The organism is Micromonospora sp. NPDC049240, from assembly GCF_040647835.1.
Classification (GTDB): Bacteria; Actinomycetota; Actinomycetes; order Mycobacteriales; family Micromonosporaceae; genus Micromonospora.
Genome location: NZ_JBEZCX010000010.1, coordinates 1 through 57,671, shown reverse-complemented (window position 1 = coordinate 57,671; position 57,671 = coordinate 1). Strand labels below are relative to the sequence as shown.

The following is a 57,671-nucleotide window of genomic DNA, read 5'->3' as shown; positions in this document are numbered from 1 at the left end:
CACGCGTCCCGGGGCGGGCCGGACGAGTTGTCGCTCCTGGTGAGCAGCGCCGCGCCGGCCATCGGCGCCAGCGAGATCGTGATCTACCTGGCCGACTACACGCAGTCGTCGCTCGTCCCCATGCCCGGCGCCGGCCCGGCCCGGGGCGAGCTGACGATCGAGACGACGCTGGCCGGTCGGGCGTTCACCAGCCTCGAGGTGCAGCGCGCGCCCGCCCACCCGGACCGGCTCTGGGTGCCCCTGCTGCTCGGCTGCGAACGGCTGGGGGTGCTGGAGGTCGTGTCGCCGGCCGCCGCCGACCCCGCGTCGGACCGGCCGGCCTGGGAACTCGCGGTCAACGTCGCCCAGCTCCTGGTGAACCGCCGCCTCTACGGCGACGTCGTGGAACGGATCCGCCGCCGCCTGCCGATGCAGGTCGCCGCCGAGATCGTCTGGGGGCTGCTGCCGCCGCTGACGTTCGCCACCGACGACCTGGTGATCACCGCCATCCTCGAACCCTGCTACGACGTCGGCGGGGACATCTTCGACTACGCGCTCAACGACGACGTGCTCAGCGTCGGGCTCTTCGACACCTGCGGGCACGGCATCAAGGCGAGCGCGCTGGCCTCGCTCGTGGTCAGCGCGTACCGCAACGCCCGGCGTACCGGCCTCGACCTGGTCGACACGGCGATCAGCATCGACAGGTGGGTACGCGCCGAGCACCCGGGCACGTTCGCGACCGCGCTGCTCGCCGAACTCGACAGGCGCACCGGCCAGCTCCGGATCATCAACGCGGGTCATCCCGGCGCCATGCTGCTGCGCGACGGCCGGGCCGTCCGTGCGCTGCCCGGCCCGACCGCGCTGCCGCTCGGCCTGGGCAACCTGTCGGGCAAGCGCCCCCGGGTGCACGAGGAGGCGCTGCACCCCGGCGACCGCATCCTCGCCTACACCGACGGCATCACCGACGCGCGCGGCGACAACAGGGAGCGTTTCGGGCTGGACCGGCTGGTCGACTTCGTCGAGCGTGCCCTCAACGACCGGCTGCCCAGCCCGGAGACGATGCGTCGTCTGATACGCGCCGTCCTCGCATACCAGCAGGACGAGCTGGACGACGACGCCACCGCGCTGTTCCTGGAGTGGCAGCCGCCGCACCTGCCGCTGGGGCACCTGGAGCGCCTCGCTGCGCCCGGTGGCCGCGATCACCCCGGCCCGGTAGCCGCGCCCGAGTTCTAGCCGTCCCGGGCCGGCCAGGCCGGGTCCAGCCGACCGAACCAGGCGAAGTACTCGGCCGGGTCGATGTCGCCCGATCCCCGCCGCAGCGCGTCGGCGATCGCGTCGTGCATCAGCACGCAGAGGTAGGCGGCCAGGCCGGGGTGGTCGTGCGCGTACTCCCGGCGCAGGCGCAGTCTGGCCGGCTGGCACGGCCACGGTGCGGCGCACGCCCGGCACCGCCAGGCGGGTCGGGTCGCCTGGTGTCGGGCCGGCGCGGCCGGGCCGATGTTCTTGCTCATGGGCTGCTCCCTCGTGTCGGTTCACACTCTGGTGTGGACGCGACTACGGTCGGAAGGCGGTGGGCGCTCCCGGCCCGGCTGTGCCGAACGGCGGGTGGGATGTGGTGGAGGTGTGATGGCCGGCGAACCGGTGTCGACGCTGGAGACCGGCGGCCTCCTCGGGCGGCTGCTCACGCTCGTGCGCGCCGACGCCGCGCCGCCGTGGCTCCGCGAGTGGATCAGCGTGGAGCGGGAGGCGACGTTGATCCGCTGGTTCGAGCCGTCGCTGGTGCCGGGCCTGGTGCAGACCGAGGCGTACGCCCGGGTGGTCCTCCGCGGCGGCCGGATGCTGCGGGAGAGCGAGGTCGAGCAGCGGATCACCTCGCGGACGGAGCGGCAGGCGATCCTGGCTCGGGAGACGCCGCCGGAGGTGGTGGCCGTGATCGACGAGGCGGTGCTGCGCCGGGCGGTGGCGGAACCGCCTTCCTCCACTCCTTCCCCACCCGGCCCGCCCCTCGGCGATCATGAAGTTGGCGGCGGCAATCCGGACGATCGGCACCGTCAACCTCATGATCACCGGAGAGTGCGTGATGAAGGCTGCTCGCACTGGCTGTGCGACCGTGGGCCTTCGGAACGAGAGAGGGTGGGCCGCGAGTCGACCGAATTGATGGTCGTCAGGTGGAAGAATGGAGCGTCCGGAGAGGTGGAGAAGGTGAGTGCCGTCATGTCGACCGATGCTGAGGGGACCCCCGACTGGCCGAGCACGGCTCACGTGTCCGCCGACGAACTCGCCCGTCGTCAGGGTGTCGAGCCGGTGGCCAACCTTGACGAACTCGCTCGGCCCGGGCTGTTCGAGTCGGACGACGAGTTGGACCGCTTCCTCGCCGACCTCTACGCCTCGCGGCGTGAGGGCATCGCGTGAGCACTGTCGTCCTGGACACCGACGTGGCGTCGGCGATTCTACGGGGCCGGGTCGACGAACGGCTGCGGGCGCGGCTGACCGGCCGAACGCTCGTCATCACCTTCGTGACACTCGGCGAACTCACCAAGTGGACCGTGGTGCGCAGTTGGGGGCCGCGCAAGTTGGCCGACCTCGCGCGGTGGCGGCGGACCCTGGTCCTGCTGCCCTTCGACGAGGCGGTCGCGATTCGGTGGGGCCAGCTTCAAGCCGCCGCACAGCTCCGGGGAAGGCCGCGTCCGGTGAACGACTCGTGGATCGCCGCATGTTGTCTGGTCCACCAGGTCCCTCTTGCCACCTACAACGGCAAAGACTACGCCGATTTCGCCGAGCATGACCGCCTCCGGCTCCTCGACCTGGCCTGATCGCGCCGTCGTCGGGTCGCTGGATCGGCTGGGTCGTCGGGACCAGCCGTGGACGGCCCGGGACGCGCTCGAACTGTTGCCGGAGAACAACGGGCCGAGGATCGAAGTGCTGCGCGGTTGTGTGGTCGTCACGCCGGGCGGCGGCATCGACCGACGCTCGTCGCAGCTCCACCTCGCGCATCTGATCGGGGTGGCGGCGCGCGCGGTCGGTCGATGGGCCTACCGGTCGGTTAACCTGGTGTCCGGTGATGACCTGTTCATCCCGGACCTGGTCGTGTTGCGGAGTCCGGCGGGTGGTCTCCAGGCCGCTGATGTCACGGCCGCTCTGCTGCTCGGGGAGATCGCACCGTTCGGTGTGATCGACCGGCCTCGGGAGTACGCCGCCGCCGGCGTGCCGTACTTCCTCCGGGTCGACCTGCGCAACCGCGTGCCGGCCCTCGCGCTCTACGAACTGGTCGACGACGACTACCGGCCGCTGGCCGCCGCGGCGGCGGGAACCACGTTCGTGATGCGGCAGCCGTTCGAGTTCAGTGTCGACCCGGCCGACCTGCTCGACGAGGAGGCCCCGGAACGGCCCGGGTGAGGCGTGCGGCGGCGCTGGGGAACAATGGGCGCGTGACCACTCCCCGAGACCTCGTGCTGCTCGGCTCGACCGGCTCCATCGGCACCCAGGCCATCGACATCGTCAGGCGCAACCCCGGCCGGTTCCGGGTGGTCGCGCTCGGCGCCGGCGGCGGCAACGTGGCGCTGCTGGCCGCGCAGGCGCTGGAGCTGGGCGTGGCGGCGGTCGGGGTGGCGCGGGCATCCGCCGCACAGGATCTCCAGCTCGCGTTCTACGCCGAGGCGAGCCGGCGCGGCTGGGCCTCCGGCGACTTCAAGCTTCCCAAGATCGTGGCCGGGCCGGACGCGATGACCGAGCTGGCGCAGTGGCCGTGCGACGTCGTGCTCAACGGCGTGGTCGGCTCGTTGGGCCTGCCGCCGACGCTGGCCGCGCTGCGCGCCGGGCGTACCCTCGCGCTGGCCAACAAGGAGTCGCTGGTGGCCGGCGGCCCGCTGGTCAAGGCCGCGGTGACGCGGCCGGGGCAGATCGTCCCGGTCGACTCCGAGCACTCGGCGCTGGCGCAGTGCCTGCGCGGCGGCGCCCGGGGCGAGGTGCGCCGGCTGGTGGTCACCGCCAGCGGCGGGCCGTTCCGGGGCCGGCGGCGCGAGGAGTTGACCGACGTCACACCGGAGCAGGCGCTGGCGCACCCGACCTGGCAGATGGGCCCGGTCGTCACGATCAACTCCGCCACCATGGTCAACAAGGCGCTGGAGGTCATCGAGGCGCACGAGCTGTTCGACGTGCCGTACGCCGACATCGAGGTGATGGTCCACCCGCAGTCGGTGATCCACTCGATGGTCGAGTTCGTCGACGGCTCCACGCTCGCCCAGGCCAGCCCGCCGGACATGCGGCTGCCCATCGCGCTGGGCATCGGTTGGCCGGACCGGGTGCCCGACGCCGCCGCCGCGGTCGACTGGACCACGGCGCACACCTGGGAGTTCACCCCGCTCGACGACGCCGCCTTCCCGGCGGTGGCGCTGGCCAAGGCGGCCGGCGAGGCGGGACGGTGCCGGCCGGCGATCTACAACGCGGCCAACGAGGAGTGCGTGGCCGCGTTCGTGGCGGGCCGGCTGCCGTTCCTCGGCATCGTCGACACCCTCGGGCGGGTGCTGGAGGACGCTCCCGACTTCGACGAACCAGGTACCGTCGAGGACGTGCTCGCCGCCGAGTCGTGGGCACGGGCGCACGCCCAGGAGATCATCGTCGGGTCGGTGGAAGGAGCTCGATGAGCTATCTGCTCGGGGTGGTGCTGTTCGCCCTGGCGATCCTCATCTCGGTGAGCCTGCACGAGGCGGGGCACATGATGACCGCCAAGGCGTTCGGGATGAAGGTCACCCGCTACTTCGTCGGCTTCGGGCCGACGCTCTGGTCGTTCAAGCGGGGCGAGACGGAGTACGGCGTCAAGGGCATCCCGCTCGGCGGCTTCTGCAAGATCGTCGGAATGACCCCGCAGGACGACGACGTCGAGCCCGGGGACGAGAAACGCGCCATGTGGCGCTACCCGGTGTGGAAGCGGACGATCGTGATGTCCGCCGGCTCCGCGATGCACTTCGCCATCGCGCTGGTCGCGCTCTGGATCATCGCGGTCTCCGCCGGTCTGCCGAACCCGAAGTTCCCCACCACCGAGGCCGGCTTCCGGGCCGAGCCGGCGGTGATCGCGCTCGCCCCGTGCGTGGTGGTGGAGAACGCCCCCCGCGCCTGCCAGGCCGGCGACCCGGCCAGCCCGGCCGGTCAGGCCCAGCTCAAGGACGGCGACCGGATCACCGCGGTGAACGGCCGACCGGTCTCCACCTGGGGCGACATGCTCGACGTGGTCCGCGGCACACAGCCCGGCCCGGCCACCGTCGCCTACCTGCGCGACGGCACCCCGGCCACCGCCACCGTCGACCTGGCGTCGGTGCAGCGCCCGCCGCTGAACGACCCCAAGGGCGCCACCTCGGCGGTCTCCGCGCTGGGCGTGGCGCTGCGACCCAGCACGCCGACCCGGGTGGAGTACGGTCCGGTCGCCGCGTTCGGCGCCACCGCCGACTTCACCGGCAACATGGCGGTGCAGACCTTCCACGCCATGCAGCGCATCCCGCAGAAGGTGCCGGCGCTGTGGAACGCGATCACCGGCGCGGAGCGCGACGTGGACACCCCGATCAGCGTGGTCGGCGCCAGCCGGCTCGGCGGCGAGGCCGTGGAGAACAACGCCTGGCTGGTGTTCTTCATGCTCTTCGTGTCGCTGAACTTCTTCATCGGCGTGTTCAACCTGCTGCCGCTGCTGCCGCTGGACGGCGGCCACATCGCCATCGCCTGGTTCGAGCGCGCCCGCTCCTGGCTCTACGCCCGGATCGGCCGCACCGACCCGGGTCGCGTCGACTACCTCAAGCTCATGCCCCTCACGTACGCGGTGATCCTGGTGGGTGGCGTGTTCACGCTGCTGACCGTCACCGCGGACGTCGTCAACCCGATCACGCTCTTCTCAAGGTGAGTGCCTGAAGTGACCGCTGTCAGTCTCGGTATGCCCCCCGTACCGCCGCCCCCGCTGGCCCCGCGCCGGGCCAGCCGCCAGATCATGGTCGGTTCGGTGCCGGTCGGTGGTGGCGCACCGGTCTCGGTGCAGTCCATGACCACCACCCTCACCGCCGACGTCAACGCCACGCTCCAGCAGATCGCCGAGCTGACCGCGTCCGGCTGCCAGATCGTCCGGGTCGCCGTGCCGTCGCAGGACGACGTGGAGGCGCTGCCGGCGATCGCGCGCAAGTCGCAGATCCCGGTGATCGCCGACATCCACTTCCAGCCGAAGTACGTCTTCGCCGCGATCGACGCGGGCTGCGCCGCGGTGCGGGTGAACCCGGGCAACATCCGGCAGTTCGACGACAAGGTCAAGGAGATCGCCAAGGCGGCCGGTGACGCGGGCACGCCGATCCGGATCGGCGTGAACGCCGGCTCGCTGGACAAGCGCCTGCTGGCCAAGTACGGCAGGGCCACCGCCGAGGCGCTCGTCGAGTCCGCGCTCTGGGAGTGCTCGCTGTTCGAGGAGCACGGCTTCCGGGACATCAAGATCTCGGTCAAGCACAACGACCCGGTGGTGATGATCCGCGCCTACCGGCTGCTCGCCGAGAAGTGCGACTATCCGTTGCACCTGGGCGTCACCGAGGCCGGCCCGGCGTTCCAGGGCACCATCAAGTCGGCGGTGGCGTTCGGCGCGCTGCTTGCCGAGGGCATCGGTGACACGATCCGGGTCTCGCTCTCCGCCCCGCCGGTGGAGGAGATCAAGGTCGGCGCGGCGATCCTGGAGTCGCTGGGCCTGCGCGAGCGCGGCCTGGAGATCGTCTCCTGCCCGTCCTGCGGCCGGGCCCAGGTCGACGTCTACAAGCTGGCCGAGGAGGTCACCGCCGGCCTGGAAGGGCTGCCGGTGCCGCTGCGCGTCGCGGTCATGGGCTGTGTGGTGAACGGTCCGGGTGAGGCCCGTGAGGCCGACCTGGGCGTCGCCTCCGGCAACGGCAAGGGCCAGATCTTCGTCAAGGGCAAGGTCGTCAAGACCGTGCCGGAGGCGCAGATCGTGGAGACGCTGATCGAGGAGGCGCTGCGGATCGCCGACGAGATGGGCGCCGAGATCCCCGAGGAGCTGCGCGAGCTGCTGCCGGGCGGCGCCACCGTCACCGTGCACTGACCCGCGTTCCGTCTCACCGTGCGGCCGTTCCCTCCGGGGGGGCGGCCGCACGAGCCGTCTCGGGCGTTGCCGTCCCTCCGCCGCCGACCCGGCGACGCTGGTGCCGGGCGTCGCACGCGGCACCGCCGCGCAAACCGTCACCTTCACCGCCCGGAACGTCGCCGAGGGGTTCGACGTGGTTCAGCTCCTCGACCGGACCGGGTGACCCGGCGGTGGCGCTGGCACCACAGCCGACCTCGACGCTTTCCACAGAGTTATCCGAGCATTACCCCATAGCGATTGCATACTTGCGTATGTGCATGCTTCGATGGGCAGCGTTCGCGTGTCGTGGAAGCCGGAAGGAAAAACGTGAGACCTTTTTCCATTGTGGTCGCGGCGGCACTGGCGCTGGCCGTACTGGTACCACCCACGGTTTTCGACGCCGACCGAGGCGCGGCGGCGGCAGTGCGGGCCGACGTACTCGACGCTGAAGACGAATCCCAGGACTTTCCTTTTCCCGGCGCCGACACGATTGCTCTCCACGACGGGTCCGACAAGTACATCACCTATGGCGCCAGTGCCGGCGGACGCAAGGTGCCCTACGCCATATCCGGCTCCGGCAACGTCGTCGGCACCTCGCCGGTGGTGGCCGGCGACGCCCTGCCCGACGGCGGCGGCGCGTGGGTCGAGGCCGGCTCCGGCATCTGGACTCCCGCCGCGTTCTACCACGTCAAGGACGGTGTGGGTCGCTACTACCTGTTCTACACGGCGACCCGGAAGAACGACGACGGACGCAAGTGCATCGGCGTGGCGCGGTCAAGGAGCCCGTACGGCGCGTTCGTCGCCGAGGACACCCCCATCGTCTGCCCGGACAAGGGCAACCGCTGGGCGCTCGACGCGGATGTCACCACCGGGCCCGAGGGCGCGATCTGGATGACCTGGCGCGACGGCCAACGTGCCGAAGGGCCCGAATCCGCGCTGTCGGTAATGATGCTGACGTTCAACACCAACGGCACGGTCGACCGCAACAGCGATCCGGTGGTCATCCTGCGCAGCGACAACCTCGCCTGGACGAGATGGCGGGACACCGGCGGGGTGACGGTCATCGAGAACCCGAGCGCCTTCTACCACAACGGATCGTGGTACCTGTTCTACTCCGGAAACAGCTGGAGCGAGAACTACTATTCGACCGGAATCGCGTTCTGCGGCACGAAGATTGACGGCGGCCCCTGCTCGCCACTGCCGGGGCCCAACCGTGCCTGGTTCTCGTACTCGGGGCCGGCCGTGCACCTCCCCGACGATATGCGCAAACGGTCGTTGCCGGGAAACAAGCGCGGCCCAGGCGCGATGGACGTCTACCGCGCCCGGGACGGCAAGCCGTGGGTGACCTGGAACTACCTCGCCGACCAGAGCAGCGGGCGGAAGAGCCGCACGGGTCGCCTCGTGATCACCGGATCGGGCGCCGCCGCTGATTTCAAGGTCGAGCTTCCCTAGTCCGTCACAGTCCACACTGCCGAAAGGGCCGTTCGTGAGTAACCGAAGGATCAACCTTGCCCGCCGGGCCGCCGCGGTGGTGGCCTCAGTCACCGCGCTCGCGCTGCTCCAGCCCGCTGCCCCGGCCGTCGCGGCGAACGCGACATTCCAGGTCGGCACGCTCAACATCTACAATGGCCTCACCCACGCGAAGTTCCTTGAGGATCTGCAACTGATCACGTCGAAGGCGGACCTGGTCGGCCTCAACGAAGTTGGTGCCCGGAAGGACTTCCTGACGACGTGGGCCAGCGACAACGGCTGGTGGTTCTACTCGCCGGGCGGGGTCAACCAGGCGGGTGAGGCCCTGCTCGCCAAGAAGAGCATGTTCGACCGTGTCGACGCGGGCTCCCAGTTCGCCTGTGACACCAACGGAGCCGGTGAGGTACCGCCCGCCCGGTACAACAACTGGGTCAAGTACCAGCACAAGGCCAGCGGGCGCAGCGTCTACCACATCAACTTCCACGCCAACGCCAGCATCGAGGACAACGGCCGCCCCACCGACCTGCCCCGTACCGACTGCGCGGCGAAGCAGTTCCAGATGGTCAAGGACCTCGCCCGCGCCAAGAAGGACGACGGTCAGGTCGTCGTCAGCGGTGACCTGAACGTCGACTTCAGCGCCGACCGGGCGTACGGGTCGCCCGTGTTCCCGTGGAAGGTCTTCGAGGCCAACGAGCTGCCGAACCTGCGGTCGGTATACAACCTGTACGGCGAGAAGGGTACGGGTACCCACGGAAACCGGCACATCGACTACATCTACTTCTGGAAGCGGGTCGACGGGTTCCGCTACCTCTGGATGACCGACTACCGCATCATCGGCGGCACCAACTCCGACCACCAGGGAGTTGTGGCCGACTTCGCAATCGAACTCTGAGCATCGCGCCGACCACGTGGCGGGAGTGGACGGCGAACCCGGGCGCCGCTGGACCCGACGACACCCGGGCGGCGTTCAGTCGGACTCGGCGAGGATGGCGTAGAGCTTGCGGCGGGTCTCGTCGAGCACCTGGGCGGCGCGGGCGCGTTGGTCGTCGGTGCCGGTGGTCATCACCTGCCGCAGCGCGTTCATGGCCTGGGTCCCCGCGTCGCGGATGTCGTGCCAACTGTTGACGGTCTGCTCGGCGAACTCCGCCCAGGGCGGGGCCTCCGCCGCCTGGGCGGCCTCGGACTGCCCCTGTTCGGTGAGGGCGAAGCGCTTGCGCCCGCCGTCGGAGTCGGCGGCGGTGGCGATGACGCCCTCGTCCTCCAGCAGTTGCAGCGTCGGGTAGATCGACCCGGGGCTGGGCCGCCAGGCCCCGCCGGTGCGGGCGTCGATCTCCTGGATCATCTCGTAGCCGTGCATCGGCCGCTCGGTGAGCAGGGCCAGCACGGCGCCGCGCACGTTCGGCCGGCGGCCGCGACCCCGGCCGCCCCGGCCGCGCCCGTGGCCGTGCGGCCCGTGCGGCCCGGGTGGGAACGGCGGCGGACCCGGGGGTACGGGCGGGAAGCCGAAGCCGCCGTGCCGGTGCATCTCGTCGTGCATGGTGTGGACGTGTCGACGGAAACCCATCGGACTCTCCTTCGTCGGGGACTATCGCTGATGCATCAACGATATATCGGCAATGCATCGTCGACAAGACGTGACGGGAGTGTGTGAGTGCCCGGTCGGCCCACCGGCTCCCGGCTGCGTCTGGCAGGCTGGTAACCGTGCTCACGATGCCGGTACGCCAACTGGGGGAGTCGGAGCGCCGTTCGGTCGAGCGGCTGCTCGACCTCGACCCCTACGCCGGCGCGCAGGTCGCCGAGCGGGTCGCGGCGCGCGGCCTGGCCTGGTGGCGGGCCGAGGCACGGATCCTCGGCTACGGCTCCCGGCGCAACCTGGAGTCGATCTGCTGGCTGGGCGGCAACCTGACCCCGGTGCTCGCGTCCGAGTCGGCGGTGGCCGCGTTCGCCGAGCAGTTGGGCGAGGAGGAGCGGCTCTGCTCCTCGATCGTGGGTCGCGCCGACGCGGTGCTCGGCCTCTGGGACCTCCTCTCCGCGCACTGGGGGCCGGCCCGGGACGTACGCCCGAACCAGCCGTTGCTGGCCACGGACGCGCCGCCGCCGGTGGCGCCCGACCCGCAGGTGCGTCGCGTGCGCGTCGGTGAGGTGGACCGGCTCTTCCCGGCGGCGGTGGCGATGTACACCGAGGAGGTCGGCGTCTCGCCGCTGGCCGAGGACGGCGGGCGCGGCTACCGGCGGCGGGTGACCGAGCTGGTGCGCGCCGGCCGGGCCTACGCCCGGTTCGTCGACGGCCGGGTGGTCTTCAAGGCCGAGCTGGCGGTGGTGACCCGGCGCACCGCGCAGGTGCAGGGGGTCTGGGTGGCGCCCGAGTGGCGCGGCCGGGGCATCGCGGTCGCCGCGATGGCCGCGGTGGTCCGCGACGCGCTGGCCCGGGTCGCGCCCACGGTCAGTCTCTACGTCAACGACTTCAACCAACCGGCCCGGCGCGTCTACGAGCGGTGCGGCTTCCGCCCGGTCGGCACGCTCGCCACCGTGCTGTTCTGAGGATCACCCCGCCTCGCCTTGCCCCGAACCGGACACCCGGCGCTATGCTGGTCATGTTTTTGTACTGACCAGTCAGTCTAGAAGGGTGCCATGGCAATCGTCGAGGCCAGCGGATTGGGACTACGGACCCGTCGGGGCTGGGTCTACCGGGACGTCGACCTCACCGCGGCCCGCGGTGAGCTGCACGCGGTCACCGGCCCGCCCGGAAGCGGTCGCACCTCGCTGCTGCTCGCGCTCGCCGGGCGTTTCCCGCACAGCCACGGCGAGCTGCGCCGCCGCGGCCCGGCCGCGCTCGGCCAGGTGGCCGGCGTGCACGAGCCCGACCCGACGCTCACCGTCGCCGAGCACATCACCGAACGGCTGCTGCTGCTCGGGCCGGTGCCGCGCCGCCGCCGGCAGCTCGTCCCGGTGGCCGCGTTGCGGGCCCGCCGCGCCTACCGCCGCGACGCCTACGCCACCGCCATCGCCGGCGCCGGCTTCACCGACGCCCCCCTCGACCCCGACCGGTACGGCCGCGACCTGACCCCGGTCGACCGGCAGGTGCTCGGGCTGGTGCTGGCCAGCCTCGGCGGCCCCAGCCTGATCGTCGCCGACGACGTGGACGCCGGCGCCGACCGAGGCGAACGGGAGTGGATCTGGGCCGCGCTGGAACGCCTCGCCGACCAGGGGTACGCGGTGGTCGCCAGCGCCCGGGCCGTCGAGCCCGGCGTCACCGCCACCGTGCACCGCATCGGTGACCCGGCGCTGCCCACCCCCGCCCTGCCCGGTCCCGTTGCGACCGCTCCCGTTCCGACCGCCGAGGTGACCGCATGAGCGTGCTGCGACTGGCCCTGTTCGAGCTGCGCCGGATGACCCGGGGCCGGCTGCCGCGCGCCGCGCTCGCCGTGCTCACCGTGGTCCCGCTGCTCTACGGCGCGCTCTACCTCTACGCGTTCTGGGACCCGTACGGGAACCTCGACCGGATCCCGGTCGCGCTGGTCAACGCCGACCGACCGGCGAAGGCGGCCGACGGCAGCGAGGTGCACGCCGGCCGGGACCTCGCCGACGAACTGGTCGACCGCAAGGTCTTCGGCTGGACCGTCACCGACCAGGCCGACGCCACGAAGGGCCTCCGCGACGGCCGCTACCATCTGGTCTTCTCCATCCCGGCCGAGTTCTCGGCCACGCTCGCGGCCAGCCCCGACCCGGACCGGCCGGCCCGGCAGGGCGAGCTGAAGGTGGTCAACGACGACGCCACCAACTACCTCTCCGGGCTGCTCGCCCGCTCCGCGTTCAGCGAGATCCGGGCTGCCGCCGCGGAGAGCACCGCCGCCTCGTACTTCGACAAGATGCTGATCGGCTTCACCGACGCCAAGGCCGAGACCGGCCGCGCCGCCGACGGGGCCGGAAAGATCTCCGACGGGCTCGACGCCTCCCAGCGGGGCGCCGGGCAGCTCGCCGACGGGCTCGGCGACGCCGAGAACGGCGCCGGGCAGCTCGCCGGCGGGCTGAACACGTCCGTCCAGGGCGCCGACAAGCTGGCCAAGGGCCTCGACCAGTTGCAGACCGGCGCCGCCCAGCTCGCCGACGGCGCCGGCCGGGCCGCCACCGAGACGAAGGCCGCCGCCGCCACCGTCGACGCCGCCGCCGACAGGTACGAGCCGGTGCTGCGCCGCAACGCCGACAAGATCCAGCAGGCGGCCACCGCGGTGGCCACCGGCGCGCAGCAGCTCGCTGCCGGCCTGGACGCGCTGCCCGCCAAGGCCGACGAGGTGGTCAGGCTGGCGCAGGAGATCTCCGACCGGCTCGACGCGGTCGCGAAGGAACACCCCGAGCTGGCCGACGACCCGAACTTCGCCGCCGCCCGCACGGCCGCCGACCGGGCCGTCACCCAGGCCGAGGCGCTGGCGTCCGCCGTGGACAAGTCCGACCTGGCCGCGCTGAAGAAGCAGATGACCGAGGTCGCGAAGACCGCCCGGGAGGTGGCCGCCGCCGCGCCACATCTGGCCGACGACGTCGCCGCCGCCCGGGCCAAGGTCGACAAGCTGGCCAGCGGCCTCGGCACGCTGGCCCAGGGCAGCGCCAAGCTCCGCGACGGGCTCGGTGACGCGTCCACCGGCGCCGACCAGTTGCGCGGCGGGCTCTACCAACTGTCCACCGGCGCCCGCGCGCTCGACGGCGGCCTGGCCCGGCTCGGCACCGGCAGCACCTCGCTCGTCGACGGGCTGACCAAGCTGGAGGGCGGCGCCGGCGACCTCGCCGACGGGCTCGCCGCCGGCGAGAAGAAGCTGCCCGGGTACGACGACGCGGCCAGTCGCGCCGACGTGCTCGGTGACCCGGTCGGCCTGATCCGCGACTCGCAGCACCCGGCCGGCTCGTACGGCGTGGGCTTCGCCCCGTACTTCCTGGCGCTGGCGCTCTGGGTCGGCGCGATGATCACGTACATGCTGTTGCGGCCGGTCAACCGGCGCCACGTGATGTCCGGCGCGCCCGGCTGGCGGGTGGTGCTCGCCGGCTGGCTGCCCGCCGCCGGGATCGGCCTGGCCCAGGTCGCCGTGCTCTACACCGTGGTGACGCTGGCGCTCGGGCTGCATCCGACGCACGGCGCGGCGACGTTCGGGCTGCTCGCGCTCACCTCGCTGGCGTTCACCGCGATCATGCAACTGCTCGGCGTGGCGCTCGGCCCGGCCGGCCGGCTGGCCGCGCTGGCGCTGCTGATGCTCCAGCTCACCTCGTCCGGCGGCACCTACCCGGTGCAGACCTCGCCCGGCTTCTTCCAGGCCATCCACCCCTGGCTGCCGATGACGTACGTGGTCGGCGGCCTGCGGCACACGATCAACGGCGGGCCGGCCGGCCCGGTGGTCACCGGCGCGCTGGTGCTGCTCGCGTTCGGCCTGGGCGCGCTGGCGCTCGGCGTCGGCGCGGCGCGCCGCTCCCGCCGGCTCACCCCGGCCAAGCTGCACCCCGAACTGACCATGTGAGGATGGGCCGGTGACGGACGGACGGACCCGCCGGCGGGAGGACACCCGCCAACGACTCTTCGTGGCCGCGGTGGACCTGATCGCCGAGCAGGGCTTCTCGGCCACCACGGTGGACGACATCGCGGCTCGCGCCGGGGTGGCGAAGGGGACCGTCTACTACAACTTCGAGTCCAAGACGGTCCTCTTCGAGGAGCTGCTGCGACACGGCATCGGCCTGCTCACCGCCGAGTTCCGGGCCGCGGTCGACGGGCTGCCGCCGCGCGAGGCGCTCGCCGCGCTGGTCCGCGCCGAACTGGACTACATCCGCCGCTACCGGGCCTTCGCCCAACTGCTGCTCTCCGAGATGTGGCGCACCAACCGGGAGTGGCAGCAGACGCTGCGGCTGCTGCGTGGCGAGGCGATCGAGGTGATCGCCGAGACGGTCCGGGCCGGGGTGGACAACGGCGACCTCCCGGCCGACCTGGACGTGCGCACCGCCAGCTCGGCGCTGTTCGGCGTCGGGCTGGTGGTGGCCGTGGACTGGCTGGTGTTCCAGCCCGAGCGGCCGATCACCGACGTGCAGGAGGCGCTGCTCGGCATCGTCCGCCGGGTCGCCCGGACCTGACCGGAACGCGGTAATTCGGTTGAACCACGCCGGGCCGACGGGAAGGCTGGGTGCACCGCCCCCACCCGTCCGAGTCCGGAGGACCGTCCTATGCGCCTGCTCCGAGACCTCTGGGCCACCGCGCCCCGGCGGATGGCGGCCGTTCTGCTGCTGATCGTGCTGGGCGCCGGTGGCCAGGCCGCCGCCTCCGCGCTCGCCGGGCCGGTGCTCGTGCACCGCTCGTCCGGCTGGTTCGTCGCGCTGGCCGTGGCGCTGGTCGCCGCCGTCGTCACCGACCTGCTGATCGGGCTGATCATGGCCCGGCTCACCGCCGACTGGTCCGCCGACGTGCGTCGCCGGCTCTGCCGGGTCGCGCTCGGGCAGGAGCTGCCGGCCCTGGAGACCACGCCGGTCGGCGAGCTGCTCGACCGGATCGACAACGACGTCTACCAGGTCGCCGCCGAGATGCGGAACACCGGCGTACGGCTGGCGCAGGGCATCGCCGTCTGTGTGCTCGCCACCGTCAGCGCGCTCGTCGTCTGGTGGCCGGCCGGCGTGGGGATGGTGCTGCTCACCACGCTGCTCGCGGTCGTGCTGCGCCGGCCCACCGCCCGCATCGCCCCGGCCCGGATGGCCGAGGAGGAGGCCTGGTCCGACCTCGCGGCCGTGATGGAGGAGGCGGTGCACGGGCAGGACGACGTGCGCACCAGCCTGGCCCGGCCGTACGTGCTGCGGCTCTACGCCCGCCGCGCGGCCGAGGTGGTCGCCCGCTGCGGCCGGGTGTTCCGGCTCTCCGCCCGGGTCACCTCGGTGGCCGCCGGTGGCGTCCGGGCCGGCATCGCCGGTGTGGTGCTGGCCGGCGCGTGGGCGCTGTCGACCGGGCGGGTCGACGCCGCCCGGCTCACCGCCGTCTGGTTGCTCGCCATCGCGTTCGGCGCCACCGTCGAGCACATCGCCCGCTGGGTGCCGCACCTGCAACAGGCGTTCGGCGCGTGGGCCCGGGTGCAGTTGCTGGCCGGCGCGCGGCAGGAGCCGGCCGGCGGGGCCGCCCCGACCGACGGCGACCTGAGCGTGCGCGGGCTCACCTTCCGCTACCCGGTCGCCGGCGAGGAGCGCGGCCCGGCACTGCGCGACGTGCGGCTCGACTTCGTCCGCGGGCGCTCGTACGCGCTGGTCGGGCGCACCGGCTCGGGCAAGTCGACGCTGGCCAAGGTGCTCACCCGGGCGGTGGAGGTGCCCCGTGGCACCGTCTTCCTGGGCGACACCGACCTGGTCGACCTGGACGTCGAGGAGCTGCGCCGGTGGATCGCCGTGGTGCCCCAGCGCACCGAGATCCTCGCCGGCACGCTCGCCGAGAACGTCGCGTTGCACGACCCGGAGCTGCTCGACGCCGCCGAGCGGGCACTGGCCGAGCTGGGCCTGGCCGGCTGGATCGCCGAGCTGCCCGACGGGGTGCACACCCGGCTCGGCGAGGGCGGGCACGTGCTCTCCGCCGGCCAGGAGCAACTCGTCGCGTTCGCCCGCATCCTGGTCCGGGACCCGCACGTGGTGATCCTCGACGAGGCCACCGCGCGACTCGACCCGGTCACCGAGAACCGGGTCCGCGAGGCCACCGAGCGGCTGCTCACCGACCGGATCGGCATCGTCATCGCGCACCGGCTCTCCTCGGTGCGCCGCTGCGACGAGGTGGTGGTGATGGCCGACGGCGCGGTGCTGGAGGCCGGCCCGATGCGCGAGTCCGCCCGCTTCGCCGAGCTGCTCGCCACCAGCCACGCCGGGGCGTACGCGGGCACCGGCGCGCGGCGCGGCGGCGTGGAACTGCTCGACGCGCCCGGCTGGGCCGACGAGGCGGCTCCGGTCGTGGCGCCGGCCCCCGCGCCGCGTCGCGCCGGGATGCCGCGCGCCGAACCGCCGCCGGCGCCGCCCGCGCCGCCCGCGCGGACCATGCGGGAGATCCTCCGGCTCGGCCTGAACGATCCCCGGTACGGCCTGGCCGCGGTCGCCATGTTCGTCGTGATGACGCTGCTCGGGCTGGACGGTTCGGTGCTGCCCTGGCTCTGGGCCGAGCTGGTCGCCGGCGGCGACCCGTGGCTGCCGGCGCTCGGCATCGCCGCCGCGCTGCTGCTGGTGCTGCCGCTGCCCTACCTCACCAACCTGTGGTTCCCGCAGTGGTGGATCCGGCAGATGCTGCGGATCAGCGCCCGACTGGTGCACGGGCAGACCGGCGCGCGCCGGGTCAGCGGGCACACCCCGGCCGAGGTGGTCGCGCAGGGCGGCGACACCGACCGGGTGGTGCAGCTCGCCGACAACCTGATGGACCAGTTCATCTCGCTGGCCATCGTGCTCACCATGACGCTGGTGACCGGCAGCTTCGTGCCGGCGCTGTTCTTCGTCGGCACGATGGTGGTCTCCGGGCTGGCGGCGACGCTGTTCGGGCCCCGGCTGGAACGCACCGCCGCCGGCACCGTCGCCGCCCGCGCCGCGTTCGCCACCGCGCTGGTCTCCGCGCTCTCCGCCGCCCGCACGGTGAAGCTGGCCGGTGCCACCCGGCCGGTGCTGACCCACCTCGCCGGGCTGGACGCGGTGCGCAGCGAGCGGCAGCGCCGGGAGATCGCCATGCAGGTGTGGGCCCGCTCCACCCCGGCGGTCGTCAGCGGGCTGCTGCCGATCGGGGCCTGGGCGCTCTACCTGACCGGCGGGCTCTCCGCCGGCGCCACCCTGGTCGCGGTCTCCACGCTGGGCGCGGCCCGCTGGTTCGCGTGGACCACCGCGGCGCTGGTCTCGCAGTACCCGTCGGCCCGGGTGTGGACCCGGCGGACCGTGGCGATGACCGGGACGGCCAACTACTCCGAGCCGGTGCCCGGGCTGGACCTGGTCGCCGGCACCGCGCCCGCGCCGGAACCGCCGCCCCGGCACCCGCTGCGCCGGCTGGAGCTGGCCGGCTTCGGCGCGCTGCACTCCGACGGCACGCTCGCCGTCCGCGACGTCGACCTGGTGGTCGAACGCGGGCAGTTGGTGCTGGTGGTCGGCCCGGTCGGGGCCGGCAAGTCGTCGCTGCTGCGCGCGCTCGCCGGGATCGTGCACCACGTCGGCGCGTTGCGCTGGAACGGCGAGCCGGTCACCGAGCCGGAGCTGTTCCTGCGCCCCAACCAGGTCGGCTACGTGGGCCAGCTACCCCGGGTGCTCTCCGGCACGGTGGCCGAGAACATCGCGCTCGGCCACCCGGTCGACGCCGCGAGCGCGGTGTCGACCGCCCAGCTCGACCACGACCTGGCCGCCGCCGGGGGCGGGCTCGGGCTGCTCATCGGGCACAAAGGGACCCGGCTCTCCGGCGGCCAGCTCCAGCGGCTGGCGCTGGCCCGGGCGCTCGCCCCGCGTACCGAACTGCTCGTCGCGGACGACGTGTCGTCGGCGCTGGACGTGACCACGGAGCTGGCGCTCTGGGCGGCGTTGCGCGAGCACGGGGTGACCGTGGTCGGCTCGACCGCCAAGCGGGCCGCACTGGTCCGCGCGGACCACGTGGTGGTGCTTGTCGACGGCGTGGTCGCCGACCAGGGCGCGTGGTCCGACCTGGAACCCCGCTGGAACCACCTGGCCGGCTGACCGCCGGGCCCCGACCCGCCCAAGGGTCGGGGCCCGGCGTGGTCAGAACGCGCGGGCGTACTGGTCGGGCCAGGCCGGGGTGGCGCCCAGCTTGGCGGCGGCGCGGCGCGGCCAGTACGGGTCGCGCAGCAGTTCCCGGCCCAGCAGCACCAGGTCGGCCTCGCCGCCGGCCACGATCTGCTCGGCCTGCTCGGGCTCGACGATCAGGCCCACCGCGCCGGTCGGCACGGCCGCCTCGCGGCGGATCCGGGCGGCCAGCGGCACCTGGTAGCCGGGGCCGACCGGGATCGACGCCTTCGCCGCCGCCCCGCCGGAGGACGCGTCGACCAGGTCCACGCCGGCGGCGGCCAGCTCGCCCGCGAGCACCACGCTGTCCTCGATCGTCCAGCCGCCGTCGGTCCAGTCGGTGGCCGAGATCCGGGTCAGCACCGGCACCGCCTCGCCGACCGCGGCGCGGACCGCGCGCGCCACCTCCAGGGTGAGCCGCATCCGGCCGGCCCGGTCCCCGCCGTAGCCGTCGGTGCGCCGGTTGGTCAGCGGGGACAGGAACTCGTGCAGCAGGTAGCCGTGCGCCGCGTGGATCTCCACCGCGGCGAAGCCGGCGTCCACCGCCCGCCCGGCGGCGATCGCGAACGCGTCCACCACCGCCGCGACGCCGGCCTCGTCGAGCGCGGTCGGGGTGCGGTAGTCGCTGACGAACGGGTCGACGCCCGGGCCGACCGGCGTCCAGCCGCCCTCGGCGTCCGGCACGCCGCCGCGCCGCTCCGCCCACGGCCGGTACGTCGACGCCTTGAACCCGGCGTGCGCGAGCTGCACGGCCGGCACCGCGCCCTGGCCGGCGACGAACGCGGTGACCGGCCGCCACGCGTCGACGTGCGCGTCGGACCAGAGCCCGACGTCCTGCGGGCTGATCCGCCCCTCCGGCACCACCGCGGTCGCCTCGGTGAGCACCAGCCCGGCCCCGCCGACCGCGCGGGAACCGAGGTGGACGCGGTGCCAGTCGGTGGGCAGCCCGTCGGGCCCGGCACTGTACTGGCACATCGGCGCCAGCGCGATCCGGTTGGGCAGTGTGACGCCGCGCAGGGCGAGCGGGGTGAACAGGGCGCTCATGCGGTTCTCCTCCGGTCAGGGCGACGGGTGCGTCCCCGGCCGGGAACGCACCCGTCGGGCGTGGATCAGGCGGGTACGGGGGCGAGCCGCTCGTTCTCGCGCTCGGCGGGCTCGACCGGCTCGATCAGGTCGCGCCGGCCGGCCGAGTCGTACGCGGCCCGGTCGAGCGTGCCCTCGCGGGCGGCCACGATGGTCGGCACCACGGCCTGTCCGGCCACGTTCGTCGCGGTCCGCATCATGTCCAGGATCGGGTCGATGGCCAGCAGCAGACCGGCGCCGGCCAGCGGCAGGCCCAGCGTGCTCAGGGTCAGCGTGAGCATCACGATCGCGCCGGTCAGGCCGGCGGTGGCGGCCGAGCCGACCACCGACACGAACGCGATCAGCAGGTAGTCGGTGACGCCCAGGTCCACGCCGAACACCTGCGCCACGAAGATCGCGGCGAGCGCCGGGTAGATCGCGGCGCAGCCGTCCATCTTCGTGGTGGCGCCGAACGGCACCGCGAAGGAGGCGTACTCGCGGGGGACGCCGAGGCGCTCCACCGCACGCTGGGTCACCGGCATGGTGCCCACCGAGGAACGGGACACGAAGGCCAGCTCGATGGCGGGCCAGGCGCCGGCGAAGAAGCGCAGCGGGTTGAGCCGGCCGGCGGCGACCAGCAGCACCGGGTAGACCACGAACATCACCAGCGCGCAGCCGACGTAGACGGCGGTGGTGAACTTGGCGAGCGGGGCCAGCAGGTCCCAGCCGTACGAGGCGACGGCGTTGCCGATCAGGCCCAGGGTGCCGATCGGGGCGAGCCGGATGACCCACCACAGCGCCTTCTGCACGATCGTCAGGACCGAGCGGTTGAGCTGCACGAACGGCTCGGCGGGCTCGCCGACCAGCAGCGCGGCGGCGCCCACCACCAGGGCGAGGAAGACGATCTGGAGCACGTTGCCCTCGACGAACGCGCCGACCGGGTTGGTGGGCACGATGCCGGTGAGGAAGTCGATCCAGGAGCCGGTGGTCTTCGGCGCGTTGGCGCCGGCCGGGTCCAGGTTCACGCCGCGACCGGGGTCGGTGAGCAGGCCCAGGCCGATGCCGATGCTCACCGCGATCAGCGCGGTGATGCCGAACCAGAGCAGCGTCTTGAGCGCCAGCCGGGCGGCGTTGGCGACGCCGCGCAGGCTGACCACGCTGACCACGATGGCGGTGAAGACCAGTGGCGGCACGGCCAGCTTGAGGAGCTGGACGAAGAGACCGCCGACGGTGTCGAGCGTGCTGGTCAGCCAGGCGAGGTCGTTGGCGCGGGCGAGGAAGCCCAGCGCCACGCCGAGCACGAGGCCGAGCAGGATCTGCACGGAAAAAGGGATCTTGCGCAGGGCGGAAGCCATGAGGACGGGTCCAAGGTCTGGAGAGGGAAGGGCGGGCGTCGGGAGCGGAGCTACGCCGGACAGACGCCGCTGGCCTGCCGTCGGAGGTCGACGTACAGGCGCTCGGTGAGACACCAGACATTGGTCATCGCCGAACCACGCTACTCCCGCACCCGCCCCGCCGGAAGGACCGTTCCCCGTGACGCCCCTTACAACCTGTCCTGCCGAAGGAGGGGCCCCTTTTTAACACCCGTCGGTTAGCGGGGGCCCCTTCTATCGCCCAGGCGTTAACAGGGGGCCCTTCCTTACCAGCACCACGGCGGTGGTCAGGCCCCACGCGGCGGTTGCTCCCAGCAGCACGCGCTCCAGCACGCCGACCAGCGTGCCCCGGCCGACCAGCAGCATGGCCAGCCCCACCGCGCCGGCCAGCGGCAGCGCCAGCGCCGCGCCGACCGCGGCGACCCGCCGCAGCGCCGCGCCCGCGGCCGGGCAGCACACCAGCGCCACCATCGCGAAGACCACCGCCGCGGTGGCCGCGATGCTGGCCCCGCCGTGCACCAGGTCGGCCACCGTGGCGGCCTCGAACGGCGGCAGCGGGCAGCCGGCGCTGCACGTCACCGTGCCGGAGAGCACGGTGGCGACCGCGCCGACGCCGAGCAGCACGGACGCCGCCCGCGCCACCGCCGGCAGCGCGCCGGCGAGCAGCAGCAGCGCCGCCGCCAGCGTGAAGATCCCCATCCGGTACGCCCCGGCGTACCCGCTGTCGGCGACACCGGCCTCGCTGACGTACCCGGTCGGGCCGGGGCCCGGACCGGCGACCACGGCGACCGTCACCGCGACCGCCCCGGCCAGCACGCAGGCGGCGGCCCCGGCGGCGGCGACCCGGCGCGACGCGCGCTCAGCCACGCCCGTGCGGCGTGGTCCAGCCGGCCAGGTCCGGACCGAGCGGCACGATCCGGGTCGGGTTGATCATGTCGTGGGTGGCGTAGTAGTGCCGCTTGATGTGGTCGAAGTCCACCGTCTCGCCGAAGCCCGGCGTCTGGAACAGGTCCCGCGCGTACGCCCACAGCACCGGCATCTCGGTCAGCTTCTGCCGGTTGCACTTGAAGTGCCCGTGGTACGCCACGTCGAAGCGGACCAGCGTGGTGAACAGCCGCACGTCCGCCTCGGTGATCGCGTCCCCCATCAGGTAGCGCTGCCCGGCCAGTCGCTCGCCCAGCGCGTCCAGCCGGGCGAACAGCGCGGTGTACGCCTCGTCGTACGCCGCCTGCGAGGTGGCGAAGCCGCACCGGTACACGCCGTTGTTGACGTCGGAATGGATCTCCGCCATCAGCGCGTCCAGCTCCGGCCGCAGCTCGACCGGGTAGAGGTCCGGCGCGTCCGGTGCGTGGAACCGCCGCCACTCGGTGGAGAGGTCGAGCGTGAGCTGCGGGTAGTCGTTGGTGACCACGCGCCCGGTCAGCGTGTCGACGAGCGCCGGCACGGTCACCCGGCCGGTGTAGTCCGGGTCGGTGGCCAGGTACGCCTCGGAGAGGAACCCGACGCCCAGCACCGGGTCGAAGCCGTCCGGGTCCAGCGCGAACCGCCAGCCCCGTTCGTCCCGGATCGGGTCCACGGTGCCCAGCGAGATCACCTCGTCCAGGCCGAGCAGGCCGCGCACGATCCGGGCCCGGTGCGCCCACGGGCAGGCCCGGCACCAGATCAGCCGGTACCGGCCCGGCTCCAGCGGCCAGCGGCCCTGCTCGTCCGGCCCGCCGCCGGCCGGCGAGGTGGAGTGCGGGGTGACCCGCCCGGTGAACCGGTTGGGTTGGCGGACGAAGGAACCGCCGCCACTGGTCTCTGCGCTGAACTGGGCCCCGGCCATGCCGCCAACCTATCCGCTCCGGGCGCGGATATCCTGGCGCCGTGGCACCCCGGCGCGACCCGCCGGGCCGCCGCCGACCGACCCCTTCCCACCCCCGAAGGACGTGCGCGCGATGACCGTGGCCTACCTCGTTGCCGGAGTCCGCACCCCGATCGGCCGGTACGCCGGCGCCCTCGCCGGGGTCCGCCCCGACGACCTCGCCGCGCACGTGATCCGCGAGCTGGTGGCGCGGCACCCGTCGGTCGACTGGGCCCGCACCGACGACGTGATCCTCGGCTGCGCCAACCAGGCCGGCGAGGACAACCGCAACGTGGCCCGGATGGCCGCGCTGCTCGGCGGCCTGCCGGCGGAGGTGCCGGGCAGCACGGTCAACCGGCTCTGCGGCTCCGGCCTGGACGCGCTCGCCGCCGCCGCCCGCGCCATCGTCGCCGGGGACGCCGACCTGGTGGTGGCCGGCGGCGTGGAGAGCATGAGCCGCGCGCCGTTCGTGATGCCCAAGGCGACCACGCCGTTCGCCCGCACCGCCGAGGTCTACGACACCACCATCGGCTGGCGGCTGGTCAACCCGCTGATGGAGCGCGGCTGGGGCATCGACTCGATGCCGGAGACGGCGGAGAACGTGGCCGCCGAGTTCGGCGTGGACCGCGCCGCGCAGGACGCGTTCGCGTACCGCTCGCAGCAGCGGGCCGCCAAGGCGCAGGCCGACGGCCGGCTGGCCGAGGAGATCGTCGGCGTGACCGTGCCGGCCGGCAAGCGGGAGACGAAGCTCGTCGAGGTCGACGAGCACCCGCGGGAGACCACGCCGGAGAAGCTGGCCGCGCTGCCCACCCCGTTCCGCGCCGGCGGCACGGTGACCGCCGGCAACTCCTCCGGCGTCAACGACGGCGCGGTGGCGCTGCTGGTCGCCTCCGCGGCCGCCGTCGAGCGCCACGGCCTCACCCCGCTGGCCCGGGTACGCGGCGCGGCGGCGGCCGGCGTACCGCCACGGATCATGGGGATCGGGCCGGTCCCGGCGACCCGGAAGCTGCTCGACCGCCAGGGCCTCACGCTGGCCGACGTCGACGTGATCGAGCTGAACGAGGCGTTCGCCGCGCAGTCCGTGGCGGTGCTGCGTGAGCTGGGCCTGCCGGAGGACGCCGAGCACGTCAACCCGAACGGCGGGGCCATCGCGCTGGGCCACCCGCTCGGCGCCAGTGGCGCCCGGCTGGCGTTGACCGCCGCGCTGGAGCTGCGCCGCCGGGGTGGTCGGCGGGCCCTCGCCACCATGTGCGTCGGCGTCGGGCAGGGCATCTCGCTGCTGCTGGAGTCGGCCGGCTGAGCGCGAGCGGCGGCATCGCCAGAAGTGGATCTCCCGTTGCCGGTCCGGCGCGCATAGAGTGGGCTGGACCACATGATCCGCCGCACCAGGCGGGTGACGACCGGGGAGATCGCACGATGCAGACGTCGGACGGACCTCCCGCCGGGATCGACCTGAGCCGGCCCAGCGCCGCCCGGGTCTACGACTACTTCCTCGGCGGGGCGCACAACTTCGAGATCGACCGGCAGCTCGCCGAGCAGATCGCGGCCATGACGCCGAACCTGGCGGCCACCATGCGCTCCGGCCGGGAGTTCCTGCGCCGGGCGGTGCGGGTGCTGCTCGACGCCGGCATCGACCAGTTCCTCGACATCGGCTCCGGCATCCCCACCGTCGGCAACGTGCACGAGGTCGCCCAGGCCGCGAACCCCGAGGCCCGGATCGTCTACGTCGACATCGACCCGGTGGCGGTGGCGCACAGCCACGAGTTGCTGGCCGGCAACGACCGGGCCACCGCGCTCCTGGCCGACCTGCGCGAGCCGAAGCTGATCCTGGACCAGGCCCGAGCCGGCGGCCTGATCGACTTCGACCGGCCACTGGGCATCCTGCTCGCCGGCGTGGTGCACTTCGTGCCGGACGCCGACCGCCCGGCCGACATCCTGGCCACCCTGCGGGCCGCCGCCGCGCCGGGCAGTTTCCTGGTCGTCTCGCACTCCACCTTCGAGGACCAGCCGCAGGAGATGCTGGACGCGCAGCGGCTGTCGGCGCGTACCGCCACCGAGATCACGCTCCGCTCGCGGGCCGAGATCACCGGCTTCTTCGGTGACTGGACGATCCTCGAACCGGGTGTGGTGCACATGCCGCTCTGGCGGCCCGACTCGCCCTCGGACGTGGACGAGCACCCGGAACGTTTCGGGGCGTTCGGCGGCGTCGCCCGGTACGACCGCGCTGCCGGGTGAGCCGACGTGCCCGCCCCGGAGCCCGTCGGGGATGACTTCAGCCGTCCCGGCGCCACGGCGTACGCCGCCGAGTGGGCCCGGGCGGTGCGGCGCATCGGTTTCGTGCCGCTGAGCGCGGCCGAGACCGAGCGCCTGTTGGTGTCGCTCACCGAGCGGCTGGCCCGCGCGTTGCGGGCGCCCGCCTTCTCCGCCCGACCGGCGGAGGAGGTGGGGCAGGCCCTGGTGGAGGCGCACCTGACCGAGCCCGGCGTGCTCGACTGGTCGGTGCAGGCGCTCGGCGACCGGTTCCTGCCCTGGGTGCTGCCGGCCCGCGAGGATCTGCCCGAGCTGCGGGAACGGATCGCCTCGTTGCAGGGCGCGGTCGCCGCCGGGTTCAGCCGGGCGCTGCGGGACCGGGTGTTCAGCCAGCAGGAACGGATCGCCCGCTCCGCCTGGCAGGCCCGGGACGCCGTCGAGCAGGCGTTGCGGGACAGCGAGGCGCGGTTCCGGGCGGTCTTCACCGGCGCCGCCATCGGCATCGGCATCGCCGGTGTGGACGGGCACATCATCGAGGTCAACCAGTCCTTCGCGGACATGCTCGGCTACACGGTCGCGGAGATGCGGCAGATGAACGTGTCCGCGCTGGCCCACGCCGACGACGCGGCCGGCATGTGGGAGCTCTACCAGGAGCTGGTCGAGGGCAAGCGGGACAGCGCCCGGGTGGAGAAGCGCTACTACCGCAAGGACGGCAGCGTGGTCTGGACCGACCTGGCCGTGTCGCTGATCCGGTACGACGACGGCCGCCCCCGGTTCACCGTCGCCATGATCGAGGACATCACCCAGCGGTACGAGTTGCAGCAGCGGCTGCGTTTCCAGGCGCTGCACGACCCGCTGACCGGCCTGCCCAACCGGACGCTGTTCTTCGAGACGCTCGGTGGCGTCTTCGCCGCGGCCGGGCCCGAGCAGCGCGTCGGGCTCTGCTTCATCGACCTGGACGGGTTCAAGGCGGTCAACGACAGCCTCGGCCACGACCTCGGTGACCGGCTGCTCCAGGTGATCGCCCGACGGCTCAGCGACTGCGTGGCCGGCCGTGGGCACCTGGTGGCCCGGATGGGCGGCGACGAGTTCGTCATCCTGGTCGACTCCGGCGGCGGTCTCGACGACGCGGTGGAGGTGGCCGAGCTGGCGCTCGCGGCGGTCTCCGCCCCGGTGCACGTCGCCGACCAGCAGCTCGCGGTCTCGGCCAGCATCGGCATCGTGGACTGCCCGGCGGCGGAGACCAGCGCCGGCGAGTTGATGAAGGCCGCCGACACCACGCTCTACTGGGCCAAGGCCGAGGGGCGGGGCCGCTGGGCGGTGTACGACCCGGAGCGCAGCGCCGCCGACATCGCCCGGTCGGCGCTGGCCGCCAACCTGCCCGCCGCGTTGGACCGGGGCGAGTTCGTGCTGCACTACCAGCCGATCGTGTCGCTGTTGGACGGCACCATGGTGGCGGTCGAGGCGCTGGTCCGCTGGCAGCACCCGGAGCTGGGGCTGCTCGGGCCGGACCGCTTCATCGGCCTGGCCGAGGAGACCGGCCTGATCGTCCGGCTCGGCGCCTGGGTGCTGCGCCAGGCGTGCCGGGACGCCGAGTCGTGGCGGCGCGCCTTCGGTGAGTCGAAGCCGGTGGTCAGCGTCAACCTGGCCGCCCGGCAGGCCGACGACCCGGCCATCGTGGAGACCGTGGCGGAGGCGTTGCAGCACACCGGCCTCCCCGCCGAGCTGCTCCAGCTCGAACTGACCGAGAGCGCGGTGATGGGCAGCGCGGGTGAGCCGCTGCGCGCCCTGCACCAGCTTGCCGACCTCGGGTTGCGGTTGGCCATCGACGACTTCGGCACCGGCTACTCGAACCTGGCGTACCTGCGCCGGCTGCCGATCCACTGCGTGAAGCTGGCCGGCCCGTTCGTCGAGGGCATCCGCGGTGACGGCGCGGTCGCCGACCACCGCGACGAGCGGATCGTCGACGCGCTGGTCCGGTTGGCGCACGCGTTGGAGCTGTCGGTCACGGCCGAGGCGGTGGAGACCGAGGTGCAGGCCGAGCGGCTGCGGGCGTTGCGCTGCGACACCGGCCAGGGCCGCTGGTTCGGCGCCCCGATGCCCGCCGACGCCATCCGCGCCCGCCTGGCGGGGTAAGGAAGGGCCCCCGCTCAACGCCTCCGCTAGAGAAGGGGCCCCCGCTTAACATCTCGGTTTACGCACCGCCCGCGCAGAGAAGAGAGAACTCGTGAGTCTGACCGATTCGCAGGCCGTGGTGTCGGTGGTCGCCGCGCTGGCGATCCTGGCCGGGCTGGCCGGCGTGGTGGTGCCCGGCCTGCCGGCGCTGCCGCTGTGCTGGGGCGGCGTGCTGGTGTGGGCGCTGTTCGGCGACGCCGGCCCGGGCCGCTGGGCGGTGCTCGCCGCGGCGACCGTGGTCGCCGCCGGTGGCACCGTGGTCAAGTACCTCTGGCCGGGGCGGAACCTGAAGCGCACCGGTGTGCCCACCCGGTCGCTGCTGGCCGGCGCGCTGCTCGGCGTGGTCGGGTTCTTCGTCATCCCGGTGGTCGGGCTGCCGATCGGCTTCATCGCCGGGATCTGGGGCGCGGAGCTGCTGCGGCTGGGCAGCAACCGGCTGGCCTGGCCGGCCACCGTGCAGGCGCTCAAGGCGGCCGGCCTGTCCATGCTCGTCGAGTTCATGGCGGGCATGGTGATCGCCGCGCTCTGGGTGGCGGGCCTGCTGTTCGCCTGAGGCACGACACCCGCCACCGCGCGGCGGTCCTGGTCAGGGTTGGGGCGAAGCGTTCGTCACCGGCGGGAAGCGGTGAGTGATCCCGCCCGGGGCCGGGCGGTGACCAGATCGGTGCGACGACGGTGCCTGCGGTAGAGCTGCCGGAACACGCCGTCCGGGAAGGCCGGATGCCAGGGCTTCACCGGGCCGGCGAAGTGGATGATGGACGCGTCCGTGATGCTCCCGCCGACGGTCGGGTCGAGCCGCCACGCCATCATGTGGTTCCAGCGCTTGGGGAGCCGGGTCCACCGGCCGTAGACCGCGTGGTTGAGCGCGTCCTGGTCCGGGAAACGCGCCTCGTGGGCGTGGCGGGCGATGTAGTCGAGCGCCGCGGCGGTGATCTCGAGTTCCCGCCACCGTGGCACGTCGATGAGCAGCACCCCGGAGTTCAGGTACGGCGCCTGGGCGTCGAGGTCCCGGTAGCCGTAGATGCCGGGCAGGCCGCCGTTGTCGATGAGCCGGCGGGTGAACGCGTCCCGGACCGCGCCGACCGGCGTGTCGCCCAGGTCGACGTCGCGCAACGGCGCCAGGGAGCCGGTGCAGAGCACGTCGGAGTCGAGGTAGAGCAGCCGGTCGACGCCCGGGGGCAGGGAGTGCGGGATCAGCAGCCGCAGGTACATGGCGGCGGAGAGGTAGCTCAGGTGGGGCTCGCGGGATCCGGGCAGGCGGATCGGAGGCGGGTCCACGGTCAGGAAGGTGACGGTGGCGTGCCGGGCCGCCCGGGTCAGCGAGGCCCGGGCCTGCTCGGTGACGTCGTCGTCGGCGGCCAGCCAGAACCGCAGCGGTTCGGTCGGCATCTGGGCGGCGACGGTGGACATCACGACCGCCGCGTGCGGGGCGTAGGTGGCATCGAAGGCCAGTGCGCAGTCCAGGATTACCTCCTCGGTCGGGGTGGACACCTGTCAATTTACAACGTTGTATACGTGTCGACAACCAGGGCCCCTGCGCCGGTTCGAGAGACGTGGCCTTCCCGGGCTGATGGTGACCGTCGGGTCGGGAGGGAGCGGCGGCGCGGGCGTCCGGGGGTACGGCGAGAGGCCGTACTTCAGTGAGAGAGAGGTGGACGCCGCGCGCCGCCGCGGACCGGGCGTTGCCGAGCGCCCGGTGCCGGCCCGTCGGGTCGGGCCTGGTCACAGCTCCAAGGATGCCCCGGTCCGGGAGCCGGGACAACGCATTTAACCGGTACGCGTATTGACCACCTTGATCGGCGGGAGCAGACTGCGAGCACTCGCCCGAGGAGGTGTGCAGTGGCCACGACGCCCGCGCCGACCGCCGAGCAGCCGATGGACGACGACGCCCGACGACTCGCCGAACTCGGCTACAAACAGGAGCTGCGCCGCAAGTGGAGCGGCTTCTCCAACTTCGCCATCTCGTTCTCGATCATCTCGATCCTGGCCGGCTGCTTCACCACGTTCGGTCAGGCGTGGAACAACGGCGGCCCGGTGGCCGTGTCCTGGGGTTGGCCGCTGATCTCGATGTTCATCCTGGTCATCGGGTTCTGCATGGCCGAGCTGGTCTCCGCCTACCCGACCGCGGGCGGGATCTACTGGTGGGCGGCGACCATGGGTCGGCCGGTGCACGGCTGGTTCACCGGCTGGCTCAACCTGATCGGGCTGGTCGCGGTCACCGCCTCGGTCGACTACGGCTGCGCCACGTTCCTCAACCTGACGCTGTCGGCGCTCGTCGACGGCTGGGCCGGCACCGGCCAGCAGACGTTCGGGCTGTTCGTGGTGATCCTCGCGCTGCACGGCCTGATCAACATCTACGGGCACCGCATCATCGACGTACTCCAGAACGTCTCGGTCTGGTGGCACGTGGCCGGCGCGGCCGTGGTGGTGCTGATCCTGGTCCTGGTTCCGGACGAGCACCAGAGCTTCCAGTTCGTGTTCACCGAGCGGTTCAACAACTCCGGCTTCGGCGACGGGGACACCGGCGGGTTGACGTTCTGGTTCTACGTGCTGCCGCTGGGTTTCCTGCTCACGCAGTACACGATCACCGGCTTCGATGCCTGCGCGCACGTCTCCGAGGAGACCCGGGGCGCGTCCAAGGCCGCCGCGCAGGGACTGTGGCGGTCGATCTTCTACTCCGCCGTCGGCGGCTGGATCCTGCTGCTCGCGTTCCTGTTCGCCGCCACCGACGTGGACGCGATCAACTCCGCGGGCGGCTTCTCCGGGGCGATCTTCGAGACGGCGCTGACCCCGTTCTTCTTCAAGGTGGTCATCATCATCTCCACCATCGGGCAGTTCTTCTGCGGGATGAGCTGCGTGACCTCGATGTCGCGGATGGCGTACGCGTTCAGCCGGGACCGGGCGGTGCCGGGCTGGCGGCTCTGGTCGAAGGTCAACCGCAACGGTACGCCGGTCAACGCCATCATCGGCGCCACGCTGGCCGGGCTGGTGCTCACGCTGCCCGCGCTCTACCAGCGCGGCGGCATCCCGGTCGCGTTCTACGCGGTGGTGTCGGTGGCGGTGATCGGGCTCTACCTGTCGTTCATCATCCCGATCTTCCTGCGGCTGCGGATGGGGGACCGGTTCGTCCCGGGCCCGTGGACGCTCGGCCGCCGTTACCGGCTGCTCGGCTGGATCGCGGTGGTGGAGATCGCCGTCATCTCGGTCTACTTCGTGCTGCCGATCGTCCCGGCCGGCGTGCCGGGTCATCCCGACTTCTCCTGGACGGCGGTGAACTACGCGCCGCTGGCGGTGGGCGGGGTGCTGCTCGGCGTCGCGATCTGGTGGTACGCCTCGGCCCGCACCTGGTTCACCGGCCCCCGCCGAACGGTCGAGGAGCTGCCCGCCGACACCCCCACCCCACCCTCCTGACCAACACCCCGGCACCCGCCCCCTCGGCCCTCGGCCCCTCGGCGTCGATCATGAGGTTGGCGGCAGTTGTGGATCTCCAAACCACCGTCAACCTCATGATCACCCGCTTGTCGTCCGGAAGGGTGGGCGGGTTGAGCCGACCCGGCCGAGATCTTGGAAGGAGATGGCCCCTGGAGGGGCACCTTCCTTCCAAGATCTCTTCGACTCCCGGCATGCGAGAGGGATCGTCCGCCACGTGGGAGCGGTGCGTCGGTTGGTCGACGCCGGTGGAACGCCATGGCTGTCAAAACGTGCCTGAGACAGCCATGGCGTTCCACCGACGCGGCGGTGGACCCTGTGGGTTCCGCGATCAGGGGGCGGTGGGGAACTGCCGGGTCAGGGTGATGAACGAGCGCCACGATGACGGGGTGACGTGGAGGGTGCCGCCGTCGCGGTCCTTCGTGTCACGTACCAGCACCACGCCCGGCAGGTTGGCCGCCACCTCGACGCAGTCCGTGTTGCCGCTGCGGGTCGCCTTGTGCCAGGTCGCGTCGCTCAGATCCATGACGTCACCACCTCTTTCAGGAGTTCGATCGACTGCCGGCGGGGCAATGCTTCGCTCCGAATCATCTCCCACCGTGACAGAAGAGTAGCCACGTCGGCATCGCCGTCGATCACGCTCGTGGTGAGCTGACACTCCATGCTGGCGACCCAGCCGCCCTCCTCGCCTCGGGCCAGGGTGAACGGACCGGACATGCCGATGTGCAGCCCGACGTGCAGTGGAAGGACGTGGATGCTGATGTGCGGACGCTCCGCACATGCGATCAGGTGCTCGATCTGCTGGGACAGCAGGCCCCGGAAGCTCTCGTCGGGTCGGTGCAACACGCCTTCGTCGAACACGACCACGAGCTGCGGCGGGTTCTCCTGTCGCAGCGCGTCCTGGCGATCCATCCGCGCCGTCACCCGACGATCCACCTCGGTGTCGGTGAGCAGACCGTCGCACCGAATGACTGCGCGGGCGTAGTTCTCGGTCTGGAGTAGGGCCGGGATGAGCGTCGGATGGAAACACCGAAGCTGTCGAGCGCTGCGCTCCGCGTCGAGCCACGGCCTGAGCCACGACGGCAGACCGTCTCGCTCGGCAATCTTGAGCAGGGCGACAAGCAGGCCGCCGGAGTTCAGCACCTCGTCGGCGCGTGCCAGAAAGAGGCGATCGTACGGACGGCCGCCGGTCTCGACGGCCGACACCATCGAGGCGGAGTAGTGCACCAGCCTGCCGAACTCCTCCTGACTGAGACCGGCCGCGTTCCGCAGCCGGCGGATCTGTGCCCGGATCAACTCCGCTGTCGGCTCTGCCACAGTTCCTCCACAGATCTGATCCGAGGTGCACTCGGCATCCGCTGACCGTCCCGCGCCCGCACAGGGGCTTCGTGACCAGGCTCGATGCCTTCCGACCGTAGCGGTGTGCTCAGCAGACTGTCACGTAGGCGGATCCGCTCGCCGCAGACGGGCGCGGGCGGGTTCCAGCCCGGGGCCGCCCGGTTCCGACGATTCGCCGGGCGGCCCCCTCCACACGAACCACCAGGAGGCCGATGGTGACGGGTCGCCGACGGGTGCCGCACGTGCCCACGCGCCCGCTGTGGCGGTGCCGCAACTGCGGCGCGGAGTGGCCCTGTCAGCCGGCGCGGCTGTCGCTGCTCGTCGAGTACCGGGGTGACCGCGTCGGGCTGCTGTTCCACCTGGGCGGCCTGATGGCCGAGGCGCACGAACACCTCGCCCGGCTGAACCCGGACCATGTGCCGGACCTGCACCGCCGCTTCCTGGCCTGGGCGCGGGCGCGTGGCTGACGCCGTGGGCGGCTGTCCGCGTACCGCTGGGTCAGGGTGTGGGTTGGCGGTGGGTGAGCGGGAAGCGGAGGACGCGGTCGTCGTCGGCCGCCGGTGGGACGTTGCGCGGCTCGCGGTTGCTGGTGGTCACCCAGAGCGCGCCGTCCGGGGCGACCGCGACGGTACGCAGGCGGCCGAACGTCCCGACCAGCTCCGCCACCGGTACGCCGACCGTGCCGTCGTGGTCGACCGGCACCGCCCAGAGTCGGGTACCGCGCAGCGCGGCCACGTAGAGCGTGCCCCGGGCGAACGCCGCGCCGCTCGGGGACGCCTGTGCCGGCGGCCAGACCACGACCGGGTCCCGGAAGCGGGGGTCGCCGGCGACGCCCTCCACGATCGGCCAGCCGTAGTTGCCGCCCGGCACGATCCGGTTCACCTCGTCCCAGGTGTTCTGCCCGAACTCGGTGGCGAACAGCCGGCCGTGCCGGTCCCAGGCCAGCCCCTGCACGTTGCGGTGGCCGTAGCTGTAGACCGGCGAGCCGGGGAACGGGTTGTCCGCCGGCACGCCGCCGTCCGGGCGGATCCGCAGGATCTTGCCGTTGCGGCTGGTCAGGTCCTGGGCGCGGGCCGGGACTCCGGCGTCGCCGACGCCGGCGTAGAGCAGCCCGTCGGGGCCGAACGCGATTCGCCCGCCGTCGTGGAACGTGGCCCGGGGGATGCCGCTGAGCAGCACCTGCGGGACCGGCGTGGCGGCCAGCCGGAACCGGACCACGCGGAGGTCGGTGGCGGTGGTGTAGGCGGCGTACACCCAGCCGTCCCGCCGGTAGGTGGGGGAGACGGCGAGCCCGAGCAGGCCCGCCTCGCCGCCGGCGACCACGTCGGCGATCCGGGCCACCTGCTGCGCGGGCCGGCCGGGGCGGACCCGCAGGATGGTGCCCGGGTCCCGCTGGGCGACCAGGGCACTGCCGTCGGGCAGGAAGTCCAGCCCCCAGGGCACCACCAACCCGGTGGCGACCACCTGCGGGTTCGTCAGGTCGTAGCCGGTCGCCGGCCGCCGGGGGCGGCTGACGTGCCGCTCCACGTCGGCCGGGCGCAGGTCGACCAGGTCCGGCTGCGGCGCCGTCTCGACGGCGGGCCGGTCGGGGGCGGCGGTGGGCTGCCGGTCGGCGCGGGCGTCGGTGGCGCCCAACCCGATCGCGAGGACGGCCACGGCGGCCGCGACGATCCGACGACGCATGTGCTCTCCCCGGTTTCGCACCCGGTCCCACCGGGGCATTGACGGTGATCCGGTTTGCCAGTAGACCTTGGTGATGGAGGCCCCCTGATGAGTAGAACGCCGTTCTCGCTGGAGCAGTTGCGGGTCGCCGTCGCCGAGGGCGAGATCGACACGGTGGTGCTCGCCCTCACCGACATGCAGGGTCGCCTCCAGGGCAAGCGGATCCACGCGCCGTTCTTCCTCGACAACGTGCTGGAGAACGGCAGCGAGGGCTGCAACTACCTGCTCGCCGTGGACGTCGACATGAACACCGTCGACGGGTACGCGATGTCGAGCTGGGAACGCGGCTACGGCGACTTCGCCATGAAGCCCGACCTGGACACGTTGCGCCGGACGCCGTGGCAGCCCGGCTCCGCGATGGTGCTGGCCGACCTGGAGTGGCTGGACGGCTCCGGCCCGGTGGTCGCCTCGCCCCGGCAGATCCTGCGCCGGCAGCTCGACCGGCTGGCCGCGCACGGGCTGACCGCGTACGCCGGCACCGAGCTGGAGTTCGTGCTCTACCGCGACTCGTACGAGGAGGCGTGGTCGCGCGGCTACCGCGACCTGACCCCGGCGAACCAGTACAACGTGGACTACTCGCTGCTCGGCACCGCCCGGGTGGAGCCGCTGCTGCGCCGCATCCGCACCGAGATGGCCGCCGCCGGGTTGACGCCGGAGAGCGCGAAGGGCGAGTGCAACCTCGGCCAGCACGAGATCGCCTTCCGGTACGACGAGGCGGTGGCCTGCGCCGACCACCACGTCGTCTACAAGAACGGGGCTAAGGAGATCGCCGCCCAGGAGGGCATGGCGATCACGTTCATGGCGAAGCCGAACGCGCGGGAGGGCAACTCCTGCCACATCCACTTCTCGCTGCGTGACGCGTCCGGCTCGTCGGCGATGCTTGGCGACGGGCCGGCGCACCTGAGCGTGACCGGGCAGCGGGTGCTGGCCGGGCTGCTCGCCACGATGCGCGAGTTCAGTCTGCTCTTCGCACCCAACATCAACTCCTACAAGCGGTACCAGCCGGGCTCGTTCGCGCCGACCGCGCTGCGCTGGGGCACCGACAACCGCACCTGCGCGCTGCGGCTGGTCGGGCACGGGCAGGGGATGCGGGTGGAGAACCGGGTGCCGGGGGCGGACGTCAACCCGTACCTGGCGATCGCCGCGCTGGTGGCCGGCGCGGTCCACGGCATCGAGCACGAGCTGGAGCTGGCCGAGGAGTGCACCGGCAACGCGTACGACGACCCGGCCGCCGAGCGGGTCCCCGGCACGCTGCGGGACGCGCTCGACCTCTGGCAGGGCTCGACGGTCGCCCCGGAGGCGTTCGGCGACGAGGTGGTCGCCCACTACGCCAACCAGGCGAAGGTCGAGCTGTCCGCCTTCGACGCCGCCGTCACGGACTGGGAGCTGACCCGTGGCTTCGAACGCCTCTGACCTCGCCCGTCGCCCCCGCCCCGCCCCCGCCCCCGTCCCTCGCCGATCTTGCACTTGCGGCCCGCTTTTCGCGGCATGAGAGGCTTTTGTCCGGGCAACATCTGCAAGATCGACGAGGCGAGAGGCGAGGGATGGCGAGGGATGGCGAGGGATGGCGAGAGGTAGGGGAGCGCGTGGGTGAGGTGATCTCGCCGGTCAGTGGGACGGCGATCGCGGAGGTGGCGTCCGCGTCCGTGGCGGAGGTGGACGCCGCGGTGACGCGGGCGGCTGCCGCGTACGAGGGGTGGCGTCGGGTGGCGCCGGGGGACCGGGCGCGGCTGCTGCGGCGGTTCGCCGCCGAGGTGGACGCGCACCTGGAGGAGCTGGCGCAGTTGGAGGTGCGCAACTCCGGCCACACCGTCGGCAACGCGCGCTGGGAGGCCGGCAACGTCCGGGACGTGCTCGACTACTACGCGGGCGCGCCGGAGCGGCTGACCGGCCGGCAGATCCCGGTGCCCGGCGGGCTCGACGTCACGTTCCACGAGCCGCTGGGCGTGGTCGGCGTGATCGTGCCGTGGAACTTCCCGATGCCGATCGCCGGCTGGGGGCTCGCCCCGGCACTGGCCGCCGGCAACACGGTGGTGCTCAAACCGGCCGAGCTGACGCCGCTGACCGCGCTGCGCCTGGCCGAGCTGGCGCTCGACGCCGGGCTGCCGGAGGGCGTGTTCACCGTGCTGCCCGGCCAGGGCGGCGTGGTCGGCGAGCGGTTCGTCACCCACCCGGCGGTCCGCAAGATCTGCTTCACCGGCTCCACCGAGGTCGGCACCCGGATCATGGCCGGTGCCGCCGACCAGGTGAAACGGGTGACGCTGGAGCTGGGCGGCAAGTCCGCGAACATCGTCTTCGCCGACGCGGACCTGGCGAAGGCGGCGGCCACCGCGCCGTCCGCGGTCTTCGACAACGCCGGCCAGGACTGCTGCGCACGCTCCCGGATCCTGGTCCAGCGTCCGGTGTACGACCGCTTCCTGGAGCTGCTCGAACCGGCCGTGCGGGCGTTCCGGGTGGAGGACCCGGCCCGCGAGACGGCCGAGATGGGGCCGCTGATCTCCGCCGCGCACCGGGACCGGGTCGCCGGGTACGTCGACGGCGCGACCGTGGCGTTCACCGGCTCCCGCCCGGACGGCCCCGGCTTCTGGTACGCCCCGACCGTGCTGCTCGCCGACTCCCCGGCGGACCGGCACTGGCGCGAGGAGATCTTCGGCCCGGTCGTCTCGGTGCTCCCGTTCGACGACGAGGCGGACGCGGTCCGGCTCGCCAACGACACCGAGTACGGCCTCTCCGGCTCGATCTGGACCCGGGACGTGGGTCGGGCCGTGCGGGTCGCCCGGGGGGTCGAGGCCGGCAACCTCAGCGTCAACTCGCACTCGTCGGTGCGCTACTGGACCCCGTTCGGCGGGATGAAGCGTTCCGGCCTCGGCCGGGAGCTGGGTCCGGACGCGCTGCACGCCTTCACCGACGTCAAGAACGTGTTCATCGGCACCGAGGAGTGATCACAGTGCAGGGACGGCTTTCCGACCGGGTGGCGGTGGTGACCGGCGCGGGCAGTGGCATCGGGCTGGCCACCGTGCGGCGCTTCGCCGCCGAGGGCGCGCGGGTGGTCTGCGTGGACATCGACGCCGACGCCGGCACCCGGGCCGCCGACGAGGTGGGCGGCGAGTTCGTGGCCGCCGACGTGGCCGACGAGACGGCGGTCCGCGACCTGTTCGACGGCGTGGTGGCCCGCCACGGCCGGGTGGACGTGTCGTTCCACAACGCCGGCATCTCGCCGCCGGACGACGACTCGATCCTGGAGACCGGGCTGGACGCCTGGGAGCGGGTGCTGCGGGTCAACACCACGAGCGTCTACCTGTGCTGCAAGCACGTCATCCCGCACATGCGGCGGCAGGGCAAGGGCTCGATCATCAACACCGCCTCGTTCGTGGCCCTGATGGGGGCGGCCACGTCGCAGATCGCGTACACGGCGAGCAAGGGCGGGGTGCTGGCGATGACCCGCGAGCTGGGCGTGCAGTTCGCCCGCGAGGGCATCCGGGTCAACGCGCTCTGCCCCGGCCCGGTCGCCACCCCGCTGCTGCTGGAGCTGTTCGCGAAGGACCCGGAGCGGGCCGCCCGCCGGCTGGTGCACGTGCCGATGGGGCGGTTCGGCGACCCGACCGAGATCGCCGCCGCGGTGGCGTTCCTGGCCAGCGACGACGCCTCGTTCATGACCGCCGCGCAGTTCGTGGTCGACGGCGGCATCACCGGCGCGTACGTCACGCCGCTGTGAGGCTGATCAACCCGGGGGCGAGCCGGGGTCGCCCCGGCCCGCCGGTTACGACAGGATGAGGCGGAGGTAACCAGCGTCCATCGCGCCGAATGCGTTACGTTGCTCCACCGTCGGGGTAGTAGCCAGGGACGGTCGGCGCAGCGGCGCCGGCCGTCGGGGATATGAGGCCGGAGCGGGAGGCTGCATGGGCTCGGCCCAGGGGGGCGGGGACGCCGGTTGGTCGTCCCCGGCGGCCGGCGAGTCGTCGCTCCCGCCGCTGCTGACCGCCGCGTTCGCCGCCGGCGGTGAGATGGGCGAGCGGCTGCGCGGCTTCGACTGGTCCACCACCCCGCTCGGCACCCCGGACGGCTGGCCCGCCGCGCTCTGCCACGCGGTGAGCACCATGCTCGCCTCCCGCGCCCAGATGGTGGTGTTCTGGGGCGCGGAGCACCTGGCCTTCTACAACGACGCCTACCGGCCCACCATCGGCGAGAAGCATCCGGCCGTGATCGGGCAGTCGGCCCGGCTGCACTGGGCGGAGACCTGGGACGTGCTCGGCCCGCTGCTGGACGGCGTGCGCGGCACCGGCGTGCCCTACCGGGGTGAGGACCACCCCTTCGTGATCAACCGGCACGGCTTCCTGGAGGACGTCTACTTCGACGTCTCGTACGACCCGATCCGCGACGCGGACGGCACCGTCAACGGCATCTTCTGCTTCGTCAACGAGACCACCGGCCGGGTGCTCGGCGAGCGCCGGCTGCGGGCCCTGGCCGAGCTGGGCAACGAGTTGGGCGACGTGCCGAACACGCTTGAGCTGGGCCGGGCCGTGGCGCGGGTGCTCGACGCGCACCGCGACGACGTGCCGTTCAGCGCGCTGTGGCTGCACGACGCCGACGGCACCCCGGCGCTGGCCGGCTGCGCCGGCGTGGATCCGGCCACGCTCGCCGGCTGGCCCGGTCGGCCCGCCGGTGAGCCGCTGACCGAGCCGCGCTGGGTCGCCACCGCCGACCTGCCCGGCGCGGTCCCGCCGGACGCCGCCGACCAGGCGCTGCTGCTGCCGTTGGCCGCCACCAACGAGCCGGCCGGCGCGCTGCTGCTGGGCGTGTCCCGCCGGCTGCCGTTCAGCGACGACTACCGCGACTTCGTCGACCTGGTCGCCGCGCAGGTCTCCCGGGCCGTGGGCAAGCTGCGGGCGTACGAGCAGGAGCGCGCCCGCGCCGCCGAGCTGGCCGCGCTCGACCGCGCCAAGACCAACTTCTTCGCCAACGTCAGCCACGAGTTCCGGACCCCGCTGACGCTGGTCCTCGGGCCGCTGGAGGACATGCTCGCCGACCGGGAGCTGCCCGACCGCTACCTCGACCCGCTGACCGTCATGCACCGCAACGGGCTGCGCCTGCTCAAGCTGGTCAACACCGTGCTCGACTTCTCCCGGCTGGAGTCCGGCCGGCTGGCCGCCCGCTACCAACCCACCGACCTGCCCGACTACACGGCCCGGCTGGCCAGCACGTTCCGCTCGGCCACCGAGCGGGCCGGGCTGCGGCTGGTGGTCGACTGCCCGCCCCTGCCGGCACCGGTCTACGTCGACCGGGACATGTGGGAGAAGATCGTCCTCAACCTGGTGTCGAACGCGGTGAAGTTCACCTTCGAGGGCGACATCGTGGTCCGGGTGCGCCCCGGCGACGGGGCCGCCGTGCTGGAGGTGAGCGACACCGGCGTCGGCATCGCGCCGCAGGAGCTGCCGCAGGTCTTCGAACGGTTCCACCGGGTGGCCGGCGCGCGCTCGCGTACCCACGAGGGCACCGGCATCGGGCTCGCGCTGGTCCGCGAGCTGGTCGAGATGCACGGCGGCACGGTCACCGCGCACAGCGTCGTGGAACGGGGCACCACGTTCACCGTCACCGTGCCGTTCGGCTACGCGCACCTGCCCGCCGACCGGGTGTCCGCGCTGGCGCCGGTGCCGCTGACCGAGCCGGAGCAGGCCCGGCTGTACGTCGCCGAGACGGCGCTCTGGACCGACGAGGTGGCCCGGCCCGTCGGGCTGCCCGAGCCGTCCGGCACGCCGGGCGGCTCCGGCCGCGTCCTGGTCGCCGACGACAACCCCGACCTGCGGGAGCACGTCAGCCGGCTGCTCGCCCCGGCGTACGAGGTGGTGGCCGTGCCCGACGGCGTGGAGGCGTTGCGGCTGGCCGTGGACAGCCCGTTCGACCTGGTGTTGACCGACGTGATGATGCCCCGGCTGGACGGCTTCGGGCTGGTCGCCGCGCTGCGCGCCAATCCGGTCACCCGGGGGGTGCCGATCGTGCTGCTCTCCGCGCGGGCCGGCGCGGCGGAGGAGGTGGCCGGCCTGTCGGCCGGCGCGGACGACTACCTCACCAAGCCCTTCTCCAGCCAGGAACTGGTCGCCCGGGTCCGGGCCAACGTCGAGTTGGGCCAGCTCCGCGGGCAGATCATCCGCCGGCTGCGGGCGCTCGCCGACGCCGCGGTGGCGATCAACACCGCCCGTTCCACGGCCGAGGTGGTGCGGGTGGCCGCGCAACACGCGATCGGCCTGGCCGAGGCGGGCCGGGTGCTTGTGGTCGCCACCGGCGTCCGCCACGAGGAGGACACCGGCGGGGACCTGCCGGCCGAACCGTCCGCGGTGCTGCCGCTCACCGGCACCACCGGTGAGCAGCTCGGCGAGCTGCGGGTGTGGCGTCGGGAGGACGGCGGCGCGGAGCAGGCGGCGTTGACCGAGCTGGCCCGGCTGGTCGGCGTACGGCTGGAGAACGCCCAGCTCTACGAGGCCGAGCATCGGATCGCCACCACGCTCCAGCACAGCCTGCTGCCGCGTACGCTGCCGCAACTGCCCGGCGCGCTGGTGGCCAGCCGCTACCTGCCGGGCAGCGCCGACGTGGAGGTCGGCGGCGACTGGTACGACGTGGTGGGCACCCCCGACGACGAGCTGGTGCTGGTCATCGGCGACGTCGTCGGCAAGGGGGTGCGGGCCGCCGCCGCGATGGGTCAGCTCCGCAACGCGCTGCGCGCGTACGTGCTGGAGGGCTACGACCCGGGCGAGGCGCTGACCCGGCTCAACCGGCTGGTGCACTCCACCGGCAGCGGCTCCTTCGCCACCGTGGTCTGCCTCACCTTCTGCCCGCGCACCGGCCGCCTCCGGTACGCCAGCGCGGGTCACCCCTCGCCCCTGCTGATTCGCGGAGACGATGTGGCGTTCCTGCACGATCGGGCCCTCGGACCGCCGGTCGGGGCGATCCCCGGCACCACCTATCCGACCGCCGAGGGTGAACTCGCCCCCGGCGGCCGGCTGCTGCTCTACACCGACGGTCTGATCGAGGACCGCGAGGAGGGCATCGACGCCGGGCTCCGCCAGCTACGGGTCGACGCCGCCGCCGGCGGCGGGCACGTCGCCGACCTGGTGGACGCCGTCGTGGAGCGCGTCGCCGGGCGACCCCGGCACGACGACGTGGCGGTGCTGGCGCTGGAGGCGGCTGAGCGGCACCGTTTCGCGCTGCGGCTGCCGGCCGACCCGACCCGGCTCAGTGTGCTGCGCAAGCGCCTGGAGGACTTCCTCGTCGCCCACCGGGTCGACGAGACCGACCTGTTCGACCTGACGGTGGCGATCTCGGAGGCCGCCGCGAACGCGATCGAGCACCCGGTCGACCCGGTCGACCCGTCCATCGAGGTCGACGTCACCATCGCCGGTCGCACGGTGACCGCGACCGTCCGGGACAGCGGCCGGTGGCGCGAGCCCAGCGGGTCGGGGTTCCGGGGCCGCGGGCTTGGGCTGATCCAGGCGCTCGGAGAGATGAGCGTCACCCGCACCGGAGACGGCACCGAGCTGACGCTGCGACGCCGGCTGACCGACTAGACCGGCCGTGCGCTCAGGCGTCGGCCAGCCACTCCTGCTCACCCAGACCGGAGATCTCCAGCACGCGCCGGACCTGCCGCGACGGCAGCACGGTGAGCGCGGCCGGGAACCGCTGGGAGAGCCGGACCACCGCGTGGATGGCGGCCGAGTCGAAGAACGTGACCGCCCGCAGGTCGAGCAGCAGCCGCGTGGCGGGCTCGCGCAGCGCGGTCTGGAACATGGTGTCGGCGGTCGCCATGTCGACCTCGCCGGTGACCAACACATGACGGTGGTCGCCGTCACCCTGCGCCGTCACGGAGAAGACGGGCGGCGCACCCCCTTGATCCACGCAGCAACAATGGCACAGCGTTTGCGGCACGGCAACAACCTCCCCACCGAGCCGTGGCGAGGTCGTCGTCGAGGGCGGCGATAGGCTGAGGGCATGACCGTCCGTGCGCCGCTGACCCCCGGCACGCTCTCCCCGTGGCGAGCGGTCCCCGCCCACATCCCGCGACCGGAGTACGTGGGCAAGAAGCGCCCGCAGGAGTGGCGCGGGTCGCACGTGCAGACACCGGAGACCATCGAGAAGATGCGCGTGGCCGGCCGGCTCGCGGCCCTGGCCACCCAGCTCGCCGGCGAGCACTGCAAGCCGGGGGTGACCACCGACGAGATCGACCGGGTGGTGCACGAGTTCCTCTGCGACCACGGCGCCTACCCGTCGACGCTTGGTTACCGGGGCTTCCCCAAGTCCTGCTGCACCAGCCTCAACGAGGTGATCTGCCACGGCATCCCCGACACGACGGTGCTCCAGGACGGCGACATCATCAACGTCGACGTCACGGCGTACCTGAACGGCGTGCACGGCGACACCGACGCGACGTTCTGCGTGGGCGAGGTGAGCGAGGAGGCCCGGCTGCTGGTCGAGCGGACCCACACGGCCATGATGCGCGGCATCAAGGCGGTCGCGCCGGGCCGGCAGATCAACGTCGTCGGCCGGGTGATCGAGTCGTACGCCAAGCGGTTCGGCTACGGCGTGGTCCGCGACTTCACCGGTCACGGCATCGGCGAGGCCTTCCACAGCGGCCTCTACGTGCCGCACTACGACAGCCCGCGCCCCACCGACCTGATGGAGCCCGGCATGACGTTCACCATCGAGCCGATGATCACCATCGGCACCCACCAGTACGACGTCTGGGACGACGGCTGGACGGCCGTCACGAAGGACCGGAAGTGGACCGCGCAGTTCGAGCACACCATCGTCGTGACCGACGACGGCTACGAGATCCTGACGCTGCCGTGACCGAGACCCCGGCGGCGCTGCGCGAGGCGCACCACGCGGACGTGTCCGGCGGCTGGCTGCGGCCGGCCGTCTTCGGCGCGATGGACGGGCTGGTCACGAACATCGCGTTGATCGCCGGCGTCGGCGGTGGCGGGGTGTCGCCGCGCAGCGTCGTGCTGACCGGCGCGGCCGGCCTGGTGGCCGGCGCCATCTCGATGGGCCTGGGCGAGTACACGAGCGTCCGGTCCGCCAACGAGCAGGTCGCCGCCGAGGTGGCCAAGGAACGGCGTGAGCTGGAGCGGCACCCGGAGGCGGAGGCGCGTGAGCTGGCCGACGCCTGGGTGGCCCGCGGCCTGCCCCGTGAGCTGGCCACCCAGGTCGCCGAGGCGGTCCGGCGCAACCCGGAGGAGGCGCTGCGCGTGCACGTCCGGGAGGAGTTGGGCGTCGACCCGGACGACCAGCCCAGCCCGTGGGCGGCGGCGATCTCGTCGTTCGTCTGCTTCTCGATCGGCGCCCTGGTGCCGCTGCTGTCGTACCTGCTCGGGTTCACCAGCCTCTGGCTGGCGCTCGCCGTCGGCGGGGTGGGGCTCTTCGTCGCCGGCGCGATCGTGGCCCGGTTCACCTACCGCTCGTGGTGGACCAGCGGCCTGCGGCAGTTGCTGCTCGGCGCGCTGGCGGCCGGCGCCACCTACCTGATCGGCACCCTGATCGGAGTCGGCGGCCTCGGCTGACGCCCCACCGGAGGGTCAGGCGGTGGGGACGAGACGGAAGACCTTGATCTCGCGGCCACCGGCCCGCTCGACGTAGGTGCGGTAGGCCGGCCACTCCTGGGCCAGCCGGTCGAACAGCCGGTCCCGGTCGGCGCCGGTGACCTGCTCGGCGCGCACCGGGATCCGGCGACCCTTGACGTCGACCTCGGCGGAGGGCTGGGCCAGCAGGTTGAACGTCCACGACGGCTGGTGCTGCTGCCCCCAGTTGGAGCCGATCACCACGTAGGCGTCGCCGTCCGGCACGTAGAGCAGGGGGTTGCTGCGGGGCCGGCCGGAGCGGCGGCCGGTGGACGTCAGCACCAGCGTGGGCACCAACCCGAACGCGACCACCCGCCCCTTCGTCAGCCGGCCGACCAGCCGGTCGGCGGGGACGAGCACGCGCATGGTGGCGGCGAACCACCGCTGGTGACCGAGGTGGCGGGCGAGGGATCCCAGGGCGGACACCCGTCCAGTCTGCCGCTCCCGCCGCGCCCCGTCACCCCCTGAGCCACCCCGACGGCCGGCCGGCAGTCAGTCGAGGCGGCGTTCGACGGGCAGGCGTGAGCGGGTGAGCAGGGCCGCGCCGAGCATCGCCACCAGCGGCACCACCACCAGCACGGCCATCGTGAGGCCGGGCACGGTCACCGGGTACGGCGGCTGCACCGGCCAGGACTGCGCGTACCGCTGGTTCAGCGAGGCCAGCACGACGGCGGCCGAGCCGAGTCCGGCCACGATGCCCAGCGCCGAGCCGAGCACCGCGATCACGCCGGCCTGGCAGAGCGACAGCACCCGGCGTACCCGCGGATCGGCGCCGACCGCCGCGAGCGTGGACAGGTCCCGACGGCCCTCGGCGGCGGCCAGGCCGGTGGCGACCGCGGCGGCGCCCAGCGTGATCACCCCGGAGGCGGCGGCCAGCAGGAGCAGCAGGGGACGCTGGTCGGTCGGCGGGTCGGCGGTCGACACCTGGAGGGCCGTCGGCGCCTCCTCGGACAGCTCGTCGATCAGCCGCTCGCGCTGCCCGTCGGTGGGTGGGGCCGCGGTGTCCACCAGGTAGCCCATCGGCGCGGCCACCAGGCCGAGCGCCCGCGCGGCGGCGGGGGAGAGGACCAGCCGGTCCACCGGAAGGCCGCCGCGCAGCGGGTACCCGGGCAGCAGACTGGCGTCCGTCGGGGCACCGGAGCTGTGGGTCACCTCCACCCGGACCCGTCCGTCCGCCACCTGCCGAGGGTCGGTGACCACCACGCCGCCCGCGGCGAGCGTCCGGCGGGCGGCGGCCACCTCGTCGGCCGGCGCGCCGGTGAGCGCCGCCAACACGTCACCGTCGTCCACGATGGCCGGCAGCGAGATGTCGTTCGGTTCCCGGAACGGCTGTCGGCAGCGGGGATCGTCGCGGGCCGAGGCGGGAGCCACCTCGAACGGCTCGTACCGGCAGCGCTCGTCGGGCGGGCGCACCGCCAGGGCGACGCAGTAGTCGTCCGGGGCGGCCGGACGGGCGCACTCGGGAATGGCGAGTCCCGCCACGCCGGCGTCGGGCAGCACGGCCCGGACCCGTCCGGTGACCGCTGCGAGCGTCGGCCGCGGGTCCCCCTCCCGGTCGGCGAACTGGACCAGCGCGTGTCCCGGCGGCAGGCCGGGTTGCCACCCCGCCCGCTGCCGGGCGTCGTCGCTGGCCACGTAGACGCCGAGCGCGACGCTGCCGGCGACCGCCGCCATCACGGCCGAGATGGCCGGCGCGGCCGACGACCGGTTGCGACTGGCGTCGCGTAACGCGAGCCGGGGGGTCAGCGGCAGCAGCCGGCCGGCCCGGGCCAGCAGCCCGACCAGCGTCGGGGTGCAGAAGACCAGCCCCAGCTCACCGAGGGTGACACCGGCCAGCACCCCGGTCGGCGAGGTCCGGGTGGCGGCGAACGCGGCCAGGGCGGTGCCGACGACGGTGAGCAGCGCGCCGAGCAGCAACCAGCGCCGACGTGGCCGGGGCGCATCCCGCCGGCCGGCCAGGCCGGCCACCACGTCCTGCCGGGCCGCGGTCCAGGCCGGCGCGAGCGCCGCCAGCACACCGGCCAGCACCGCGACCGCGGCGATCGCGGCCAGCGCGCTGGGAAAGACGCGGTACGCGCCGAGGCGCTCGTGGATCAGGTACTGCTCGACCAGCGGCCGGCCGGCGAACGCGGTCCCGACGCCGAGCAGCAGCCCGAGGGCGGCCCCGCCGGCGCCGAGCACCACCCCGTCGGCGAGCACGATCCGGCGCAGGTGGGCGGCGTCCCCGCCGGCCACCGCGACCAGCGCGAGATCCCGCCGCCGGCGGCGTACGCCGACCGCGAAGGCCGGCCCGACCAGCAGCACCACCTCCAGCAGACCCAGGCCGCCGACCAGCACCGAGACGCCGGCCTCCTCGGCGTCCGGCAACGGCGTGCCGTTGTCGAACTCCTGCCGACCGGGCAGCGGGGACCGGGTGGACACCTGGATGCCGCGGGCGTTCAGCCGGTCGGCCAGCGCCTCGTCCATCGCCCCGGGCAGGTCCACCAGCCAGCTCTCGTCGGTGGGCGGCCCGTCCGGAGCGACGCCGGAGAGCGTCACCACCTCGCCCAGGTTGTCCGGGAACTCGACCACCCCGACCACCCGGTACGGCGTGCCGTCGGTGGTGCGTACCGGCGCCCCGGGGCGGGTGTCCAGCCGGCGTTGCGCGGCCGGACTGACCGCGATCTCGTCCGGGCGCACCGGCACCCGGCCCGCCCGCAGCGTGGCCAGCGGACGGGCGAGCGGGTCGGTCAGGTCGAGCGCGCGCGCCTGGAACGACACTGTCCGGCGGCCGAGCGGCGTCTCGAACGGCATCCACCGTCGGACCCGGATGACCCGGCTGCCGGCGGGCAGGAGCGCCCGCAACTCGTCGGCGGTGACCGGGCGGGTCCGGGGCACCGGGTCGCCCTCGACCGGCCAGGAGTTGTCGCCCCACCTGTCCTGCGTCACCGGGGTCAGGCTGCTCCAGCGCAGCTCGGCGTCGGCCGCGCCGAGCCGGCGGTCGAGCCGTTCCGAGCGGGTCAGCTCGGACATGTCGTAGCTCGCCGCGGCGAAGCTGAGTCCCAGCACCGGCAGCGCGATCATCACCAGCACCAGCAGGGTGCGGCGGCGGGAGCGGCGGGCCTCCCGGCGGGCGATCCGCAGCGCGGTGCGCCACGACCCCCGGGCCGCGGCGAGCCGGCCGGGGCTCACCGCTCGCTGCCGCTGAGCAGGTGCTCGATGCCGACCAGCGGCGCGGTCGAGTCGACGAGCACCCCGTCGCGGAGGAAGACCACCCGGTCCGCCCAGCCGGCGTGCCGGGCCTCGTGGGTGACCAGCACCCCGGCCGCGCCGTCGTCCACCCGGCGGCGCAGCAGGTGCAGCACCGCCTCGCCGGCCTGCGAGTCCAGCGCGCCGGTCGGCTCGTCGGCGAGGACCAGCCGGCGTTCGCCGACCAGGGCCCGGGCGATCGCCACCCGCTGCTGCTGACCGCCGGACATCTGGTCGGGGAACCGGTCCGCCTGCCCCGCGACGTCGACCTCGCGCAGCGCGGCCAGGGCCAGCCGGCGGGCCGCCCGCACCCCGATGCCGTCCAGCTCCAGGGGCAGCGCCACGTTCTCCACCGCGGTCAGGCTGCCCAGCAGGTTGAGGTCCTGGAAGACGTAACCGATCCGGCGGCGACGCAGGCGGGCCAGCTCGCGGGCCGGCAGGCCGCCGAGCGCCTCGCCCTCGACCAGCACCTCACCGCCGGTGGGCCGGTCCAGCCCACCGGCCAGCGCCAGCAGGGTGGACTTGCCGGACCCGGAGGGGCCCATCACCGCCACCAGCTCGCCGGCCGCCACGGTGAGGCTGACGCCGCGCAGCGCGTGCACGGCGGCCTCGCCCGCGCCGTGCGTCCGGCGCACGTCGCGTAGTTCGAGCACTCCGCTCATCGTCGCGGGCCTCCCGTGCCCCGTCACCGGCGGGCCTCGTCACCGGCCCGGTCCACCGCCTCGGGGTGGGCGACCGGCCGGCCCGCCGTCGGGCGGTGGCGGACCAGGCTGGTCTCGCAGTGGTCGAGCCACCGCACCTCGGCCTCGGCCTGGAAGATCATCGCGTCCAGCACCAGCCGCCAGGGCAGATCCTCCGGCTTGTCGCTGGTGTACTTCAACCGGGTGAACTCCTGCAACGCGCGCATGGTGGCGCTGCGCTGGGTCTGCACCACCGCCCGGACGTCCACCCCGGGTGTGGTCAGCGCCAGCGCCAGCTTGATCGACAGTTCGTCCCGGGGCCGGTCGGCCCGGCTGATCGGCGTGGCGAACCAGAGCGCCAGGTCCGCCCGCCCGGCGTCGGTGATCTCGTACGGCCGCTGCCCGCTCTCGTTCTCCGGCAGCGGGCGCACCAGACCGTCACGTTCCAGCCGGGCCAGCGTGGTGTAGACCTGCCCGATGTTGAGCGGCCACGTCGAGCCGGTCGACTCCTCGAACGCGGCACGCAACTGGTAGCCGTACATCTGGCCACGTTCGAGGAGGGCGAGCAGGCCGTGGCGGATGGACATGGCCTGGAGTATGCATACCTGGTATGCGCGCCGCAACCGGAGGGCTCCACCGGGTGACCGCCGTCGCGCTCAGGCCGGCCGACCCGGGAACGGCACGGTGACCGGGCTCACCCCCGCCGTACGCCGCCAGCGGGTGGCCCGCAGCGCGCAGTCGGTGAGCGCGGCGAGCGCCGTGTTCCGGTCCGCGCCGGCGGTGTGCGGCAGCGCGGCCCGCCAGTGACCGGCGGTCCGTTCCTCGACCTCCACGGCCAGTTGGAGCGCGCTCGTCCGGTCGGTCACCGGGTAGGGCAACGCGTAGCCGGCCCGGTCCGCCGGCACCTGCCCGGCCCCCTCGGCGAGCTGGAGCAGCAGCGCGTCCCGGCGGGAACGGTGCGCCGCCTCGGCGGCACGGGCGGCCGAGCGGGCCGCGTCGGTGAGGTGCACGCCGATCACCCCGTACGCCCAGACCGCCGCGTACTCGGCGGCGAGCGCGTCACCGAGCGCCCGGGTCGGGCCGTTGCTCGGTCCGTTGCTCGGGTCCACGCGCTGCCCGGCGGGCATGGCCACCCGGCCCTCGCTGCGTTCGGTGCGTTCGCTCATGCGGTGCTGGTCGGGCATGCGCTCACGGCCCTCGCTGCGTTCGGTGCGTTCGCTCATGCGGTGCTGGCTGGGCATGCGCTCACGGCCCTCGCTGCGCTCGGTGCGTTCGCTCATGCCAGCGCCTCCACGTGGGTGGCCCGGGCCGCGGCGATCGAGCCGAGCAGCGCCGCCCGGTCGACGGGTGCGGTCGCGGCGGCCTTGGCGGCGCTCGCGTGGCCCTGCTGCTCGGCCCGGCGCAGCTCGGCGAGCACGGCGTCCGGAGCGTCGGCCGGTGCCCCGGACGCCGGGCCGGTCGGGCCGGTGGACGTCGTCCCGGAGGGCGCCGCCCGGCCGATCACCCGGCGCAACTCGTCGGCGTGCGCCCGGTGCGCGTCGGCGATCGGGGTGAGCCGCGCGGCCAGCGTCGGCGCGGTCGAGGCGGCGGCCCGGTGCCGCGCCTCCAACGCGAGGGCCTCGGCCGCCAGCGGCTCCAGCGCGTCCGGCGGCGGTGGCTCGTCGTCGCGGTCGAAAGGATCACAACCAGTCAGCGGCGCGGTGGCGCCACCGAGCGCCACGAGCGCTCCGGCCCGCAGCAGGCGACGCCGGGAATGCCCCGCTCCGCCCTGGTCAGATGGTGTTCTGCCGGTCCCCACCGGACAAGTCAACACCATCCCCGCCACCCCGTGGGGCAGCCTCCTCGGTGCGCCGCCCGGGCCGCCACCCGGCCCAGGCGTTACGCTCTGCGCAGCCACCGGGCGCGAACGCCCCGGTGGCGTGCCGGCATTGCGGGTCGACCGCGTACGCCGGCCCGGACGAACCCGGCCCCGAGGGGCCGTGGCAACAGCAGAGAGGTGCGCGGAATGACGCAGCGTGGCCGTGCCACCCGGTCGTCCGGGCCCGCCGGGCGGCCCCGCCGGTCCGACGGCCCCCGCGGTCCGGAGCGGAGCGGCGCACCCCGTGGCGACCTCGCCGCCCGCCGGGCCCGGCTGCGCGAGGTGATCGAGCCGGTGGTCACCGCCGCCGGCTACGACCTGGAGGATCTCTCCGTCTCCCGGGCCGGGCGCCGGCACGTGGTCCGGGTGATCGTGGACGCCGACGGCGGGATCAACCTGGACGCCGTCGCGGACGTCTCCCGGGCCGTCTCCACCGCGCTGGACGCCGCCGAGGAGGCCGGTGGCGACATCGTCGCCGGCGAGTACCAGCTCGAGGTCAGCTCGCCGGGCGTGGACCGCCCGCTCACCCTGCCCCGACACTGGCGGCGCAACGTCGGCCGGCTGGTCAAGGTCACCGTCCGTGGCGACGCCGGGGACCGGCAGCTCACCGGCCGGATCACGGCCGCCGACGACGAGCGCGTGACGCTGGAGACCGACGCCGGCTCCGCCGCCCATCCGTACGCCGAGCTCGGGCCCGGCCGGGTCCAGGTGGAGTTCTCCCGCCTGGACGACCTGGCCGACGCCGACCTCGACGACGACACCGACACCGACATCGACGACGAAGATCTGGAGGACGAGGAGAGGTGAACATCGACCTCGCGGCGCTGCGCGCCCTGGAGCGCGAGCGGGAGATCCCGTTCGACACGATCCTCGCGGCGATCGAGACCGCGCTGCTGACCGCGTACCGGCACACCGACGGCGCCGAGCCGCACGCCCGGGTGGAGATCGACCGTAAGAGCGGGGCCGCCTCGGTCTACGCCCAGGAGATGGACGACGACGGCACGGTCACCCGGGAGTGGGACGACACCCCGCACGACTTCGGCCGGATCGCCGCCATGACCGCCAAGCAGGTGATCCTCCAGCGGCTGCGGGAGGCCACCGACGAGGTCCACTTCGGCGAGTACGCGGGTCGCGACGGCGACCTGGTCACCGGCGTGGTGCAGGCGCACGAGGCCCGCAAGGAGAAGGGCATCATCAGCGTCGACCTGGGCAAGCTGGAGGGCGTGCTGCCCCAGTCCGAGCAGGTGCCGGGGGAGGACCCGCAGCACGGCGAGCGGATCCGCTGCATCGTCGTGCACGTCGCCAAGGGCATGCGCGGGCCGCAGATCACGCTGTCCCGGTCGCACCCGGCACTGGTGAAGAAGCTCTTTGCGCTGGAGGTGCCGGAGATCGCCGACGGCACGGTGGAGATCGGCGCGATCGCGCGTGAGGCAGGTCACCGCACCAAGATCGCCGTACGCTCCACCACGCCCGGCGTGAACGCCAAGGGCGCCTGCATCGGCCCGATGGGACAGCGGGTCCGCGCGGTGATGAGCGAGCTGCACGGCGAGAAGATCGACATCATCGACTGGTCGGACGACCCGGCCACCTTCGTCGGCAACGCGCTGTCGCCGGCCAAGGCCCTGCGGGTCGAGGTGGTCGACCTGGCCAGCCGCGCCGCCCGGGTCACCGTGCCGGATTTCCAGCTCTCGCTCGCGATCGGCCGGGAAGGGCAGAACGCCCGCCTGGCTGCCCGGTTGACCGGATGGCGCATCGACATCCGCTCCGACGCGGAGTCCTCCGGCAGCGCCGGCCGCAGCGGAGCCGCTCACGTACCGGAGCCGGGCGGCGCGATCTCGAGCAGCTAGGGGTAGACTTTCTCAGTGGCACGACGCGAGCTGCCGGAGCGCACCTGTGTGGGCTGCCGGAAACGAGCGCCGGCCAGCGAGTTGTTGCGGGTCGTCGCGGTCGGTGACGAGGCTGGTCAGACCAGTCTCCGGCCCGATCCGGCCCGCAGACTGCCGGGTCGGGGAGCGAACATGCACCCCAATCCGGCCTGCTTCGCGCAGGCGGTGCGGCGCCGCGCCTTCGGGCGGGCACTGCGCGTCGCCGGGGTCCCCGACCACGGCGCGCTTGCCGAGCACGTCGACGCGCAACCCCCGACGAGCGGTCAAACCCGACCGGTCGCGGGTCGCTAGCAAGGTAGGACGACCGACATGAGCACACGATGAAGTCGCAGAAATGACCAGGCTTCAAGTGCACGAGTGAGGTCGCTGCGGGTGCTGCCCGCACGACCTCGGAGTGAGGAGTGCAGTGGCAGGAAAGGCCCGCGTACACGAGCTTGCCAAGGAGCTCGGGGTCGAAAGCAAGACCGTTCTCGCCAAGCTCAAGGAGATGGGCGAGTTCGTGAAGTCCGCCTCCAGCACCGTCGAGGCGCCTGTCGCCCGACGGCTGCGGAACGCGTTCGTGGCGTCCGCCGGTTCGCCGGCGCCCGCCGCCCCGCCGACTGCCGCGTCCAGCGGCCCGGCACCGACCCCCACGCCCACCCCGACCCCGGGTGCCCCCCGGGTCTCGGCCCGTCCGATGCCGCCCCGGCGGCCGGCCGCGCCGACCCCTGGACCGCGGCCCAAGGGCCCGGTCCCCGGCCCGCCGCAGCCGGCGACCCCGGTCGCCAAGCCGGCGAGCGCGCACGACATCGAAGTGGCGGCCGCGGAGGCACGCGCCGCCGCGCTGAAGGCTGAGCAGGAGGCCGCGGTCAAGGCCGCCCAGGCCGCCCGCCAGCAGCAGCGCGAGACCCCCCGCCGGGAGCCCCCGGCCGAGGGCGGTCCCCGTCCCGGCCCGCGTCCCGGCCCGAACGCCATGCCGCCGCGTCCGGGTTCCCCGGCCGCGCGTCCCGGCGGTCCGGGTCAGGGTCAGGGCCCCGGTGCCCGGCCGGGCGGTCGCCCGCCGGCGCGTGGCGCCGGCAACAACCCGTTCGGCATCCAGGGCGGCCAGCAGCGTCCCCCGGCCGCCGGTGCGGGCGGTCCCCGTCCCAGCCCGGCCGGCATGCCGCCGCGGCCCAGCCCGGCGTCCATGCCGCCGCGGCCGAGTCCGGCGTCCATGCCGAGCCAGCGTCCGACCACCGGTCGCCCCGGCGGTCCCGGTGGCGGTCGTGGCGGCCCCGGCGGCGGCGCGGGTCGTCCCGGCGGCGGCGGTGGCGGTGGCTTCCGCGGCGGTCCCGGTGGCGGCGGCGGTGGCGGTGGCTACCGCGGCGGTCCCGGTGGCGGCGGCGGTGGCGGTGGCTTCCGTGGTGGTCCCGGCGGTGGCGCCGGCGGCGGTGGCGGCGCGCCCGGTGGCGGTTTCCGTCCCGGTGGCGGCGGTGGCCGTCCGGGTGGCGGCGGTCGCGGCCGTGGCGGTGGCGCGGCGGGTGCCTTCGGGCGTCCCGGCGGTCGGCCGACCCGCGGTCGCAAGTCCAAGAAGCAGCGCAGACAGGAGTTCGACAACCTGTCGGCCCCGACCATGTCCTCGGGTGCGCCCCGCGGTCAGGGTCAGGTCGTCCGGTTGTCCCGTGGCGCCTCGCTGTCGGACTTCGCCGACAAGATCAACGCCAATCCGGGTTCGCTGGTCCAGGAGATGTTCAACCTGGGCGAGATGGTGACCGCGACCCAGTCCTGCTCCGACGAGACCCTGCTGCTGCTGGGTGAGCACCTCGGCTTCGACGTGCAGATCGTCAGCCCGGAGGACGAGGACCGCGAGCTGCTCGCGCAGTTCAACATCGACCTCGACGCCGAGGTCGCGGCGGACCGCCTGGTCAGCCGTGCGCCGGTGGTGACCGTCATGGGTCACGTCGACCACGGTAAGACCAAGCTGCTCGACGCGATCCGCAAGGCGAACGTCGTGGCCGGCGAGGCGGGTGGCATCACCCAGCACATCGGCGCCTACCAGGTCCACGTCCCGCACGAGGGCGAGGACCGCGCGGTGACCTTCATCGACACCCCGGGTCACGAGGCGTTCACCGCCATGCGTGCCCGTGGTGCCCAGGTGACGGACATCGTGATCCTGGTGGTGGCGGCCGACGACGGCGTGATGCCGCAGACCATCGAGGCGCTCAACCACGCCAAGGCGGCGGACGTGCCGATCGTGGTCGCGGTCAACAAGGTCGACAAGCCGGAGGCGAACCCGGACAAGGTCCGCCAGCAGCTGACCGAGTACGGCCTGGTCGCCGAGGAGTACGGCGGCGACACCATGTTCGTCAACGTGGCCGCCAAGCCCGGCATCGGCATCGAGGAGCTGCTCGAGGCCGTCCTGCTGACCGCCGACGCGTCGCTGGAGCTGACCGCTCCGATCGACGGGCCGGCGCAGGGTGTGGCCATCGAGGCGCACCTGGACAAGGGCCGCGGCGCGGTGGCGACCGTGCTGGTGCAGAAGGGCACGCTGCGGGCGGGTGACTCCATCGTCGCCGGTGGGGCGCACGGCCGGGTGCGGGCCATGCTGGACGAGAACGGCAAGCCGGTCGACACGGCCGGGCCGGCGCGTCCGGTCATGGTGTTGGGTCTGACCACGGTGCCGGGTGCGGGTGACACCTTCCTGGCCGCCGAGGACGACCGCACCGTGCGGCAGATCGCCGAGCAGCGGCAGGCACGGCGGCGGGCGGCGTCCTTCGCCAACTCCCGTGGCCGGGCCACCCTCGAGACGCTCATGGAGCAGCTCAAGGAGGGCGAGAAGACCTCGCTCAACCTGGTGCTCAAGGGCGACGTCTCCGGTTCCGTGGAGGCGCTCGAGGACGCGCTGTTCAACCTCGACATCCCGGAGGAGGTCCAGCTTCGGATCATCCACCGGGGCGTGGGCGCGATCACCGAGAGCGACGTCATGCTCGCGAGCGCCTCGTCCGAGGCGGTCACGATCATCGGCTTCAACGTGCGGGCCGCCAACAAGGTCCGCGAGATCGCCGACCGCGAGGGCGTGGAGATCCGGTACTACACGGTCATCTACCAGGCCATCGAGGAGATCGACGCCGCGCTCAAGGGGCTGCTCAAGCCGGAGTACGAGGAGGTCGAGCTGGGCACCGCGGAGATCCGCGACGTCTTCCGCTCGTCCAAGATCGGCAACATCTCCGGCTGTATCGTCCGGTCCGGCCTCATCCGCCGCAACGCCAAGGCGCGGCTGCTGCGGGACGGGTCGGTCGTGGCGGACAACCTCACGATCAGCTCGCTGAAGCGGTTCAAGGACGACGCGACCGAGGTCCGCGAAGGCTTCGAGTGTGGTCTGACGCTGGGCGGTTACAACAACGTCCAGGTCGGCGACATCATCGAGACCTTCGAGATGCGGGAGAAGCCGCGCGCCTGAGTGGTGTGCACGACCGGTCGACGGCCGGGGCCTTCGGGCCCCGGCCGTCGCCGTTTCCGCAGGCTGAGACAATCTCCGGCGTGATCGGGTACGCACTGCTCCTCGCCCCCTCCGCCAACCGCGTCTACGCCGACGCGGCGGCCCGGCTGGCCCGCGCCGAACTGGCCGTGTTCGCCGGCTCGGGTGTGCTCGACGCGCCGCCGTCCGACGCGGAGGTCACCCGCATCGGCGGAGTGGAGTACCTGACGTTCACCGCGCCCGCACCCGGCCTCGGCGCACGGGACCTGGCCCACCTGGCGAACCTGTCGGCGGCGTACGCGCTCTTCGAGCGGGTCGGCGACGACCTGCTCCGGCCGGTGCCGCTGCACCCGCTGGCCCGGTACGACTCGGACCTGATCACCATCCCCAAGTACGCCGGCAAGACCAACGAGCAGTTCACCCGGCTGCTGCTCAACGTCACGCTGCTCGCCTCCGCCGCCGCGCCCCGGATGCTCGACGGCGGGCTGGTGGTGCTGGACCCGCTCTGCGGCCGGGGCACCACGCTCAACCAGGCGCTCATGTACGGCCACGACGGCATCGGCGTCGAACGCGACAGCCAGGACGTGGAGGCGTACGCGGCGTTCCTGCGTACCTGGCTGCGCCGTAAGCGGCTCAAGCACACGGCGGAGACCACGTCGGTGCGCCGGGACCGCAAGCTGGTCGCCCGCCGCTTCGAGGCGGTGCTCTCGCCGTCGAAGGACGCGCACCGGGCCGGTGCCACCCAGCGGATCGTCGTGCTGAACACCGACACCACCCGGGCCCGCGAGGTGCTCCGTCCCCGCTGCGCCGACGTGCTCGTCACCGACGCCCCGTACGGGGTGGCGCACGGCAGCCGCACCGGCCAGGGCCTGTCCCGCAGCCCGCTGGAACTGCTCACCGCCGCCGTGCCGGTGTGGCGGGAACTGCTGCGGCCGGGCGGCGCGCTGGGGCTGTCCTGGAACACCCACGTGGCGCCGCGCGCGGCGGCCGAGGCGGTGCTGACCGATGCCGGCCTGCGCGTCGTCGACGGGCCCGGCTGGCGGGACCTGGCCCACCGGGTCGACCAGGCCATCGAGCGGGACGTGGTCGTGGCGGTCGCGCCATGACCGGGTGACCGGCGGTGGTCACGGCTTATCCGGGGTGACCGGCGGTGGTCACGTCTTATCCGGGTGACCGGCGGCGTCCCGGCGCGTACCGTTGCTCGCCGTGTATACCGGAACCGCGCTGTTCGACCTGTTGCTGCCGGGTGACTCCCGGTCCCTGAAGGCCAAGCGGTCCTACGTCCGGCCGATCGTCGCCGCGCTGCGCAAGTTCGAGGTCTCGGTCGCCGAGGTCGGCGCGCTCGACCTGCACGGCCGGGCCGAGATCGGGGTGGCCGTGGTGGCCGCCGAGCCGGCCCACGTCCGCGAGGTGCTCGACTCCTGCGAACGGATGGTCGCCGCCCGCCCGGAGACCGAACTGCTGTCGGTGCGTCGCCGCCTGCACGGCGCGGACGACTGACACCGTCGGCGCGTCGCGCGGCAGCCGGGCCGCGCCGCGCGGGGCCGGTCACGGCGCGGGTAGTGTTCTCGGACGTTGGGCGGTCGGGCCCGGCGGCGCCCGGCGCCGCCCCCGGCCGGCGGCTTCCCGATCGCGGCGTCAGGCGCGCCGGGGTCGTAGGAACAGTGATCGTGGAGGTGGGGGACATGTCGGATCCGGCCAAGGTACGCCGGCACGCGGAGCGCGTCCGTGAACTCGTCGCGTCGGTGGTGCGGAGCCAGATCAAGGACCCCCGGCTCGGCATGATCACGATCACCGACGCCCGGATCACCGCCGACCTGCGCGACGCCACCGTCTTCTACACCGTGCTCGGTGACGCGGCGGCCCAGGCGAGCACCGCCGCCGCGCTGGAGAGCGCCAAGGGCATGCTGCGCAGCACGGTCGGCAAGGCACTCGGCCTGCGGCACTCGCCGACGCTCACCTTCGTTCTCGACGACGTGCAGAACCAGGTCAAGCACATCGACGACCTGCTGACCGCCGCCCGCTCCGCCGACGCCGAGGTGCAGCGGCTGGCCGCCAAGGCCGCGTACGCGGGCGACGCCCAGCCGTACCGCGTCGAGGAGGACGACGCCGACGCGGAGGGCGACTCCCCGGTGGGCGACGCCGACGCCGAGGGTGGCTCCCCGGCGGACGACGCGCCGCGCGGCGGCGACCGCCGGTGACCGAGGCCGTCCCGAGCGGCGGGCCGGTCACCGCCGTGAGCGGCGCGCCGGCCCCCGCCGGTCCCACCGACGCCGACTGGGCGGCTGCCGTCGCGGCGGTGCGGGGCCTCCACCCGGACGCGCGGGTGCTGCTGATCTGCCACGTCAACCCGGACGGGGACGCGCTCGGCAGCATGCTCGGCTTCGCGTTGGGCCTGCGCCGACTCGGGGTACGCCACCTCCAGGCGACGTTCCCCGGGCCGGCCGGCGTGCCGGAGCCGTTCCGCTGGCTGCCCGGCGTCGAGCTGCTGGTGCCGCAGGACGACGCGGACCCGGCACCGGACCTGGTGATCTGCTTCGACGCGGCGAGCGAGTCCCGGCTCGGCGACCTGGCCGACCGGCTGGGCGGGGCGGGCACGTCGCTGGTGCTGGACCACCATGCCTCGAACACCGGCTTCGGTGACGTCAACCTGGTGGACCCGCACGCGGCGGCCACCTCCGTGGTGGCGCTGGGGCTGCTGGACCGGCTCGGCGTTCCGCTGGACGCGGCCACGGCGACCGGGCTCTACGTGGCACTGACCACCGACACCGGCTCGTTCCGGTTCGAGGCGACCACCCCGGCCGTGCACGAGATGGCCGCGCGCCTGCTGGCCACCGGCATCCGCCCCGGCGACATCTCCCGGCGGGTCTTCGACACCCGCCCGTTCGGCGCCGTCCGCCTCTTCGGCGAGGTGCTCGGCCGGGCCACGTTGGAACCCGCCGCCGCCGACGGGCACGGCCTGGTCTGGACGTACGCGACCCGTGACGACCTGGTCCGTCACGACCAGCCGGCGTACGTGTTGGAGGCGCTCATCGACTCGGTCCGCTGCACCGCCGAGGCGGACGTGAGCTGCGTGGTGAAGCAGTCCGGGGACGCCGAGTGGGCGGTCTCGCTGCGCAGCAAGGGCGCGGTGGACGTGAGCCGGGTGGCGGTCGGCCTGGGCGGCGGCGGGCACCGCTTCGCGGCCGGTTTCACGGGTCGTGGCCCCCTCGACGACGTGATCGGCAGCATCCGCGCCGCACTCCCCACCGCGATACTGACCGCCCCACCCGTCTGACGGGACGCCGCCGGCCCTGGCCCTCGCTGATCGGCTCCGCCCCGCTCCGGGCGGCACGTCATCGAATGTCCCGGACATTCCCGTGACGCCCATAACGTTCCACTCGTGGCGTTGGCGGGCGGTGGGTGGAACGGTATGGCTGTCTGGGCAGCCGTATGACAACCATGGCGTTCCACTCGTGGTGGTAGGGGCGGGTGGGTGGAACGGTATGGGT

The 57,671-nt window shown here is 73.4% G+C and carries 50 protein-coding genes and 1 pseudogene (1 of these 51 running past the window's edge); 34 read left to right on the top strand and 17 right to left on the bottom strand.

The genetic code is table 11. From position 1 onward, the window contains the following. Window positions 1-1,212, top strand: the 3' portion of a protein-coding gene (locus AB0B02_RS16905; protein WP_357301063.1) for a PP2C family protein-serine/threonine phosphatase. Its footprint begins 39 nt before the window's first position; only the last 1,212 of its 1,251 coding nucleotides appear in the window; its start codon lies beyond the left edge, outside the window; the stop codon is at window positions 1,210-1,212. On the opposite strand, the gene AB0B02_RS16900 is transcribed toward AB0B02_RS16905, so the two are convergent. Next, window positions 1,209-1,490, bottom strand: coding sequence for a hypothetical protein (locus tag AB0B02_RS16900; protein WP_357301061.1), 282 nt, complete (start codon window positions 1,488-1,490; stop codon window positions 1,209-1,211). The two genes, AB0B02_RS16905 and AB0B02_RS16900, sit on opposite strands and share 4 nt — an antisense overlap. Before the next feature lie 178 nt (window positions 1,491-1,668). Between AB0B02_RS16900 and AB0B02_RS16895 the strand changes: the two genes are divergently transcribed. The 8 genes from AB0B02_RS16895 (at window position 1,669) to AB0B02_RS16860 (ending at window position 9,434) form a co-directional block, all read left to right on the top strand. Then, window positions 1,669-2,391 (top strand): Scr1 family TA system antitoxin-like transcriptional regulator, encoded by a 723-nt coding sequence (locus tag AB0B02_RS16895; protein WP_357301059.1) that lies wholly within the window; start codon window positions 1,669-1,671, stop codon window positions 2,389-2,391. Next, window positions 2,388-2,792 carry a type II toxin-antitoxin system VapC family toxin gene (locus AB0B02_RS16890; protein WP_357301057.1) on the top strand — a complete coding sequence of 135 codons (405 nt, stop codon included), beginning with the start codon at window positions 2,388-2,390 and terminating at the stop codon, window positions 2,790-2,792. The genes AB0B02_RS16895 and AB0B02_RS16890 overlap by 4 nt, the downstream gene beginning before the upstream one ends. Next, window positions 2,761-3,375 carry a Uma2 family endonuclease gene (locus AB0B02_RS16885; RefSeq protein WP_357301054.1) on the top strand — a complete coding sequence of 205 codons (615 nt, stop codon included), beginning with the start codon at window positions 2,761-2,763 and terminating at the stop codon, window positions 3,373-3,375. The genes AB0B02_RS16890 and AB0B02_RS16885 overlap by 32 nt, the downstream gene beginning before the upstream one ends. Window positions 3,376-3,407: 32 nt before the next feature. Further along, complete coding sequence (gene dxr, locus AB0B02_RS16880; protein WP_281935629.1) at window positions 3,408-4,622, top strand: 1-deoxy-D-xylulose-5-phosphate reductoisomerase; 1,215 nt, start codon at window positions 3,408-3,410, stop codon at window positions 4,620-4,622. Next, window positions 4,619-5,866 (top strand): site-2 protease family protein, encoded by a 1,248-nt coding sequence (locus AB0B02_RS16875; protein ID WP_281935627.1) that lies wholly within the window; start codon window positions 4,619-4,621, stop codon window positions 5,864-5,866. The genes dxr and AB0B02_RS16875 overlap by 4 nt, the downstream gene beginning before the upstream one ends. A gap of 9 nt (window positions 5,867-5,875) precedes the next feature. Continuing rightward, entirely contained in the window at window positions 5,876-7,051 is a 1,176-nt protein-coding gene (ispG, locus tag AB0B02_RS16870; RefSeq protein WP_281935625.1) for a flavodoxin-dependent (E)-4-hydroxy-3-methylbut-2-enyl-diphosphate synthase, read from the top strand. A 348-nt stretch (window positions 7,052-7,399) separates the two neighbouring features. Beyond that, on the top strand, window positions 7,400-8,524 hold the full coding sequence (locus AB0B02_RS16865; protein WP_281935623.1) for a family 43 glycosylhydrolase: 1,125 nt from the start codon (window positions 7,400-7,402) through the stop codon (window positions 8,522-8,524). Between the two features lie 34 nt (window positions 8,525-8,558). After that, window positions 8,559-9,434 carry an endonuclease/exonuclease/phosphatase family protein gene (locus AB0B02_RS16860; RefSeq protein ID WP_357301050.1) on the top strand — a complete coding sequence of 292 codons (876 nt, stop codon included), beginning with the start codon at window positions 8,559-8,561 and terminating at the stop codon, window positions 9,432-9,434. Window positions 9,435-9,509: 75 nt separating this feature from the next. On the opposite strand, the gene AB0B02_RS16855 is transcribed toward AB0B02_RS16860, so the two are convergent. Further along, entirely contained in the window at window positions 9,510-10,106 is a 597-nt protein-coding gene (locus AB0B02_RS16855; protein ID WP_357301048.1) for a PadR family transcriptional regulator, read from the bottom strand. Between the two features lie 137 nt (window positions 10,107-10,243). Between AB0B02_RS16855 and AB0B02_RS16850 the strand changes: the two genes are divergently transcribed. The 5 genes from AB0B02_RS16850 to AB0B02_RS16830 all read left to right on the top strand — a co-directional run bounded on the left by AB0B02_RS16850 (window position 10,244) and on the right by AB0B02_RS16830 (window position 18,229). Continuing rightward, window positions 10,244-11,083 (top strand): GNAT family N-acetyltransferase, encoded by an 840-nt coding sequence (locus tag AB0B02_RS16850; RefSeq protein WP_357301046.1) that lies wholly within the window; start codon window positions 10,244-10,246, stop codon window positions 11,081-11,083. A 90-nt stretch (window positions 11,084-11,173) separates the two neighbouring features. Further along, window positions 11,174-11,896: an ATP-binding cassette domain-containing protein gene (locus AB0B02_RS16845; protein WP_357301043.1), complete on the top strand. Its 723-nt coding sequence runs from the start codon at window positions 11,174-11,176 to the stop codon at window positions 11,894-11,896. Continuing rightward, window positions 11,893-14,043 (top strand): YhgE/Pip domain-containing protein, encoded by a 2,151-nt coding sequence (locus AB0B02_RS16840; RefSeq protein WP_357301041.1) that lies wholly within the window; start codon window positions 11,893-11,895, stop codon window positions 14,041-14,043. Before AB0B02_RS16845 ends, AB0B02_RS16840 begins: the two co-directional genes overlap by 4 nt. 10 nt (window positions 14,044-14,053) lie before the next feature. Continuing rightward, the gene (locus AB0B02_RS16835; protein WP_281935611.1) at window positions 14,054-14,647 is read left to right on the top strand and encodes a TetR/AcrR family transcriptional regulator; all 594 of its coding nucleotides are present in this window, start codon (window positions 14,054-14,056) and stop codon (window positions 14,645-14,647) included. A 90-nt stretch (window positions 14,648-14,737) separates the two neighbouring features. Then, a complete protein-coding gene (locus tag AB0B02_RS16830; RefSeq protein WP_357301038.1) occupies window positions 14,738-18,229 on the top strand; it encodes an ABC transporter ATP-binding protein/permease in 3,492 nt (1,163 codons plus the stop codon). A gap of 42 nt (window positions 18,230-18,271) precedes the next feature. Here the strand turns inward: AB0B02_RS16830 and AB0B02_RS16825 are convergent, their stop codons facing one another. The 4 genes from AB0B02_RS16825 to AB0B02_RS16810 form a co-directional block, all read right to left on the bottom strand. Continuing rightward, entirely contained in the window at window positions 18,272-19,339 is a 1,068-nt protein-coding gene (locus AB0B02_RS16825; protein ID WP_357301036.1) for an NADH:flavin oxidoreductase/NADH oxidase, read from the bottom strand. 65 nt (window positions 19,340-19,404) lie between these two features. After that, on the bottom strand, window positions 19,405-20,700 hold the full coding sequence (locus tag AB0B02_RS16820; RefSeq protein WP_281936275.1) for a dicarboxylate/amino acid:cation symporter: 1,296 nt from the start codon (window positions 20,698-20,700) through the stop codon (window positions 19,405-19,407). Between the two features lie 264 nt (window positions 20,701-20,964). Beyond that, entirely contained in the window at window positions 20,965-21,597 is a 633-nt protein-coding gene (locus AB0B02_RS16815; RefSeq protein ID WP_357301034.1) for a DUF998 domain-containing protein, read from the bottom strand. Beyond that, window positions 21,590-22,555, bottom strand: coding sequence for a glutathione S-transferase C-terminal domain-containing protein (locus AB0B02_RS16810; RefSeq protein WP_357301032.1), 966 nt, complete (start codon window positions 22,553-22,555; stop codon window positions 21,590-21,592). The genes AB0B02_RS16815 and AB0B02_RS16810 overlap by 8 nt, the downstream gene beginning before the upstream one ends. Window positions 22,556-22,667: 112 nt before the next feature. On the opposite strand from AB0B02_RS16810, the gene pcaF reads away from it, so the two are divergent. The 4 genes from pcaF to AB0B02_RS16790 all read left to right on the top strand — a co-directional run bounded on the left by pcaF (window position 22,668) and on the right by AB0B02_RS16790 (window position 27,551). Next, the gene (pcaF, locus tag AB0B02_RS16805; RefSeq protein ID WP_357301030.1) at window positions 22,668-23,873 is read left to right on the top strand and encodes a 3-oxoadipyl-CoA thiolase; all 1,206 of its coding nucleotides are present in this window, start codon (window positions 22,668-22,670) and stop codon (window positions 23,871-23,873) included. A 116-nt stretch (window positions 23,874-23,989) separates the two neighbouring features. Next, a complete protein-coding gene (locus AB0B02_RS16800; protein ID WP_281935601.1) occupies window positions 23,990-24,808 on the top strand; it encodes an SAM-dependent methyltransferase in 819 nt (272 codons plus the stop codon). Window positions 24,809-24,814: 6 nt separating this feature from the next. Then, window positions 24,815-26,959 carry an EAL domain-containing protein gene (locus AB0B02_RS16795; RefSeq protein WP_357301027.1) on the top strand — a complete coding sequence of 715 codons (2,145 nt, stop codon included), beginning with the start codon at window positions 24,815-24,817 and terminating at the stop codon, window positions 26,957-26,959. A 91-nt stretch (window positions 26,960-27,050) separates the two neighbouring features. Further along, a complete protein-coding gene (locus AB0B02_RS16790; protein WP_107156000.1) occupies window positions 27,051-27,551 on the top strand; it encodes a DUF456 domain-containing protein in 501 nt (166 codons plus the stop codon). 56 nt (window positions 27,552-27,607) lie between these two features. Here AB0B02_RS16790 and AB0B02_RS16785 read toward each other — a convergent pair whose 3' ends face one another. After that, window positions 27,608-28,489 (bottom strand): glycosyltransferase family 8 protein, encoded by an 882-nt coding sequence (locus AB0B02_RS16785; RefSeq protein WP_281935597.1) that lies wholly within the window; start codon window positions 28,487-28,489, stop codon window positions 27,608-27,610. 348 nt (window positions 28,490-28,837) lie between these two features. On the opposite strand from AB0B02_RS16785, the gene AB0B02_RS16780 reads away from it, so the two are divergent. Next, entirely contained in the window at window positions 28,838-30,409 is a 1,572-nt protein-coding gene (locus AB0B02_RS16780) for an amino acid permease (RefSeq protein ID WP_281935595.1), read from the top strand. Between the two features lie 349 nt (window positions 30,410-30,758). Here AB0B02_RS16780 and AB0B02_RS16775 read toward each other — a convergent pair whose 3' ends face one another. Together AB0B02_RS16775 and AB0B02_RS16770 are read right to left on the bottom strand one after the other, a co-directional pair. After that, a complete protein-coding gene (locus AB0B02_RS16775; RefSeq protein WP_281935593.1) occupies window positions 30,759-30,953 on the bottom strand; it encodes a DUF397 domain-containing protein in 195 nt (64 codons plus the stop codon). Beyond that, the gene (locus AB0B02_RS16770) at window positions 30,944-31,744 is read right to left on the bottom strand and encodes a helix-turn-helix transcriptional regulator (RefSeq protein WP_357301023.1); all 801 of its coding nucleotides are present in this window, start codon (window positions 31,742-31,744) and stop codon (window positions 30,944-30,946) included. The genes AB0B02_RS16775 and AB0B02_RS16770 overlap by 10 nt, the downstream gene beginning before the upstream one ends. A 263-nt stretch (window positions 31,745-32,007) precedes the next feature. Between AB0B02_RS16770 and AB0B02_RS16765 the strand changes: the two genes are divergently transcribed. After that, complete coding sequence (locus AB0B02_RS16765) at window positions 32,008-32,232, top strand: flavin reductase (RefSeq protein WP_308447815.1); 225 nt, start codon at window positions 32,008-32,010, stop codon at window positions 32,230-32,232. Window positions 32,233-32,263: 31 nt separating this feature from the next. Here the strand turns inward: AB0B02_RS16765 and AB0B02_RS16760 are convergent, their stop codons facing one another. Then, window positions 32,264-33,448, bottom strand: a complete 1,185-nt coding sequence (locus AB0B02_RS16760) for a PQQ-dependent sugar dehydrogenase (protein ID WP_281935589.1) — start codon at window positions 33,446-33,448, stop codon at window positions 32,264-32,266. Window positions 33,449-33,535: 87 nt separating this feature from the next. On the opposite strand from AB0B02_RS16760, the gene AB0B02_RS16755 reads away from it, so the two are divergent. From AB0B02_RS16755 to AB0B02_RS16740, 4 genes are all read left to right on the top strand, one after another. Beyond that, window positions 33,536-34,900, top strand: a complete 1,365-nt coding sequence (locus tag AB0B02_RS16755; protein ID WP_281935588.1) for a glutamine synthetase family protein — start codon at window positions 33,536-33,538, stop codon at window positions 34,898-34,900. 173 nt (window positions 34,901-35,073) lie between these two features. Continuing rightward, window positions 35,074-36,429: an aldehyde dehydrogenase family protein gene (locus tag AB0B02_RS16750; protein WP_357301020.1), complete on the top strand. Its 1,356-nt coding sequence runs from the start codon at window positions 35,074-35,076 to the stop codon at window positions 36,427-36,429. A 5-nt stretch (window positions 36,430-36,434) separates the two neighbouring features. Next, window positions 36,435-37,202 carry a 3-oxoacyl-ACP reductase gene (locus AB0B02_RS16745; protein WP_107156082.1) on the top strand — a complete coding sequence of 256 codons (768 nt, stop codon included), beginning with the start codon at window positions 36,435-36,437 and terminating at the stop codon, window positions 37,200-37,202. 184 nt (window positions 37,203-37,386) lie between these two features. Continuing rightward, the gene (locus tag AB0B02_RS16740; RefSeq protein ID WP_357301017.1) at window positions 37,387-41,046 is read left to right on the top strand and encodes a SpoIIE family protein phosphatase; all 3,660 of its coding nucleotides are present in this window, start codon (window positions 37,387-37,389) and stop codon (window positions 41,044-41,046) included. A 13-nt stretch (window positions 41,047-41,059) separates the two neighbouring features. Here the strand turns inward: AB0B02_RS16740 and AB0B02_RS16735 are convergent, their stop codons facing one another. Beyond that, entirely contained in the window at window positions 41,060-41,374 is a 315-nt protein-coding gene (locus AB0B02_RS16735; RefSeq protein ID WP_281935580.1) for an STAS domain-containing protein, read from the bottom strand. 93 nt (window positions 41,375-41,467) lie between these two features. Between AB0B02_RS16735 and map the strand changes: the two genes are divergently transcribed. Both map and AB0B02_RS16725 read left to right on the top strand, forming a co-directional pair. After that, a complete protein-coding gene (gene map / locus AB0B02_RS16730; RefSeq protein WP_281935577.1) occupies window positions 41,468-42,325 on the top strand; it encodes a type I methionyl aminopeptidase in 858 nt (285 codons plus the stop codon). Next, window positions 42,322-43,035: a VIT1/CCC1 transporter family protein gene (locus AB0B02_RS16725; RefSeq protein ID WP_281935575.1), complete on the top strand. Its 714-nt coding sequence runs from the start codon at window positions 42,322-42,324 to the stop codon at window positions 43,033-43,035. The genes map and AB0B02_RS16725 overlap by 4 nt, the downstream gene beginning before the upstream one ends. Before the next feature lie 15 nt (window positions 43,036-43,050). Here AB0B02_RS16725 and AB0B02_RS16720 read toward each other — a convergent pair whose 3' ends face one another. The 6 genes from AB0B02_RS16720 to AB0B02_RS16695 form a co-directional block, all read right to left on the bottom strand. Further along, window positions 43,051-43,518, bottom strand: a complete 468-nt coding sequence (locus AB0B02_RS16720; RefSeq protein ID WP_281935573.1) for a nitroreductase family deazaflavin-dependent oxidoreductase — start codon at window positions 43,516-43,518, stop codon at window positions 43,051-43,053. A 66-nt stretch (window positions 43,519-43,584) separates the two neighbouring features. Then, window positions 43,585-46,263, bottom strand: coding sequence for an FtsX-like permease family protein (locus tag AB0B02_RS16715; RefSeq protein WP_357301014.1), 2,679 nt, complete (start codon window positions 46,261-46,263; stop codon window positions 43,585-43,587). Then, window positions 46,260-46,982 (bottom strand): ABC transporter ATP-binding protein, encoded by a 723-nt coding sequence (locus tag AB0B02_RS16710; protein ID WP_281935569.1) that lies wholly within the window; start codon window positions 46,980-46,982, stop codon window positions 46,260-46,262. Before AB0B02_RS16710 ends, AB0B02_RS16715 begins: the two co-directional genes overlap by 4 nt. Before the next feature lie 23 nt (window positions 46,983-47,005). After that, window positions 47,006-47,587: a PadR family transcriptional regulator gene (locus AB0B02_RS16705; protein ID WP_281935567.1), complete on the bottom strand. Its 582-nt coding sequence runs from the start codon at window positions 47,585-47,587 to the stop codon at window positions 47,006-47,008. A 69-nt stretch (window positions 47,588-47,656) separates the two neighbouring features. Beyond that, on the bottom strand, window positions 47,657-48,127 hold the full coding sequence (locus AB0B02_RS16700) for a ferritin-like domain-containing protein (RefSeq protein ID WP_281936271.1): 471 nt from the start codon (window positions 48,125-48,127) through the stop codon (window positions 47,657-47,659). 149 nt (window positions 48,128-48,276) lie between these two features. Next, the gene (locus tag AB0B02_RS16695; RefSeq protein WP_281936269.1) at window positions 48,277-48,741 is read right to left on the bottom strand and encodes a hypothetical protein; all 465 of its coding nucleotides are present in this window, start codon (window positions 48,739-48,741) and stop codon (window positions 48,277-48,279) included. A gap of 264 nt (window positions 48,742-49,005) precedes the next feature. Between AB0B02_RS16695 and rimP the strand changes: the two genes are divergently transcribed. The 8 genes and pseudogenes from rimP (at window position 49,006) to AB0B02_RS16655 (ending at window position 57,457) form a co-directional block, all read left to right on the top strand. After that, complete coding sequence (gene rimP / locus AB0B02_RS16690) at window positions 49,006-49,665, top strand: ribosome maturation factor RimP (RefSeq protein WP_281935565.1); 660 nt, start codon at window positions 49,006-49,008, stop codon at window positions 49,663-49,665. Further along, the gene (gene nusA / locus AB0B02_RS16685; RefSeq protein WP_281935563.1) at window positions 49,662-50,705 is read left to right on the top strand and encodes a transcription termination factor NusA; all 1,044 of its coding nucleotides are present in this window, start codon (window positions 49,662-49,664) and stop codon (window positions 50,703-50,705) included. The genes rimP and nusA overlap by 4 nt, the downstream gene beginning before the upstream one ends. A gap of 15 nt (window positions 50,706-50,720) precedes the next feature. After that, window positions 50,721-51,057, top strand: a pseudogene (locus AB0B02_RS16680) (YlxR family protein). A gap of 93 nt (window positions 51,058-51,150) precedes the next feature. After that, complete coding sequence (infB, locus tag AB0B02_RS16675) at window positions 51,151-54,162, top strand: translation initiation factor IF-2 (protein ID WP_281935560.1); 3,012 nt, start codon at window positions 51,151-51,153, stop codon at window positions 54,160-54,162. An 80-nt stretch (window positions 54,163-54,242) separates the two neighbouring features. After that, window positions 54,243-55,286, top strand: coding sequence for an SAM-dependent methyltransferase (locus AB0B02_RS16670; protein ID WP_357301010.1), 1,044 nt, complete (start codon window positions 54,243-54,245; stop codon window positions 55,284-55,286). Between the two features lie 100 nt (window positions 55,287-55,386). Further along, entirely contained in the window at window positions 55,387-55,680 is a 294-nt protein-coding gene (locus AB0B02_RS16665) for a DUF503 domain-containing protein (protein WP_107156020.1), read from the top strand. 185 nt (window positions 55,681-55,865) lie between these two features. Beyond that, entirely contained in the window at window positions 55,866-56,381 is a 516-nt protein-coding gene (gene rbfA / locus AB0B02_RS16660; RefSeq protein WP_357301008.1) for a 30S ribosome-binding factor RbfA, read from the top strand. A 35-nt stretch (window positions 56,382-56,416) separates the two neighbouring features. After that, window positions 56,417-57,457: a bifunctional oligoribonuclease/PAP phosphatase NrnA gene (locus AB0B02_RS16655; RefSeq protein WP_357301514.1), complete on the top strand. Its 1,041-nt coding sequence runs from the start codon at window positions 56,417-56,419 to the stop codon at window positions 57,455-57,457. Window positions 57,458-57,671: the final 214 nt, after the last annotated feature.

Coding starts and splice junctions, on each gene's coding strand:
- AB0B02_RS16775 (WP_281935593.1), bottom strand. CDS start 30,953: ATGGATCTGAGCGACGCGACCTGGCACAAGGCGACCCGCAGCGGCAAC.
- AB0B02_RS16705 (WP_281935567.1), bottom strand. CDS start 47,587: ATGTCCATCCGCCACGGCCTGCTCGCCCTCCTCGAACGTGGCCAGATG.
- AB0B02_RS16825 (WP_357301036.1), bottom strand. CDS start 19,339: ATGAGCGCCCTGTTCACCCCGCTCGCCCTGCGCGGCGTCACACTGCCC.
- AB0B02_RS16885 (WP_357301054.1), top strand. CDS start 2,761: ATGACCGCCTCCGGCTCCTCGACCTGGCCTGATCGCGCCGTCGTCGGG.
- AB0B02_RS16855 (WP_357301048.1), bottom strand. CDS start 10,106: ATGGGTTTCCGTCGACACGTCCACACCATGCACGACGAGATGCACCGG.
- AB0B02_RS16700 (WP_281936271.1), bottom strand. CDS start 48,127: ATGCCCGCCGGGCAGCGCGTGGACCCGAGCAACGGACCGAGCAACGGC.
- map (WP_281935577.1), top strand. CDS start 41,468: ATGACCGTCCGTGCGCCGCTGACCCCCGGCACGCTCTCCCCGTGGCGA.
- AB0B02_RS16800 (WP_281935601.1), top strand. CDS start 23,990: ATGCAGACGTCGGACGGACCTCCCGCCGGGATCGACCTGAGCCGGCCC.
- AB0B02_RS16845 (WP_357301043.1), top strand. CDS start 11,174: ATGGCAATCGTCGAGGCCAGCGGATTGGGACTACGGACCCGTCGGGGC.
- AB0B02_RS16740 (WP_357301017.1), top strand. CDS start 37,387: ATGGGCTCGGCCCAGGGGGGCGGGGACGCCGGTTGGTCGTCCCCGGCG.
- AB0B02_RS16875 (WP_281935627.1), top strand. CDS start 4,619: ATGAGCTATCTGCTCGGGGTGGTGCTGTTCGCCCTGGCGATCCTCATC.
- rbfA (WP_357301008.1), top strand. CDS start 55,866: ATGTCGGATCCGGCCAAGGTACGCCGGCACGCGGAGCGCGTCCGTGAA.
- AB0B02_RS16900 (WP_357301061.1), bottom strand. CDS start 1,490: ATGAGCAAGAACATCGGCCCGGCCGCGCCGGCCCGACACCAGGCGACC.
- AB0B02_RS16840 (WP_357301041.1), top strand. CDS start 11,893: ATGAGCGTGCTGCGACTGGCCCTGTTCGAGCTGCGCCGGATGACCCGG.
- AB0B02_RS16810 (WP_357301032.1), bottom strand. CDS start 22,555: ATGGCCGGGGCCCAGTTCAGCGCAGAGACCAGTGGCGGCGGTTCCTTC.
- AB0B02_RS16830 (WP_357301038.1), top strand. CDS start 14,738: ATGCGCCTGCTCCGAGACCTCTGGGCCACCGCGCCCCGGCGGATGGCG.
- rimP (WP_281935565.1), top strand. CDS start 49,006: ATGACGCAGCGTGGCCGTGCCACCCGGTCGTCCGGGCCCGCCGGGCGG.
- pcaF (WP_357301030.1), top strand. CDS start 22,668: ATGACCGTGGCCTACCTCGTTGCCGGAGTCCGCACCCCGATCGGCCGG.
- AB0B02_RS16755 (WP_281935588.1), top strand. CDS start 33,536: ATGAGTAGAACGCCGTTCTCGCTGGAGCAGTTGCGGGTCGCCGTCGCC.
- AB0B02_RS16710 (WP_281935569.1), bottom strand. CDS start 46,982: ATGAGCGGAGTGCTCGAACTACGCGACGTGCGCCGGACGCACGGCGCG.
- AB0B02_RS16760 (WP_281935589.1), bottom strand. CDS start 33,448: ATGCGTCGTCGGATCGTCGCGGCCGCCGTGGCCGTCCTCGCGATCGGG.